The 57,671-nt window shown below is 72.6% G+C and carries 48 protein-coding genes, 1 tRNA gene and 1 riboswitch (2 of these 50 running past the window's edge); of the genes, 32 read left to right on the forward strand and 17 right to left on the reverse strand.

The window, feature by feature from the left end:
• Positions 1-38, forward strand: the end of a protein-coding gene (locus IE244_RS12980) for a GNAT family N-acetyltransferase (RefSeq protein WP_191873601.1). It extends 706 nt beyond the left edge of the window; only the last 38 of its 744 coding nucleotides appear in the window; the start codon falls outside the window, past its left edge; the stop codon is at positions 36-38.
• Between the two features lie 18 nt (positions 39-56).
• On the opposite strand, the gene IE244_RS12985 is transcribed toward IE244_RS12980, so the two are convergent.
• From IE244_RS12985 to IE244_RS13000, 4 genes are all read right to left on the reverse strand, one after another.
• Positions 57-1,175: a hypothetical protein gene (locus tag IE244_RS12985; protein WP_191873603.1), complete on the reverse strand. Its 1,119-nt coding sequence runs from the start codon at positions 1,173-1,175 to the stop codon at positions 57-59.
• Positions 1,172-1,360 carry a hypothetical protein gene (locus IE244_RS12990; protein WP_191873605.1) on the reverse strand — a complete coding sequence of 63 codons (189 nt, stop codon included), beginning with the start codon at positions 1,358-1,360 and terminating at the stop codon, positions 1,172-1,174. Before IE244_RS12990 ends, IE244_RS12985 begins: the two co-directional genes overlap by 4 nt.
• A gap of 124 nt (positions 1,361-1,484) precedes the next feature.
• Positions 1,485-2,189: a hypothetical protein gene (locus IE244_RS12995; protein WP_191873607.1), complete on the reverse strand. Its 705-nt coding sequence runs from the start codon at positions 2,187-2,189 to the stop codon at positions 1,485-1,487.
• A gap of 145 nt (positions 2,190-2,334) precedes the next feature.
• The gene (locus IE244_RS13000) at positions 2,335-3,036 is read right to left on the reverse strand and encodes an Rv1352/Rv1906c domain-containing protein (protein WP_191873609.1); all 702 of its coding nucleotides are present in this window, start codon (positions 3,034-3,036) and stop codon (positions 2,335-2,337) included.
• A 187-nt stretch (positions 3,037-3,223) separates the two neighbouring features.
• Here IE244_RS13000 and IE244_RS13005 point away from each other — a divergent pair, with 187 nt between their 5' ends.
• The 14 genes from IE244_RS13005 (at position 3,224) to IE244_RS13070 (ending at position 21,408) form a co-directional block, all read left to right on the forward strand.
• Positions 3,224-5,698 (forward strand): N-6 DNA methylase, encoded by a 2,475-nt coding sequence (locus IE244_RS13005; protein ID WP_191873611.1) that lies wholly within the window; start codon positions 3,224-3,226, stop codon positions 5,696-5,698.
• A 193-nt stretch (positions 5,699-5,891) separates the two neighbouring features.
• On the forward strand, positions 5,892-6,536 hold the full coding sequence (locus IE244_RS13010) for a hypothetical protein (protein ID WP_191873613.1): 645 nt from the start codon (positions 5,892-5,894) through the stop codon (positions 6,534-6,536).
• Between the two features lie 38 nt (positions 6,537-6,574).
• Positions 6,575-8,065: a serine/threonine-protein kinase gene (locus tag IE244_RS13015; RefSeq protein ID WP_268252889.1), complete on the forward strand. Its 1,491-nt coding sequence runs from the start codon at positions 6,575-6,577 to the stop codon at positions 8,063-8,065.
• A 167-nt stretch (positions 8,066-8,232) separates the two neighbouring features.
• A complete protein-coding gene (locus IE244_RS13020; protein WP_191873713.1) occupies positions 8,233-8,883 on the forward strand; it encodes a SurA N-terminal domain-containing protein in 651 nt (216 codons plus the stop codon).
• A 115-nt stretch (positions 8,884-8,998) separates the two neighbouring features.
• Positions 8,999-10,060: a nucleoside triphosphate pyrophosphohydrolase gene (locus tag IE244_RS13025; protein ID WP_229854071.1), complete on the forward strand. Its 1,062-nt coding sequence runs from the start codon at positions 8,999-9,001 to the stop codon at positions 10,058-10,060.
• A gap of 140 nt (positions 10,061-10,200) precedes the next feature.
• On the forward strand, positions 10,201-11,451 hold the full coding sequence (locus IE244_RS13030; RefSeq protein ID WP_191873714.1) for a cytochrome P450 family protein: 1,251 nt from the start codon (positions 10,201-10,203) through the stop codon (positions 11,449-11,451).
• A 150-nt stretch (positions 11,452-11,601) separates the two neighbouring features.
• Positions 11,602-12,750, forward strand: coding sequence for a LysM peptidoglycan-binding domain-containing protein (locus IE244_RS13035; RefSeq protein WP_191873617.1), 1,149 nt, complete (start codon positions 11,602-11,604; stop codon positions 12,748-12,750).
• Positions 12,751-12,947: 197 nt separating this feature from the next.
• Positions 12,948-13,121, forward strand: a riboswitch (cyclic di-AMP (ydaO/yuaA leader).
• Positions 13,122-13,125: 4 nt separating this feature from the next.
• Positions 13,126-13,830, forward strand: coding sequence for a transglycosylase family protein (locus tag IE244_RS13040; protein WP_191873619.1), 705 nt, complete (start codon positions 13,126-13,128; stop codon positions 13,828-13,830).
• A gap of 290 nt (positions 13,831-14,120) precedes the next feature.
• Entirely contained in the window at positions 14,121-15,428 is a 1,308-nt protein-coding gene (gene eno, locus IE244_RS13045; RefSeq protein ID WP_031172957.1) for a phosphopyruvate hydratase, read from the forward strand.
• A gap of 115 nt (positions 15,429-15,543) precedes the next feature.
• Positions 15,544-16,020, forward strand: coding sequence for an FtsB family cell division protein (locus IE244_RS13050; RefSeq protein WP_031172960.1), 477 nt, complete (start codon positions 15,544-15,546; stop codon positions 16,018-16,020).
• Positions 16,021-16,114: 94 nt separating this feature from the next.
• Positions 16,115-16,651, forward strand: coding sequence for a DUF501 domain-containing protein (locus tag IE244_RS13055; protein ID WP_191873621.1), 537 nt, complete (start codon positions 16,115-16,117; stop codon positions 16,649-16,651).
• On the forward strand, positions 16,648-17,637 hold the full coding sequence (locus IE244_RS13060; RefSeq protein WP_191873622.1) for a Ppx/GppA phosphatase family protein: 990 nt from the start codon (positions 16,648-16,650) through the stop codon (positions 17,635-17,637). Before IE244_RS13055 ends, IE244_RS13060 begins: the two co-directional genes overlap by 4 nt.
• Positions 17,638-18,505: 868 nt before the next feature.
• Complete coding sequence (locus IE244_RS13065) at positions 18,506-19,885, forward strand: NAD(P)/FAD-dependent oxidoreductase (RefSeq protein ID WP_191873624.1); 1,380 nt, start codon at positions 18,506-18,508, stop codon at positions 19,883-19,885.
• Between the two features lie 221 nt (positions 19,886-20,106).
• Complete coding sequence (locus IE244_RS13070) at positions 20,107-21,408, forward strand: class I SAM-dependent methyltransferase (protein WP_191873626.1); 1,302 nt, start codon at positions 20,107-20,109, stop codon at positions 21,406-21,408.
• Between the two features lie 100 nt (positions 21,409-21,508).
• Here the strand turns inward: IE244_RS13070 and IE244_RS13075 are convergent, their stop codons facing one another.
• Positions 21,509-24,037, reverse strand: a complete 2,529-nt coding sequence (locus tag IE244_RS13075) for an ABC transporter permease (protein ID WP_191873628.1) — start codon at positions 24,035-24,037, stop codon at positions 21,509-21,511.
• A complete protein-coding gene (locus tag IE244_RS13080; RefSeq protein ID WP_191873630.1) occupies positions 24,037-24,807 on the reverse strand; it encodes an ABC transporter ATP-binding protein in 771 nt (256 codons plus the stop codon). Before IE244_RS13080 ends, IE244_RS13075 begins: the two co-directional genes overlap by 1 nt.
• A 411-nt stretch (positions 24,808-25,218) precedes the next feature.
• Here IE244_RS13080 and IE244_RS13085 point away from each other — a divergent pair.
• The 3 genes from IE244_RS13085 (at position 25,219) to IE244_RS13095 (ending at position 27,429) form a co-directional block, all read left to right on the forward strand.
• Positions 25,219-25,305, forward strand: a tRNA-Leu gene (locus IE244_RS13085).
• A gap of 688 nt (positions 25,306-25,993) precedes the next feature.
• Positions 25,994-26,698 carry a hypothetical protein gene (locus IE244_RS13090; RefSeq protein ID WP_191873632.1) on the forward strand — a complete coding sequence of 235 codons (705 nt, stop codon included), beginning with the start codon at positions 25,994-25,996 and terminating at the stop codon, positions 26,696-26,698.
• Between the two features lie 8 nt (positions 26,699-26,706).
• On the forward strand, positions 26,707-27,429 hold the full coding sequence (locus IE244_RS13095; protein ID WP_191873634.1) for a VOC family protein: 723 nt from the start codon (positions 26,707-26,709) through the stop codon (positions 27,427-27,429).
• A 291-nt stretch (positions 27,430-27,720) separates the two neighbouring features.
• Here the strand turns inward: IE244_RS13095 and IE244_RS13100 are convergent, their stop codons facing one another.
• Complete coding sequence (locus IE244_RS13100) at positions 27,721-30,258, reverse strand: ATP-binding protein (protein ID WP_191873635.1); 2,538 nt, start codon at positions 30,256-30,258, stop codon at positions 27,721-27,723.
• 265 nt (positions 30,259-30,523) lie between these two features.
• Between IE244_RS13100 and IE244_RS13105 the strand changes: the two genes are divergently transcribed.
• Genes IE244_RS13105 through IE244_RS13130 form a run of 6 tightly spaced genes read left to right on the forward strand, consistent with a single transcriptional unit; the run spans position 30,524 to position 40,863 of the window.
• Positions 30,524-32,803, forward strand: coding sequence for a TOMM precursor leader peptide-binding protein (locus tag IE244_RS13105; RefSeq protein WP_191873637.1), 2,280 nt, complete (start codon positions 30,524-30,526; stop codon positions 32,801-32,803).
• Between the two features lie 20 nt (positions 32,804-32,823).
• Positions 32,824-34,365: a SagB family peptide dehydrogenase gene (locus tag IE244_RS13110; protein ID WP_191873639.1), complete on the forward strand. Its 1,542-nt coding sequence runs from the start codon at positions 32,824-32,826 to the stop codon at positions 34,363-34,365.
• Positions 34,366-34,398: 33 nt separating this feature from the next.
• Entirely contained in the window at positions 34,399-35,235 is an 837-nt protein-coding gene (locus IE244_RS13115) for an HlyD family efflux transporter periplasmic adaptor subunit (protein ID WP_191873641.1), read from the forward strand.
• 13 nt (positions 35,236-35,248) lie between these two features.
• Positions 35,249-37,534, forward strand: coding sequence for an NHLP family bacteriocin export ABC transporter peptidase/permease/ATPase subunit (locus IE244_RS13120; RefSeq protein WP_191873644.1), 2,286 nt, complete (start codon positions 35,249-35,251; stop codon positions 37,532-37,534).
• On the forward strand, positions 37,531-40,512 hold the full coding sequence (locus tag IE244_RS13125; protein ID WP_191873646.1) for an NHLP bacteriocin export ABC transporter permease/ATPase subunit: 2,982 nt from the start codon (positions 37,531-37,533) through the stop codon (positions 40,510-40,512). The genes IE244_RS13120 and IE244_RS13125 overlap by 4 nt, the downstream gene beginning before the upstream one ends.
• A gap of 15 nt (positions 40,513-40,527) precedes the next feature.
• On the forward strand, positions 40,528-40,863 hold the full coding sequence (locus tag IE244_RS13130; RefSeq protein ID WP_191873648.1) for a YciI family protein: 336 nt from the start codon (positions 40,528-40,530) through the stop codon (positions 40,861-40,863).
• A gap of 15 nt (positions 40,864-40,878) precedes the next feature.
• Here the strand turns inward: IE244_RS13130 and IE244_RS13135 are convergent, their stop codons facing one another.
• From IE244_RS13135 to IE244_RS13165, 7 genes are all read right to left on the reverse strand, one after another.
• Entirely contained in the window at positions 40,879-41,655 is a 777-nt protein-coding gene (locus tag IE244_RS13135) for an alpha/beta fold hydrolase (protein WP_191873650.1), read from the reverse strand.
• On the reverse strand, positions 41,652-42,632 hold the full coding sequence (locus IE244_RS13140; protein ID WP_191873652.1) for a Rieske 2Fe-2S domain-containing protein: 981 nt from the start codon (positions 42,630-42,632) through the stop codon (positions 41,652-41,654). The genes IE244_RS13135 and IE244_RS13140 overlap by 4 nt, the downstream gene beginning before the upstream one ends.
• On the reverse strand, positions 42,629-43,858 hold the full coding sequence (locus tag IE244_RS13145; RefSeq protein WP_191873655.1) for a flavin monoamine oxidase family protein: 1,230 nt from the start codon (positions 43,856-43,858) through the stop codon (positions 42,629-42,631). The genes IE244_RS13140 and IE244_RS13145 overlap by 4 nt, the downstream gene beginning before the upstream one ends.
• Entirely contained in the window at positions 43,858-45,078 is a 1,221-nt protein-coding gene (locus IE244_RS13150) for a cytochrome P450 (protein ID WP_191873657.1), read from the reverse strand. Before IE244_RS13150 ends, IE244_RS13145 begins: the two co-directional genes overlap by 1 nt.
• Before the next feature lie 78 nt (positions 45,079-45,156).
• On the reverse strand, positions 45,157-46,053 hold the full coding sequence (locus tag IE244_RS13155) for an ABC transporter permease (RefSeq protein ID WP_229854072.1): 897 nt from the start codon (positions 46,051-46,053) through the stop codon (positions 45,157-45,159).
• Entirely contained in the window at positions 46,050-47,009 is a 960-nt protein-coding gene (locus IE244_RS13160; protein WP_191873659.1) for an ABC transporter ATP-binding protein, read from the reverse strand. The genes IE244_RS13155 and IE244_RS13160 overlap by 4 nt, the downstream gene beginning before the upstream one ends.
• A gap of 38 nt (positions 47,010-47,047) precedes the next feature.
• Complete coding sequence (locus tag IE244_RS13165; protein WP_229854073.1) at positions 47,048-47,416, reverse strand: hypothetical protein; 369 nt, start codon at positions 47,414-47,416, stop codon at positions 47,048-47,050.
• Between the two features lie 298 nt (positions 47,417-47,714).
• Between IE244_RS13165 and IE244_RS13170 the strand changes: the two genes are divergently transcribed.
• The 3 genes from IE244_RS13170 to IE244_RS13180 are packed head-to-tail and all read left to right on the forward strand — an operon-like array spanning position 47,715 to position 50,103.
• Positions 47,715-49,055, forward strand: a complete 1,341-nt coding sequence (locus IE244_RS13170) for a cytochrome P450 (protein ID WP_191873661.1) — start codon at positions 47,715-47,717, stop codon at positions 49,053-49,055.
• Positions 49,052-49,921, forward strand: coding sequence for a class I SAM-dependent methyltransferase (locus IE244_RS13175; protein ID WP_191873663.1), 870 nt, complete (start codon positions 49,052-49,054; stop codon positions 49,919-49,921). The genes IE244_RS13170 and IE244_RS13175 overlap by 4 nt, the downstream gene beginning before the upstream one ends.
• Positions 49,918-50,103, forward strand: coding sequence for a hypothetical protein (locus IE244_RS13180; protein ID WP_031173002.1), 186 nt, complete (start codon positions 49,918-49,920; stop codon positions 50,101-50,103). Before IE244_RS13175 ends, IE244_RS13180 begins: the two co-directional genes overlap by 4 nt.
• Before the next feature lie 184 nt (positions 50,104-50,287).
• Here the strand turns inward: IE244_RS13180 and IE244_RS13185 are convergent, their stop codons facing one another.
• The 3 genes from IE244_RS13185 to IE244_RS13195 form a co-directional block, all read right to left on the reverse strand.
• A complete protein-coding gene (locus IE244_RS13185; protein ID WP_191873665.1) occupies positions 50,288-52,324 on the reverse strand; it encodes a carbamoyltransferase C-terminal domain-containing protein in 2,037 nt (678 codons plus the stop codon).
• A gap of 213 nt (positions 52,325-52,537) precedes the next feature.
• The gene (locus IE244_RS13190) at positions 52,538-52,789 is read right to left on the reverse strand and encodes a hypothetical protein (RefSeq protein ID WP_229854074.1); all 252 of its coding nucleotides are present in this window, start codon (positions 52,787-52,789) and stop codon (positions 52,538-52,540) included.
• Between the two features lie 139 nt (positions 52,790-52,928).
• Complete coding sequence (locus tag IE244_RS13195; RefSeq protein WP_191873667.1) at positions 52,929-53,336, reverse strand: helix-turn-helix domain-containing protein; 408 nt, start codon at positions 53,334-53,336, stop codon at positions 52,929-52,931.
• Positions 53,337-53,569: 233 nt separating this feature from the next.
• Here IE244_RS13195 and IE244_RS13200 point away from each other — a divergent pair, with 233 nt between their 5' ends.
• The 5 genes from IE244_RS13200 to IE244_RS13220 all read left to right on the forward strand — a co-directional run.
• Positions 53,570-53,785 (forward strand): hypothetical protein, encoded by a 216-nt coding sequence (locus tag IE244_RS13200; protein ID WP_031173011.1) that lies wholly within the window; start codon positions 53,570-53,572, stop codon positions 53,783-53,785.
• Positions 53,786-53,830: 45 nt separating this feature from the next.
• The gene (locus IE244_RS13205) at positions 53,831-54,049 is read left to right on the forward strand and encodes a hypothetical protein (protein ID WP_191873669.1); all 219 of its coding nucleotides are present in this window, start codon (positions 53,831-53,833) and stop codon (positions 54,047-54,049) included.
• Positions 54,050-54,150: 101 nt separating this feature from the next.
• Complete coding sequence (locus IE244_RS13210) at positions 54,151-56,070, forward strand: zinc metalloprotease (RefSeq protein ID WP_191873671.1); 1,920 nt, start codon at positions 54,151-54,153, stop codon at positions 56,068-56,070.
• A 58-nt stretch (positions 56,071-56,128) separates the two neighbouring features.
• On the forward strand, positions 56,129-56,803 hold the full coding sequence (locus IE244_RS13215; protein ID WP_191873672.1) for a hypothetical protein: 675 nt from the start codon (positions 56,129-56,131) through the stop codon (positions 56,801-56,803).
• 182 nt (positions 56,804-56,985) lie between these two features.
• Positions 56,986-57,671, forward strand: partial view of a 4-hydroxybenzoate 3-monooxygenase gene (locus IE244_RS13220; protein ID WP_191873673.1) — the 5' portion only. 490 nt of this gene lie beyond the right edge of the window; only the first 686 of its 1,176 coding nucleotides appear in the window; its start codon is at positions 56,986-56,988; its stop codon lies off the right edge, out of view.

Raw genomic sequence — 57,671 nt, forward strand, 5'->3', positions numbered from 1 at the left:
ACGTCGAGCCCAACGTGTGGATGCGGCACCCGCTGTAGCCGCCTCGGCCGGGTGCGTCAGTGCCCGTCGGCCCGGCCGCGTGGCGCGGGGGCGGGACAGCCCGCCTTCTCCCAGAAGACGAAGGCGTTGGTACGGGCGTACACGAAGGCCTTGACCGGGTTGCCGGAGTACGTCCACGGCACGCTGCCGATGTGTCCGCCGACCGCCCGGAACTGCTCGACGGCCTCCGCGTACCGCTTCGTCAGGAACAGGGTGTCCGCCAACAGGTGCCGCACCGTCGGCAGCCGGTGGTGCCCGGCCGGCACCTGGTCCACGGCGTCCAGGGTGGCGTCCACGGCCGCCTGGACGAACGGCTGGTTGTACACCGGCTCGTGGGGCTCCCGGGTCCCGTGCTCCAGCAGCGCGTACAGACGCAGTGCGGGCAGCAGGCTTCCCCGCGGAGCCGAGGCGGCGGCCTGTTCGGCGAACGCGTACATCAGCTCGTGCGAGCCGCGCCACTTGGCGCACCAGTACTGCAAGGCGCTGACATGGGCACTGAAGTGATACGGGTCGCGTGCGGTGACCTCGGCCCACAGCGCCCGGAACGCGTCGTGCGACCAGCCGAGTCCCAGGGCGATGGTGATCTGAGCGATCCAGGGGCAGGGGTCGTCGGGTGCCATCCGCGCGGCCTCCTGACAGGCGGGCAGCGCCTGCGCCAGCAGCCGGTGGAAGCCCTCGAACTGCTCCGCCGTGGTGTGCTTCGCCCCCTTCGCGCCGCGGACCTTGCCCGCGAGCACGACGAGCGCGTCGGCGTTCACGAGCGCGGCGGACGGGTCGTCGGGGTACTCGGCTCTCCACGCCGTGAGCCAGGTGTCGTCCTCGGCGGCGGCGTTCGCGAGGATGCCGAGCCGGTACCAGCGCAGGTCCCCGTCGTGGCCCGCCCCGGCCAGGTAGGCGGCGGCCCGCCGCCAGTCACCGGCGAGCGCGGCTGCCTTGACCGCGTCGGCCTCCGGATCGGGGCCCGCGCTGCGGGTGTCGAGCTGCGCGGCGGGCACCAGCCCGTACTTGGCCGGGTCGATGTTGACCGGCGCCTTCGCCTCGGCCCGCAGCGTGCGCGCCTTGCGGGCGTTGCGCGGGATGGTGACGGCCGCGTAGGCGAGGGCGCCGGCACCGGCTATGTCGATCAGGACGTTCATACCGGGTCTTTCCGAGTCGGGCCGCGGACCGCCGGCGCGGCGAGGACGAGCAGGGCCAGCAGGTAGAACCCGATCAGCAGCCCGAGAGCGAGCGCGGCACGCACGGGTGTTCCGGGCAGGCCGCGGCCCCGTGCGGCGGCTCCGTCAGCGGCCGGCCGGTCGGCGAGGCGGGACGGCAGGGGCATCGGCGTCTTCCACGGGGGCGGTGACGGGGAGGGGGGACAGGGGACGGCGTGACGGCTGGGCGGCCGGTGTTCAGGCCCGGCCGCCCAGTGCCCGCGACGCCGGCGCCGCCTCCGGCAGCGCCTCCTACTTCAGCGCCGCCAGGGCCGTCGTCGTCACCTTCTTCGCGGCCGCGGCGCCGTTGTCGCCGCCCGCCGTGGACAGCACGGTGACCACGGAGCCGCCCGAGCGGGCCGCGATCAGCGTGGTGCCGTTCTCCCAGGCGCCGCTCGTCAGCGTCATCGTGTACGCCTCGTCACCGAGCCCGGTCGTGGACCTGCCCGTGAGCTTCACCTTGGCGTGCGCGTCGGTGTCCGTGAACGTGGCGCACTCCCCGGCGACGGTCCGCAGCTCCTTCATCACCGTGGCCGCGGTGGTGCCCTGGAACGCGTCGATCTCCTGGGCCACCTCCTGGGTCTTGTCGTGGTTCGCGTAGTCGTTCTGCGCGAACGACACACCCCCCTTGAAGCCGCTCACCTGGATCCAGGACGTGCCCTCCAGCCTGGTGCAGTCCGGCTTCGCGGTGCTCCTCGCGGACGGCGAGAGGAACTCGCCGCCGCTGTCCGAGCTGCCGTCCGCCTCGATGGTGAGCCCGGCCGGGAAGGCCGACGCGGGCGCCAGCGCCTTCTTCAGCTGCGTACCGGTGGACAGCCCGGCGTTCGGGTCCTTCGCCTTGGCCGGCTTGGCGTTCGCGCTCCCGCCGTCGACGGAGGAACCGGAGGAGCAGGCGGTGAGGGCCAGCGGAAGCGCCGCGACGGCGAGCAGCGTGGCGACACGGGGGGAGAAACGCATGACAGTCCTTATCGAGGGTGGGTGGAACAGGTGAGCGGTGGTGGGGGGCGGGGGAAGCTTACGGACGGCTCGGATCCGGCTGAGGTCCGGCCCGGTCCGGGTGAGGTCTGGCTCAGGTCCGGCTGAGGGGCGGCTCAGGGCCGGCTCAGGCGGCCTTCTTCCAGTTGCCGCAGCCGTTGGTCTTGAAGTAGGCGTCGGACGGGCTGATGGTCACGACGGCCGTGCCGGTCACGTTGTCGTTGGCGATGATCGAGTCCGACCCCTGTTCGGCATCCTTGGTGCGCTCCCAGTAGCAGGAGTCGTCCTTGTTGCCGGTCGACTTGTACGTGCCCGGCGCGATGTCCGTGCCGACCTTGAACATCCCGCCGTCGCCGTCCATCGAGGAAGCGGGCGTGCCCTTCGCCTTGGGGTCGACGGCCTCCCAGTCCTTGCAACCGGTGGACTTGAAGATCTTGTCGGTGGCCTTGACCGTCACGTAGCTCGTGCCGGTGACGTTGTCGTTGGCCAGCACCGAGTCCGTCTCGCCCTTGGCGTCCTTGGCGCGCTCCCAGTAGCACATGTCGTCGGTGTTGCCGGTCGTGCGGTACGTGCCCGGCTTCACGTCCGAGCCGACCTGGTAGTCGCCGTCGCCGGCGAGGGCGGCCTTCTTCTTCCCGGCCGCCCCGGCGTCCCCCGAGTCCTTCTTGCCCTTGGTGCCGCCGGGCGTGTGCTCGGCGGAGGCGGAAGAGCCCTTGCCGCTGCCGCCCGAGCCGCCGTCCTTGCCGCCGCTGCCGGCGTTCGCGGACACGACACCGATGACGACGACCCCCACGACGGCGCCGAGCGCGACCTTGGCCTTCTTGCCCATGCGAATCCCCTCCCCAAAGCGGCGGCCGCCCCCTGCGGTTGGCCGCTCGTTTGCTGGGTCAATAAGAACAGAGCCTGTGAACCGAGTCAACACGATTCACGGGGTTGATCGAGTACACGGGCGTGAATGCATGGATCTTGTGTGCGCCGGTATGCTCGGCGCACACGGGACGAGGGGAGTGGGGCCGGTGCAGGACAACGCGACAGAGGTGACCGCGGCCGGTATCGCCCGGCTCGCCGGAGTGGGCCGGGCCGCCGTGAGCAACTGGCGCCGACGGCACGCCGACTTCCCCAAGCCGGTCGGCGGCACCGAGACCAGCCCGTCCTTCGCGCTCGCCGAGGTCGAGGCCTGGCTGCGCAAGCAGGGCAAACTCGCCGAGGTCCCGCTGCGCGAACGCGTCTGGCAGCAACTCGTCGGACACCCCGAGGGGCCCCTGACCGCCCTGGTGCACGCGGGGTGCGCGCTGCTGCTGATCCACGAGCGCCCCACCGTGTGGCTCGACGCGAGCGCCGGCTCCGACGCGCGCCTGGCCGCGATGCTGCCCGGCGCGCTCGAACAGGTACTGACGCCGCGTTTCGGTGGAGTACCGGGCCGCGGGGTTCACACGAGCCGAGGCGCGGACGCGGCTCCGGCTGCGGCTGCGGCTGTGAACATGTCCGGCGACGTGGAGGGGGTGAACACCGCACCGATCACCCAGAGTGTGAACCCGGATCCCGGGACGCGGGGTGTGAACGCGGACTCCCCCGCGCGCGCTGCGAACGCGGCTCTCACGCCACCCGATGTGAACCCCGCAGCGCTGCAGCAGCCTGTGAACCTCCCGTCAGGTGTTCACGCCACCTCCGCCGTTCACGGCAGCCCCACCCCGGGCCCCGCCGCCCCGGACACCACGGACACCACGGACACCACGGACACCATGAACACCGCGGGCGCCTCGGGTATCCCAGCCGCCCCGGGCACTCCAGGCCCCGCCGCCCCGGGCCCCGCCGCTCCGGACACCCCAGGTGCCGACACCCCTGTCCCCGCCGCCCCCCGCACCCCCGCCCTGCGCGTCCCCACCGGCCCGCAACTCCTCGCCTCCGCCCCGCTCCTGCGCGGCGCGGCAGAGCTGGCCGCCGAGCTGGGGGCACGGCAGGCCTTCGAGTTCCTGCTGGGCCGGCACCTGGACGCCAACCCCCGCCAGTACACGCTCACCCCGGCCGACCTCGCCGGCCTCATGGCCGACCTCGCCGGTCCCGCCCGTACCGTGCTGGACCCGGCCTGCGGCACCGGCGCCCTGCTGCGCGCCGTCGACACCCGCCCCGGCCAGGAGCTGTACGCCCAGGACAGCGCTCCCGACCTGGCCGCGCTCACCGCGCTGCGGCTCGCGCTGCACTCCCGGGCCGCCGTGCGCGGCGCCGCCGGCGACACCCTGCGCGCCGACGCCCACCCGGAGCTGCGCGCCGACGCCGTGCTGTGCCATCCGCCGTTCAACGAGCGCAACTGGGGCCACGACGAACTCGCCTACGACGCCCGCTGGGAGTACGGCTTCCCGGCCCGCACCGAGTCCGAACTGGCCTGGGTGCAGCATGCGCTGGCCCGGCTGGCCGACGGCGGACTCGCCGTGCTGCTCATGCCGCCGGCCGTCGCCTCCCGCCGTTCCGGGCGCCGGATCCGCGCCGACCTGCTGCGCCGGGGTGCGCTCAGGGCGGTGATCGCGCTGCCGGTCGGGGCGGCACCGCCGTACAACATCCCGCTGCACGTATGGGTGCTGCGCCGGCCCGACCGGACACCCGCGGCGCCGGAGGTGCTGCTGGCGGACACGGGGAGGTTCGCCGGGGAGGGGCGCGGCGGACCGGACTGGGCCGAGGTGCGGGAAGCCGCCCTGGACGCCTGGCGTGCCTTCGAGCGCGCGGGGCGGCTGGAGGAGCGGCCGGGGCTCGCCCGGTCCGTGCCGGTCATCGAACTCCTCGACGACGACGTCGACCTCGCGCCCGCCCGGCATCTGCCGCCGGCCGCCGTGGCCGACGGCGCGGAGCAGCTCACGGCGGTGCGCGAGCGTCTCGGCGCGACCCTGCGCCTGACCGCCGACCTCACCCCGCCGCCCGCCGCGCCCGCGCCGGGCGCGCGCTGGCCGCTCACCACCGTCGGTGAACTCGCGCGCGGGGGTGCGCTGGTGATGCGCACCGGCGGAAACGGCGGCCACACGCGCGTGCCCGTGCTCACCGACCACGACGTCCTCGCCGGCGCCGCACCCTCCGGGGCGCTGCCCGAGAGCCAGGAGGAGGCCGTGCTCACCGAGCCGGGCGACGTCGTCGTACCGGTGCTGGGTGGCGGCTCGGTGGCCCGTGTGATCGACGACGGCACGGCGGGCGCCGCCCTGGGGCGCAACCTGGTGCTCCTGCGCCCCGATCACGCGGCGCTCGACCCGTGGTTCCTCGCCGGATTCCTGCGCGGTACCGCGAACAACCGGCAGGCCAGCAGCTACGCGTCCACCGCGACCCGGCTGGACGTGCGCCGCCTGCAGCTGCCCCGGCTCCCCCTGGACGAACAACGGCGCTACGGCGCGCGCTTCCGCGCGCTCGACGAGTTCGAGCGGGCGCTGCGCCGTGCGAGCCGGCTCGGGGAGCAGCTCGTGCGCGGGATGTACGACGGCCTCACCGACGGTACGGTGGCGCCCGGCTGACCGCCGGGCGGCGGCCGGCCACGCGTGGGGGAGGACAACGGTTCGCGTGAGGGAGGACAACGGTTCGGTACAACCGGGACGCTTGTCCGTGCCGGGTCATATGCTCGAAGCGACAATCGCACGACCGGCGTCCTCCGCCCGACGGGGTGCGCCGGGCGGACACGTGCGCCCACATCAGGCATCAGGAGCAGTCATGCAAGGCCTCGGCTACGGACAGCCGGTGAAGCCGCCGCACACCGCGTGGCTGGTCCTGTTGCGTGTGCTGTTCGTGGCGATCGGGTTTCTCAGCATCGGCCTGCTGGCCTGGGTGATGCTGCTGCGGCTGGCGATCGTCACGCGGCGGTCACCGGACTGGGTCCTGTTCGCCGCCGCGCTGGTCGCCGACATCCTCAGCCTGGTGCTCGTGGGCACCGAACCCGGCGACGAGATCCACACCCCGGCCGGCTACTTCGGCCTGTTCCTGCTGCTCTTCACGCTCGTGGCAGGCACCGCGTACTACCTCGCCGCGGACATCCGCCACTTCGTGCGGCGCGGGCAGGCCTACGCGGCGCAGCGGCCGGCGCAGGCGGGGTACGGCTACCCGGGTCCCGCGAACCCGTACCGGCCGGCGACCGCCCCGGCCATGCCGATCGGCCGGGCGGGCCACGACACGCCCTTTCCCGCGGCCCCGCCCGCCCCGCGGCACACGCCGCCCCCGGTGCCGCACACGCCCGTGCCCCAGCCGCCGCAGCGCCCGGCGCCCAGCCACATCGAGCAGGTGCGTGCCGAACTGGACGAGCTGAGCGACTACCTGCGCCGGCATGACGGCCGGAGCGACAGCCACGAGGGCGGAAGGTGAGCGTGGCGACAGGACGAGTCGTCGCCGGCCGGTACGAACTGTCCACGCTCATCGGACAGGGCGGCATGGGCCAGGTGTGGACGGCGTACGACCGGCGGCTCGACCGGCGCGTGGCGGTGAAGCTGCTGCGCCCCGACAAGGTTGCGGGCCAGGAGGCGGACGAGCTGCGCCGCCGGTTCCTGCGGGAGTGCCGGGTGACGGCGCAGGTGGACCACCCGGGTCTGGTGACCGTGCACGACGCGGGCAGCGAGGGCGAGGAGCTGTTCCTCGTCATGCAGTACGTCGACGGCGCCGACCTGTCCGACCATCTCGCCGAGCACGACCCCTACCCGTGGCCGTGGGCGGTCGCGGTGGCCGCGCAACTGTGCGCCGTACTGAGTGCCGTGCACGCCGTGCCGATCGTGCACCGCGACCTCAAGCCGCGCAATGTGATGGTGAAGCAGGACGGCACGGTCACCGTGCTCGACCTGGGCGTGGCCTCCGTGATGGACACCGACACCACCCGTCTCACCCACACCGGCTCCCCGATCGGCTCGCCCGCCTACATGGCGCCGGAGCAGGCGATGGGCGGCGCGGTCGGCCCGTACACCGACCTGTACGCGCTCGGTGTGCTGATGCACGAACTGCTCAGCGGGGACGTGCCGTTCTCGGGTTCCACGGCGCTCGGTGTGCTGCACCGGCACCTGTACGAGCCGCCGCTGCCGGTACGCCGGATCCGCCCCGAGGTCCCCGAGGCGCTGGAGGCGCTCGTCCTGCGGCTGCTCGCCAAGGACCCGCAGCACCGGCCGGGCTCCGCCCAGGAGGTGTACGAGGACCTGGCGCTGCTCCTGCCCGCCCGCGGGACGCCCACCGGTGCGCCTTTGGACCCGACGCGCCCCTTCCTGCGTCCGCACGCCCCCTGGCCGGACCGTGCGCGGACGCCCGCGCCCCGGCCCGCCCCGGTCGCGGCGCCGCCGGCGGCCGAGAAGCCCGATGTCGCCGCCGCCGTCGACGAGGTCAAGCGCCTGCTGGGGGAGGGGCGCATCACCCAGGCCGTGGACATCCTGGGCGCGATCCTGCCCGCCGCCGCGGAGCAGCACGGGGAGCACTCCCCGGTGGTGCGCACGCTGCGCAAGCAGTACGCGGCGACCCTCATGGACGACGGCCAGTACCGGCGCGCGCTGCCCGAACTGCGCCGGCTCGCCGACGAACGGGCCACCGAGGCCGGCCAGGCCGACCCGCAGTCGCTGCGCTACCGCTACGAGGCCGCGCAGTGCCTGGAGCAGCTGGGCGAACCGGCGGCGGCGCTCACGGAGTACCGCGCGCTGCTGCCGTACTACGAGAACCAGTACGTCTCCGGCGACCCGCACCTCGCCCACGAGGTGCGCCGGCGCATCGGCCATCTGCTGCTCGCCCTCGGCGACCGGCCGTCCGCCCACGACACCCTCGCCCGGCTGCTGATGGACGTGGAGCGGCTGCACGGCCCCGGTCACCCGATGGCCATGGAGATCCGGCGCACCCTGCAGTGGCTGGGACAGGTGCGCGGTTAGCGCACCGCGGTCGCGGTGTGGCCGGCTGAGCCGACACGGTGGCGCGACGGTGCCCGAAGCGCGTGCGAATCGTTGGTCGAATGGGTTGGCCCGGGCCCGCCCACTGCCTACCATCGATCACCGCAAGACTTTGTGCACCGTCGCACAATCTCCCCTTGGAGGTTCCCTTGCACCGCCGCCGCACCGCGCTCGTCCTCACCGCCGCGATCGCCGCCGCGGCACCCTTGTTGACCGCCTGCGGAAACGACGCGCATCCGGGCGCCGCGGCCGTCGTCGGCGGCCGGCGGATCACCGTCGCCCAGCTGGAGGACCGGGTCGACGAGGTCCGCAGGGCCCAGCGGGCCGCGGTGCCGGACGAGACCCAGTACCAGCAGGTCCTCGCCTCCACCAGCAGCCTCACCCGGGACACCCTGCACAACATGGTGCTCGACCGGGTGCTGCACCGCGCCGCGCAGGACGAGGGCATCACGGTGACCCGCAAGGAGGTCCAGCGGATGCGCGGCGGTCTGGAGCAGCAGGCCGGCGGTGCCAAGGGGCTGCAGGCCGCCTGGCTGCAGAAGTACGGCATCGCGCCCGCTCACCTCGACGAGAACCTGCGCCTGCAGCTGGAGGCGCAGAAGCTGGCCAAGAAGCTCGGCACCGACACCAGCCGGCCCGACTTCTGGAAGGCCCTGGCCAAGGCCTCCCAGGAGCTCCGTATCGACCTCAATCCGCGCTACGGCTCCTGGGACGTGCAGAAGAGCAGCCGCGTGGACGCCAGGACCCCGTGGGTGCGGGAGGTCACCACGGCGGACGGCGGACAGCCGGTGACGGCCTAGCGCGGCCGGGCCGGGCGCCTCGGATCGAGCACGCGTCGGTCATACGATCACACGATCGTCCCGGCCCTGTGGGTAACCGAATCCGCTCCCTCCCGCCGTGGGTTACGTTCGGACCGTGAACGCATCCAGCTCCGACCCCGCCGCCACGACCGACCCCGGTCGCATCGTCCTGCTCACCACCAGCCACCGCGTCGCCCCCGGCCTGCTGTCCTGGCCCGCCTGGCAGGTCCTGCGCTCCGCCGACGCCGTGCTGTGCGCGGACGGAGCGCATCCGCAGCTGCCGTATCTGCGCGAGGCCGGGACCGCGGTGGAGGAGACCTCCCCCACCGCGCAGGAGCTGGTCGACGCCTGCGCCGGCGGACGGACGGTGGTGGTCGTGGCCACCGGTGAGGGAGAGCCCGCGCTCACCGACGGCCTGGCCCGGCTGGCCGGCTCCGGCCGCGTGTCCATGCCGGATCTGGAGCTGCTGCCGGCCTCCTACGACCTGCCCGGCGCCCGCCTGCTGGACCTGGTGCAGGTGATGGACCGCATCCGCGCCGAATGCCCCTGGTCCTCCCGGCAGACCCACCAGGGCCTCGCCAAGTACGGCATCGAGGAGGCGTACGAGCTGGTCGAGGCGATCGAGGCCGGCGACCGGGAGGAGCTGCGCGAGGAACTGGGCGACGTCCTGCTGCAGGTCGTCTTCCACGCCCGGATCGCCGAGGAGCACCCGGACGCGCCGTTCTCCGTCGACGACGTGGCCGGCGGTATCGTCGCCAAGCTCGTCCACCGCCACCCGCATGTATTCGGCGACGAGAAGGCCGAGACGCCGGAGGACGTCAAGCAGCACTGGCTGCGCACCAAGGCCGAGGAGAAGCGGCGCACCTCCGTCACCGAGGGCGTCCCGCTCGGCCAGCCCGGACTGGCCCTCGCCGCCAAGCTCGCCTCCCGCGCCCGCACGGCGGACCTGGACGTCCCCCTGCCCCAGGGGGAGGGGATCGGCTACGAGCTGCTCGCCCTGGCGGCCCGTGCCGAGGCGGACGGTGTGGACCCGGAGGCGGCCCTGCGGGCGGCGGCCCGGGCCTACCGGGACGCGATCCGGGCGGCGGAGGGCGTCGGTCCCGAGGCGATACGCGCGGGCCGCGGCGACCACCGGGACGCGGAGGCCCACCCGAGTCCGGATACGGTCGGGGAGTGACCGACCAGCACCACCCCCAGGCGGCCCCCGACCCCACCCCGGACTCCGTCCCCGGCCCGACCCCGGACCCCGCCCCGGACTCCGCCCCCGGCCCGACCCCGGACCCCGTCCCGGACCCCGCCCCCGGCCCCGCACCCGCCCTGTTCACCTGGGAGTTCGCCACCGACCCCTACCCGGCCTACGCCTGGCTGCGCGAGCACGCGCCGGTGCACCAGACGCGGTTGCCCAGCGGGGTGGAGGCCTGGCTGGTCACCCGGTACGCCGATGCCCGGCAGGCCCTGGCCGACCAGCGGCTGAGCAAGAACCCGGCGCATCACGACGAGCCCGCGCACGCCAAGGGCAAGACCGGCATCCCCGGCGAGCGCAAGGCCGAGCTGATGACCCATCTGCTGAACATCGACCCGCCGGACCACACCCGGCTGCGCCGGCTGGTCAGCAAGGCGTTCACGCCCCGGCGGGTCGCCGAGTTCGCGCCCCGGGTGCAGGAGCTGACCGACCACCTCATCGACCGGTTCGCCACGAAGGGCTCCGCCGACCTCATCCACGAGTTCGCGTTCCCGCTGCCCATCTACGCCATCTGCGACCTGCTCGGCGTCCCGCGCGAGGACCAGGACGACTTCCGGGACTGGGCGGGCATGATGATCCGGCACGGCGGCGGGCCGCGCGGCGGGGTCGCCCGGTCCGTCAAGAAGATGCGCGGCTACCTCGCCGAGCTGATCCACAAGAAGCGCGAGGCACTGCCCGCCGAGCCCGCGCCCGGCGAGGACCTCATCTCCGGCCTCATCCGCGCCTCCGACCACGGCGAGCACCTCACCGAGAACGAGGCCGCGGCGATGGCGTTCATCCTGCTGTTCGCCGGCTTCGAGACGACCGTCAACCTCATCGGCAACGGCACCTACGCGCTGCTCACCCACCCCGAGCAGCGGGCGCGGCTCCAGGACGCCCTGGCCGAGGGGGAGAGGGAACTGCTGGAGACCGGGGTGGAGGAACTGCTGCGCTACGACGGCCCGGTGGAGCTGGCCACCTGGCGGTTCGCCACCGAGCCGCTCACCCTCGGCGGACAGGACATCGCGCCCGGAGACCCGGTGCTCGTGGTGCTCGCGGCGGCCGACCGGGACCCGGAACGGTTCGCCGACCCGGACGTGCTGGACCTCGCCCGCCGCGACAACCAGCACCTCGGCTACGGCCACGGCATCCACTACTGCCTCGGCGCCCCGCTCGCCCGGCTGGAGGGTCAGGCCGCGCTCGCCACGCTCCTCACCCGGCTGCCCGACCTGCGGCTCGCGGCCGATCCGGCCGACCTGCGCTGGCGCGGCGGGCTCATCATGCGGGGCCTGCGCACACTGCCCGTGGAGTTCACCCCGGAGGCCGGCGAAGCCGTGGAACGGTGAACATGAAGGGCGTTCAACTTTGTGATCTTCACGTGATCTGCGCGGCATTAACTTGTGACAAGTGATCGTCTGCCGATACGTTCACCCATCAGTGTGGCGCCGGGCTTCAGCGCGCCGCGCCGGCCCTGCTGTCGCACGAAAGGCTTCCGCATGCTCTCCGGGAACGGTCGTCACCGTCGCCCCCGTCAGGCTCCGGCTCTCCTCGTCGCGGCCGGGGTGACCGGCTCCGCCATCGCCATCCCGCTGCTGGGCGCCGCGAGCGCCAACGCCGCCGACGGCACCACGTGGGACAAGGTCGCCGAGTGCGAGAGCGGCGGCTCCTGGAGCGCGGACACCGGGAACGGCTACTTCGGAGGCCTGCAGATCTCGCAGGACGACTGGGGCAGGTACGGCGGCACGCAGTACGCCGACAGTGCCGACCAGGCCAGCCGCTCGCAGCAGATCGCCGTCGCCGAGAAGATCCTGGCCGACCAGGGCACCAAGCCGTGGGCCATGTGCGCGCTGACCGCCGGGCTGACCTCCAACTCCGCTTCGGTGGACGTGGACACCGGCGTCGGCGGCTCCGCGGACGGCGGCGGATCGGGTGACGCGTCCGGCTCGGCCGACAGCTCCGACTCGTCCGGCCTGCCGGATTCGTCCGCGTCCGCCTCCGGTTCGGGCTCCGGCTCCGGATCGCACGCGGGCTCCGACTCCGGTTCCGGTTCCTCGGGTTCGGACTCCTCCGGCTCGGACTCCGCGGGTTCCGGTTCCGCGACCTCGGACGCCCCGGGTGTGGATGCCTCCGGTTCCCCCTCCGGCAAGGCCGCCACGCCCACTCCGGGCCACGGCCGCCATGCCACCAAGACCCCGGACCAGACCGGGGGCCCTACCAGAAGTAGCACGCCCAAGTCCGACAAGGGTGACAAGTCCGGATCGCCGGGTTCGTCTGGCGGGGGCGACTCGCAGGAAAGCGGCGGCTCTCCCGCGCCGACCCCGGGAACCGACGAATCGGACAATTACCAGCAGTCCGCCGGTTCTTGGAGCCTGGTCGACACCGGCACGCTCAGCAGCGGTGGACGCCACCGCGGTGGGAGTGCGGACGAAAGCGTGACAAACGGTCAGAACACCCCGTCTTCCGGCCGTCACGCCGGACCCGCGGCGGGCACCTACACCGTGCGCGAAGGGGACACCCTCGCCTCCATCGCCGACTCTCTGCGCGTCGACGGCGGGTGGCATGCGCTCTACGACGGCAACAAGAGCGTCATCGGTACCGACCCGAACCACATCACCGCCGGTCAGACCCTGGAAGTCGGTGCCTAAACGGGCGGAAAACAGCGGCAGTTGACGCCCTGTTTCGCCGCTGATGTCCGTTTCGGTGAAAGTGTGGGATGAGTCTCAGAAGCCCTGATCGTCTTTGAAATTCCCTCGATCACCTGTCTACGGTCAAGGCCGCTCGTCACCACGAGCCCCGGCACTCGCAACGCCGAATCCTGCCAGCGGTTGCCCGGGAACAGTCGTCGCGTCAAGCGCCGTAGGCAGGAGCGGGGGACCCAAGGTAAGTGCCGGGCCCGGTGGTTCACGCCGGAACCGGCTAGGGGTGGAGCCGCGCCTCGCGAGAGCGAGCGTGCGGCCGGGCAACTCAACCGGCCCGAACCCGACAGCTCACCTCGCAGGCGTCGGTGAGGGGATCGATCCATGCTGTTTACCGGCAAGGGCAAGCACCGTCGTCCGTCCAAGGCCACCCGCGCCCTCGCGCTCGCCGGTGTCACCGGCGCCGCCGTCGCCGCCCCGCTGATGGCGGCCGGCAACGCCTCCGCCGCCACCGCCTCCCAGTGGGACGCCGTCGCCCAGTGCGAGTCCGGCGGCAACTGGTCCATCAACACCGGCAACGGCTTCTACGGCGGTCTGCAGTTCTCCGCCTCCACCTGGGCCGCGTACGGCGGCACCGCCTACGCCGCGCAGGCCAACCAGGCCACCAAGGCCCAGCAGATAGCCGTCGCGGAGAAGGTCCTCGCCGCGCAGGGCAAGGGCGCCTGGCCGGTCTGCGGCACGGGCCTGTCGAGCACCCCGTACAACGGCTCCGCGCCCAGCACCCCCTCGAAGACCACCTCGTCGAAGACCACCGCGCCGAGCAGCACCACCCGCTCCACGGACCAGCAGGCCGCCTCCCGCTCCGCCGAGCGCACGGCCCCCTCCGCGAGCAAGACCGTCACCACCCCGACCGGCAAGAAGGTCAAGAAGGGTGACGGCGAGTACAAGGTGGTCACGGGCGACACCCTCAGCTCCATCGCCGAGAAGCACCACGTCCAGGGCGGCTGGCAGAAGCTCTTCCAGCTGAACAAGGACATCGTCGAGGACGCCAACCTCATCTACCCGGGCCAGCAGCTGCACCTGAAGTAGGAGCGGCGGCCCGCGGGCCCCACCCCCTTCCTCTGGGCCCGCCCCCGTCCCCCCGGGCTCCCCGCCCCGGCGCGTGTTCCCCCGTACGCGCCGGGGCGGGGTCTTTTGTGTGTGCCCCGTGCATCCACCCTTTGTTCCGCTCATGAACAATGGGTACCGTCTGCGTGTCCCTCCCCGTCCACGGGGCGGTCGGTCGGTGGCCGATCCCCCGGAGACGGTTAGGCTCTAGTCGCAAGGCGCGGCCGTAAGGCAGCAAGCCCCGCACTTCCAGCGTCACATCCAAGAAGGAGATGCTCGTGCCGTCCATCGACGTCGTCGTAGCCCGGGAAATCCTGGACTCCCGAGGCAACCCCACGGTCGAGGTCGAGGTCGGCCTCGACGACGGCAGCACGGGTCGTGCCGCCGTCCCGTCCGGCGCCTCGACCGGCGCCTTCGAGGCCATCGAGCTGCGCGACGGTGACCCCAACCGCTACCAGGGCAAGGGCGTCGAGAAGGCCGTCCTCGCCGTCATCGAGCAGATCGGCCCGGAGCTGGTCGGCTACGACGCCACCGAGCAGCGCCTGATCGACCAGGCCATGTTCGACCTGGACGCCACCGACAACAAGGGCTCCCTCGGCGCCAACGCCATCCTCGGCGTCTCCCTCGCCGTCGCCCACGCCGCCTCCGAGGCGTCCGACCTCCCCCTCTTCCGCTACCTGGGCGGCCCGAACGCGCACCTGCTGCCGGTGCCGATGATGAACATCCTCAACGGCGGCTCGCACGCGGACTCCAACGTGGACATCCAGGAGTTCATGATCGCCCCGATCGGCGCGGAGTCCTTCTCCGAGGCCCTGCGCTGGGGCACCGAGGTCTACCACACCCTGAAGAAGGTCCTGAAGAGCAAGGGCCTGTCCACCGGCCTCGGCGACGAGGGCGGCTTCGCCCCGAACCTCGGCTCCAACCGTGAGGCCCTCGACCTCATCCTGGAGGCCGTCAAGGAGGCCGGCTATGTCCCCGGCCAGCAGATCGCCCTCGCGCTCGACGTCGCCGCCTCCGAGTTCTACAAGGACGGCAAGTACCTCTTCGAGGGCAAGGAGCGCTCCGCCGCCGAGATGACGGAGTACTACGAGGAGCTCGTGGCGGCCTACCCGCTCGTCTCCATCGAGGACCCGCTGTTCGAGGACGACTGGGCCGGCTGGAAGGTCATCACCGACCGCCTCGGCGACAAGGTCCAGCTGGTCGGCGACGACCTGTTCGTCACCAACCCCGAGCGCCTCGCCCGCGGCATCGAGGAGGGCACCGCCAACGCCCTGCTGGTCAAGGTCAACCAGATCGGCTCGCTGACCGAGACCCTGGACGCCGTCGAGCTGGCCCAGCGCAACGGCTTCAAGTGCATGATGTCCCACCGCTCCGGCGAGACCGAGGACGTCACCATCGCCGACCTGGCCGTCGCCACCAACTGCGGCCAGATCAAGACCGGCGCCCCGGCCCGCTCCGAGCGTGTCGCCAAGTACAACCAGCTGCTGCGCATCGAGGAGATCCTCGACGACGCCGCGGTGTACGCCGGCCGCAGCGCCTTCCCGCGCTTCCGCGGCCACATCGAGGTCTCCAAGGGCTGACCTCCACCGGGCTAAGTCTTAGCCAGTCATACGTACGTCCCCGGACCCGGTCCCGTACCGTGTCCGGGGACGTACGCACGTGTGAACCGCGAGGCAAGGAGAGGCGGAGAGCCAGATGGCCGTCAAGGACCGGGACCGTTTCTCCACCGCGACCCGGCTGCGGCTGCTCGGTGAGCAGACGGCGGCCCGGGTCTACCGCTCCCAGAGCAAGCGGCAGGCCCGCCGCTCCCGGCTCACCGGCCGCGCCGCGCTGCTCGCGCTGGTGCTGTGCTCGATGATCGTCGCGCTCGCCTACCCGATGCGGCAGTACGTCTCCCAGCGCGCGGAGATCGCCGACCTCCAGCGGCAGCAGGAGCAGGACCGCAAACGGGTCGAGCAGCTGCGCGACCTCAAGGCGCGCTGGCAGGACGACTCCTACGCCGAACAGCAGATCCGGCACCGGCTGCACTACGTGAAGCCCGGCGAGACCGGGTACGTGGTCGTCGACCCGGGCGCGGCCAAGCAGTCCCGTGCCGACCTGGGGGCCGCCCACCGGCCCTGGTACGCGAACGTCTGGGACGGGGTCGACAAGTCCGACGCCTCCGACCAGTGACCGGCCGGCCAGCGACCGGCCCCGACCAGGACCGGCCGGCCGCCCGAGGCGGACGCCGGTCAGCAACCCACAGAAAGCCATCCTGAAAGCAGTCATGGAAACGCCCCCGCCGCCCACTCCGCGCACCGAGCCCACCGACGCGGACGTCGAGGCCTTCAAGCAGCAGCTCGGCCGCCCGCCGCGGGGCCTGCGGGCCATCGCGCACCGCTGCCCGTGCGGCCATCCGGATGTCGTGGAGACCGCCCCGCGACTGCCCGACGGCACGCCCTTCCCGACGCTGTACTACCTCACGTGCCCGAAGGCGTCCTCCGCCATCGGCACGCTGGAGGCGAACGGCGTGATGAAGGAGATGACCGAGCGGCTGCAGACCGACCCCGAGCTGGCCGCCGCCTACCGGGCCGCGCACGAGGACTACATCCGGCGCCGCGACGAGATCGAGGAGCTGACGGGCTTCCCGAGCGCCGGAGGCATGCCGGACCGGGTCAAGTGCCTGCACGTCCTGGTGGCCCACTCGCTGGCCGCCGGCCCCGGCGTGAACCCGCTGGGCGACGAGGCGATCGCCATGCTGCCGCAGTGGTGGAGCAAGGGCGCCTGTGTGACGCTCCAGAACACCGAGGGGGACGAGAAGTGACCCGGGTCGCCGCCGTCGACTGCGGTACGAACTCCATCCGGCTGCTGGTCGCCGATGTGCATCCCGAAACCGGTGAACTCGTCGAGCTGGACCGCCGGATGACGATCGTGCGGCTCGGCCAGGGCGTCGACCGCACCGGCCGGCTCGCCCCGGAGGCGCTGGAGCGCACGTTCGCGGCCTGCCGTGAGTACGCGGCCGTGATCAAGGAGCACGGTGCCGAGCGCCTGCGCTTCGTGGCCACCTCCGCCTCCCGCGACGCCGAGAACCGGGACGACTTCGTACGCGGCGTGCTGGACATCCTCGGGGTCGAGCCGGAGGTCATCACCGGCGACCAGGAGGCCGAGTTCTCCTTCACCGGCGCGACCAGGGAGCTGACCGGGCGGGACGACCTCGCCAGGCCCTACCTCGTCGTGGACATCGGCGGCGGCTCCACCGAGTTCGTCGTGGGCGAGGAGCACGTGCAGGCGGCGCGGTCGGTGGACGTCGGCTGTGTGCGGATGACGGAACGTCACCTGGTGCACGGCGGCAAGGTCTCCGACCCGCCCACCGAGGAGCAGATCACCGCCATGAGGGCCGACATCGAGGCCGCCCTCGACCTCGCGGAGCAGACGGTCCCGTTGCGCGACGCGCACACCCTGGTCGGCCTGGCCGGCTCGGTCACCACCGTCTCCGCGATCGCCCAGGAACTGCCCGAGTACGACTCCGCGCGCATCCACCACTCCCGGATCTCCCGCGACCGCGTCCGCGAGATCACCGAGTGGCTGCTGCGCTCCACGCACGCCGAGCGCGCCGCGATCCCGTCCATGCACCCCGGCCGGGTCGACGTCATCGGCGCGGGCGCCCTGGTCCTGCTGGCGATCATGGAGCGGATCGGCGCCGAGGAGGTCGTCGTCAGCGAGCACGACATCCTCGACGGCATCGCCTTCAAGGTGGCGGAAGAGGCGGAAGCGGCGGGATCGGGCCGGGCGGCGGTCGACCCCCGATGACACGGGGCGGCCCTGGTCCCTTCCGGAGGAACCAGGGCCGTCGCTTCGGCGACGCGGACCGACCGTCATCGGACGGGCCGTCAGTTGCACAGGAGGACGATGAGGCCGCTGCACCCCCCGTCGCCGTGGCCACCGGCCGGAACCGACGGGGCGGCCGCCCTGGTGGCGAGGTGGGAGGCCGGCATCGCGGGCGCGGCGGACGCGGTCGTCGCCCCCCACGCGAGAGCGACACCAAGGACCGCGCCGGCTGCGGCTATTCGGGAAGTGGCCCTCGTGAAGGCCGTCTGTGAAGTGGTCATGTACGCACGCTATGGGCCCTGGTGTCCGATATCGCGCGGTGTGTGGCTGACCGGGTGACCGGCGCGCCCTGGGGCGGGCCGACCGGGTGACGGTCCGCGCCGCCCGGCCTCTCCTGTTGCCCGGCTCTCTTTTGTTACTTGCGGGTAGCCGTCGGCTGAGCAGGTCGGATAACGTTTGAGCGTCGCCAGGGGTCCCTGCATGGGCCCCGTGGGGGTGTGGCGCCGGAAAAGTTCGTGAAGTTCTTCACAAGGAATTCGGCCCGGTCGGGGTGCGTAAGGGCGTCCGTTGGTCCTTCGGGGTACCCAATGCGCCCTTGAACATGTTCAGATGGGGGTCGTACGACACCTTCGGATCGCGTGCCCGCGAGGGTGTTCCGGTCGGCTCACACGCTCGCTCGCGGTCGAGAGAGGCAGCTCACGCGGCATTGACAACGGCTCGGAGGGTGCTGCGGTTCCCCTCGGCTGTCATGATCTGCGTCACGCGAGTCGCGGAGTGTAGCACAGGGCCTGTCGGACCTTGTGAAGGGGCGCACGAGCGACCCCTCCGAGGCGGGTGGATACTCGATGGCATGAGCACCACGGAGCGTCCCAGGATCCTCGTAGTAGGCGGTGGGTACGTAGGCCTGTACGCAGCTCGGCGCATCCTCAAGAAGATGCGCTACGGAGAGGCGACCGTCACGGTCGTCGACCCCCGGTCGTACATGACCTACCAGCCCTTCCTGCCCGAAGCCGCCGCCGGCAACATCTCCCCTCGCCATGTCGTCGTCCCGCTGCGACGCGTGCTGCCGAAGGCGGAGGTCCTCACCGGCCGGGTCACCACCATCGACCAGGACCGCAAGGTCGCCACGATCGCCCCGCTGGTGGGCGAGGCGTACGAGCTGCCCTTCGACTACCTGGTCATCGCGATGGGCGCGGTCTCCCGCACCTTCCCGATCCCCGGCCTCGCCGAGCAGGGCATCGGCATGAAGGGCATCGAGGAGTCCATCGGCCTGCGCAACCACGTCCTCGAACAGCTGGACAAGGCCGACTCGACCAACGACGAGGAGATCCGCCGCAAGGCGCTCACCTTCGTTTTCATCGGCGGTGGCTTCGCGGGTGCGGAGACCATCGGCGAGGTCGAGGACATGGCCCGCGACGCGGCCAAGTACTACAAGAACGTGTCCCGCGAGGACATGCGCTTCGTCCTCGTGGACGCCGCCGACAAGATCCTGCCGGAGGTCGGCCCGAAGCTCGGCCAGTACGGCAAGGAGCACCTTGAGGGCCGCGGTGTGGAGATCTACCTCTCCACCTCCATGGACTCCTGCGTCGACGGCCACGTCGTGCTGAAGAACGGCCTTGAGGTCGACTCCAACACGATCGTGTGGACCGCCGGCGTCAAGCCGAACCCGGCCCTGTCCCGCTTCGGTCTGCCGCTCGGCCCCCGCGGCCACGTCGACTGCGAGCCCACGCTCCAGGTCAAGGGCACGGACTACATCTGGGCCGCCGGCGACAACGCCCAGGTCCCGGACCTCGTCGGCCGCAAGGCGGGCAACGAGAACGCCTGGTGCCCGCCGAACGCCCAGCACGCGCTGCGCCAGGCCAAGGTCCTCGGCGACAACGTGGTCTCCGGTATGCGGGGCTTCCCGCAGAAGGAGTACGAGCACGCCAACAAGGGTGCGGTCGCCGGTCTCGGCCTGCACAAGGGCGTGGCGATGATCGTCATGGGCAAGATGAAGATCAAGCTCAAGGGCCGCCTCGCCTGGTACATGCACCGTGGCTACCACGGCATGGCGATGCCGACCTTCAACCGCAAGATCCGCGTCTTCGCCGACTGGACGCTCGGCATGTTCCTCAAGCGCGAGGTCGTCTCCCTGGGCGCCATGGAGAACCCCCGCGAGGAGTTCTACGAGGCCGCGAAGCCGGCCCCGGTGGCCGCCGCCAAGACCGAGGAGAAGGCCAAGGCCTCCTGACCCTCACCGGTCAGCACCTTCCGGCCCGCAGCCGGTGAACCGACCGAAGGACCTCCCGCCATCCGTGGTGCGGGAGGTCCTTCGGCGTTCCCGCATCTCCATCCGTGTGGCTCCTGTGCCGTTTTGCTCAGTTGTAACTCCTTTGCGGGACTGTGCGGAATTGCCGACGGTGTTTACGTGGTTACCGGCATCCGGGATCGTCGTCTTGGAGGTGTTGCGCCATGGCCGACGCCGCGTCGCGGCTGAGGAGTCTTGCCGAGCAGGTACTGGGAGTCCCGCTCCCGGTCCGACTGCGTGCCTGGGACGGATCGCAGGCCGGGCCGCCGGACGCACCGGTGCTCGTGGTGCGTAACCGCCGCGCCCTGCGCCGCATGCTGTTCAAGCCGGGCGAGCTGGGCCTCGCCCGCGCCTGGGTCTCCGGCGACCTGGAGATCGAGGGGGACCTGTACACCGCGCTGGACGCCATGGCGGGTCTGGTGTGGGAGCGCGGGGAGGACGCCCGCGGCCCCGTCGAGGCCCTGCGCGACCCCGCCGTACGGGCCGCCGTCCGTGAGCTGCTCAGGCTGGCGGGGCCGCCGATCCCGCCGTCCCCGCCGCGCGAGGAGGTCCGCAGACCCCGCCGGAAACTGCACACCCGGCGCACCGACCGGCGGGCCATCAGCCACCACTACGACGTCGGCAACGACTTCTACGAGATCGTCCTCGGGCCGTCGATGGTCTACTCGTGCGCCTACTGGGGGGCCGTGGAAAGCGACGCCGCCCTGGAGACCGCCCAGCGCGACAAGCTCGAACTCGTCAGCGCCAAACTCGGTCTGTCACCCGGCCGGCGGCTGCTGGACGTCGGCTGCGGCTGGGGCTCGATGGCCATCCACGCGGCCCGCGAGCACGGTGCCGGCGTCCTCGGGGTCACCCTGTCCCAGGAGCAGGCGGCGTACGCCCGCAAGCGCGTCGCCGACGAGGGGCTGACCGACCGGGTCGAGATCCGGGTCCAGGACTACCGGGACGTCACGGACGGCCCCTTCGACGCGATCTCCTCCATCGGGATGGCCGAGCACGTCGGCGCCGAACGCTATCTGGAGTACACGCAGCAGCTGTACGGCCTGCTGAAGCCCGGCGGGCGGCTGCTCAACCACCAGATCGCCCGCCGCCCGCAGTACGACGAATCGGCGTACGAGGTGGACGAGTTCATCGACGCGTACGTCTTCCCCGACGGGGAACTCGCCCCCGTCGGCACCACCGTCACCCAGCTGGAGCGTGCCGGGTTCGAGGTGCGGGACGTGGAGTCCCTGCGCGAGCACTACGCCCGCACCCTGCGCCACTGGGTCGCCAACCTGGAGGCGGACTGGGACCGCGCCGTCCGTCTCACCAGCCCCGGCCGCGCCCGCGTCTGGCTGCTGTACATGGCCGCCTGCGCACTCGCCTTCGAACGCAACCGGATCGGCGTCAACCAGGTGCTGGCGATCCGCACTCCGCAGTCCGGTGCCTCCGGCCTGCCGCTGCGCCCGCGCACCTGGCACGGCTGACCCGGCCGCACGGCTCGGCTCGGGCTGCTGGAACCGCACGACGGAAACAGGCGAGGGCCCCCGCTCCGCGACCGGAGCGGGGGCCCTCACCGTCGTACGGCTACTCGGACTTGATCGCCGCCAGCATGTTCAGCCGGGCCGCGCGCCGGGCCGGCCACAGTGCGGCCAGGACGCCGACCAGGCCCGCCAGCAGCAGGAAGACCGCCATCCGGCCCCAGGGCAGGACCAGTTCGTACGTCGGCATCTTCGTGCCGAGCAGCTGACCGGCCGCCCAGCCGAAGAACACGCCGAGGCCGATGCCGAGCACCCCGCCGAACAGGGAGATCACCAGGGACTCCAGACGGACCATCCGCTTGACCGCCTTGCGGTCCAGGCCGATCGCACGGAGCATGCCGATCTCCTGGGAGCGCTCGAAGACCGACATGGCCAGCGTGTTGATGACCCCGAGGACCGCGACGATCACCGCCATGCCGAGCAGGCCGTAGAGCATGTTCAGCATCGTCGTGAACATCTTCGCGATGCCGTCGGAGATGTCCTGCTTGTCCTGGATCTTGATCGCGGGGTTCAGACCGAGGGCCTTGGTCAGCTTGTCCTTGGCCGCGTCGGAGGCGCCGTCCGCCGTCTTGACCATGACCTGCATGTCGGCGGGAGCCTTCAGGTGCGGGGTGAGGACCTTGTTGTCGATCATGATCCCGTTGATCATGTCGTTGCCCTCGTAGATCCCGGCGACGGTCAGCCGCCGCGCCTTGCCGTCCTCGAAGTGCGCGGTGAAGTGCGAACCGGACGTCCAGCCGTACTCCTTGGCCCGGTCCTTGTCGACGACGACCTGCGAACCGCCGACCGTGAACGAGCCCTCGTCCACCTTCAGGTCCGTCAGCTTCCCGATGGACGCGCCGTCGACGCCGGTCAGGAACTCGGTCTCGCCGTCGATGCGGGACTCGCCGTTGCGCAGCGGGCTGCTCGCGGTGACACCGTCGGCGGCGGCGGCCTTCTTCGCCACCTCCGGGGAGAGCGGGCCGTGGTCGGCCATCGAGACGACGTAGTCCGCGCGGATCGCCGAGGACGCCATCTTGTCGATGGCCGTCTGCAGGCTGCCCGCCATCACCGTCATGCCGGTGATCAGGGTCAGGCCGATCATCAGCGCGGAGGCGGTGGCGGCCGTACGGCGCGGGTTGCGCACGGAGTTCTGGCGGGCCAGCTTGCCCGAGACGCCGAAGGCGCGCATGACCGGGGCGGCGGCCGCGATCAGCGGCCGGGACAGCAGCGGGGTCAGGATGAACACGCCGGTGATCAGTAGGACGGCACCGATGCCCATCGGGCCCTGCGCGGCAGTGGCGTCCATCGACGTGGCCACGAGGACCACCGCGACACCGGCTGCCGCGCACAGCGCGCCGAGCGTGTTGCGCAGCACCAGCGACTTGGCGGTGGCCTTGGCGTGCACGCTGCTCATCGCCGCCACCGGCGGGATCTTCGCGGCCCGGCGGCCGGGCAGCCAGGCGGCCAGCATGGTGATGAGGATGCCGACCGCGAGGGCGGCCACCACGGTGCCGGGGCTGATCACCAGCGGCCCGTCGGGCACGCTCGCGCCGAAGGAGCCCAGCAGGGTACGCAGGCCCGCGCCGATGCCGATACCGGCGGCCAGACCGGTGACACCGGCGACCGCGCCGACCGCGAAGGCCTCGGCGAGCACCGAGCGGGTCACCTGGCGGCGGGAGGCGCCGACCGCGCGCAGCAGGGCCAGTTCCCGGGTGCGCTGGGCGACCAGCATGGTGAAGGTGTTGGCGATGATGAACGTGCCGACGAACAGCGCGATACCGGCGAACACCAGCAGGGCCTGCTTCAGCCCGCTCATCGAGTCGGCGATCTGCTTCGCCTGGTCGTCGGCGAGCTGCTTGCCGGTGGTGGTCTCCACCAGGTGGGACGGCAGGGCCTTGTCCAGTGCGGCCTTCAGCGCGGACTGGCTGGTGCCGGGCGCGGCCTTGACGTCGATCTCGTCGTACGCGCCCTTCTTGCCGAACAGCGCCTGAGCGGTCGGCGTGTCGAACAGGGCGAGGCTGCCGCCCGCGGCGACGTTGCCGTCGTCGGTGGTGAAGATGCCGCTGACGGTCGGGGTCAGGACCGGGCCGTCCACGGAGAGGCGCACGGTGTCGCCGACCTTGTAGCCGGCGCGCTCGGCGGTCCTGGAGTCGAGCAGCACCTCGCCCCTTCCGTGCGGGGCGTGGCCGCTGACCAGCGGGTAGCGGGCGTCCTTCGTCCCCCAGTAGTTGCCGCCCGTGGACTGCCAGTCGCCGCCGACCAGCTTGCCGTCCTGGTCGGCGACGGCGGTGAAGCCGCCGACGACACCGGTCGCGGAGGCGGCGCCCGGAACCTTGCCGGCCTTGTCCAGCATGGCCCGGGTCAGTTCGGCCGTCCGGCCGACCGTGTCGCCCTTGGAGTCCTGGTACGTGGGCCGTACGGCGACGTCGACCTGGTCGAAGCCCTTGGCGGAGCTCTTCTGGTAGGCGTCGGAGATGGTGTTGGTGAAGACGAGTGTCCCGGAGACGAAGGCCACGCCGAGCATGACGGCGAGCACCGTCATCAGCAGCCGGGCCTTGTGCGCGAGGACGTTGCGCAGGGCGGTGCGGAACATCAGCTGGTACGGCCCTTCGCGTCGAACTGCTTCATGAGGTCGAGGACGGAGTCGGCCGTGGGCGCGTACATCTCGTCGACGACGCGGCCGTCCGCGAGGAAGACGACGCGGTCGGCGTAGGCGGCGGCGACCGGGTCGTGGGTCACCATCACGACGGTCTGGCCCAGTTCGCGCACGGAGTTGCGCAGGAAGCCGAGCACCTCGGCGCCGGAGCGCGAGTCGAGGTTTCCGGTGGGTTCGTCACCGAAGATGATCTCGGGCTTGGAGGCGAGGGCGCGGGCGACGGCCACGCGCTGCTGCTGGCCGCCGGAGAGCTGCGAGGGCCGGTGGCTGAGCCGTCCGGACAGGCCGACCATCTGGATGACCTGGTCGAGCCACGCCTTGTCGGCCTTCCGGCCCGCGATGTCCATCGGCAGGGTGATGTTCTCCAGGGCGGTCAGCGTCGGCAGCAGGTTGAAGGCCTGGAAGATGAAGCCGATCTTGTCCCGGCGGAGCTTGGTGAGCTGCTTGTCCTTCAGGGAGCCCAGTTCGGTGTCACCGATGCGCACGGAGCCGGAGGAGAAGGTGTCGAGGCCGGCCACGCAGTGCATCAGCGTCGACTTGCCCGAGCCGGACGGGCCCATGATCGCGGTGAACTCGGCCTGCCGGAAGTCGACGGAGACCCGGTCCAGGGCGACCACCCGGGTCTCACCCTGCCCGTAGATCTTCGACAGCTCCGTGGCGCGTGCGGCCACGGCGGTGGTCCGGCCGGCGGTGGGTGTGGTGGTCACGGGAAGGTGCTCCTGTCAGGACGGGTGTTCCATGGGGACCACTCCATCGTCTCGGTGCCAGGGGCGCGTGTAGTCAGTCGCTGTTCCGGTTCCGGGGGGCGACTCGGGTCGGACGGGACGGCCCGGTGTCATACCTGGGGAGGACGGCCGACCCTGAGAGGGGGGCGCGGTCGAACCGGTGTCGAACGGTGTCGAGAACGGGTGGGACACCCTCGTTCGGACGGTGAAATTCCGTCATTTCGCGCACGCGCGTGCCGGCGTCACGGCACGCTGTTGGCAAGTGCGGATGGCTCGTACCGTGGGCTGATGCACCCTCAGACGTCAATAAAATAAGACAACATCGGTCCGCCCTTCCGCTGTTCGGGGGATGGGTCCCGATAGGCTCGAAGCTCGTAGCGGAGCCCACGGCCTGCCCGGATGGTGGAATGCAGACACGGCGAGCTTAAACCTCGCTGCCCCTTCGCGGGCGTGCCGGTTCAAGTCCGGCTCCGGGCACCACTTCGCCTGCGACGCGGGCGGCGGGTCACCCTCGGGGAGTGCCTCGCCCGGCCCGCCGGTCGCGGCTCCGAGGGTGACGGCGGTGTGCCGGCCCCGCGGGAGCGGGCGCCGGGTCCGTCCCGGCTGTGTCGCAGTTCAAAGATCTAGTCAAGCGAATTGACATCCCGGGTGAAGGTCAATGAAGATGATCTTCACTCTTGTGGGTGTATTCGGTCGAACCGGATCCCTGCCTGAAACAAAACGGGGCTACTCAATGTCTGCACACGCGCTTTCGGGTATCGGGCAGGACCGCTCGGCCTGCGCGACCGGCTTATCCGCCGCGGTGCCGCCCGAGCGGTGAGGCGGAGAATCCTCTTCCAGCGCAGCGTGATCCTGTTCTGCAGCACCCTTCCTTCTTTCTGACCTCGCCTGTGGCATCGCGTCCCGGCGCGGGTTCCTCTTGCCATGCCCTGGCCTTCCGGACAGCCGATCACGCCCGGCGCGCCACTGTCAGGTTTTTTCACTAGGTCATCAGGACCCTTTGCTTCGCGCGGTCCGGAACTGGGATTTGTGTATGAACGGCAGGGGGGACATCATCCTGCGCTTTTCCGGGATCGAGGTCGAGGTGGCCTCTTCCGATCCTTCGGAGCTCGCCTTTCTTTTCGGACCGCACGTGATACGTGACCCCGGTTCCGCATCCATGGCGTCCGTGCGTGTGGAATTCACCGCTCCGACGCGAAGACAGCCGGACGGGGACACCGCGGGCGAGAAGGAGTTCCTGGTCCGCCACGGCGACGGCACACCTTTGCTGCGCCGCACCTTCCGGGGCTGGGGCACCATGCCGCCGCCGCTGCCGCCGTTCGCCGTGCTGGGGGAGCGGTACGCGCTGATGCGGGCGGTCGTCCTCGCGAAGCGCTCGGCCGCTGTCGCCCTGGTGGGCGGCCCCTATGCGGAGACGCTGAGCGTGGCCGCCGCCCTGGCGCAGCGCTCCTGGCGGTTCGTCTCGGGACAGCTCCTCGTCTTCGACCTGGTCGAGGAGCAGGTGGTGCCCTGCCTGCTGCCGTTGGAGGCCCGGGGCCGCGCGGCCGCCCGGATGCGCACCGCCGGGCTGCCCGCGGAGAGCCTGCGGTCGGTCCCCTCGGCCCTGGGCGGGGAGATGCTGCTCGTGCGGCCCGAGTGCCTGGGCGATGTGGTGCCGGTCGACGCGCGGATCGCCCTGCCGTCCCTGGTGCGGCTGTGCGGCACCGCGGACGACGGGGTGCGGATGGCCCCCGGGGAGTTCGTCCCCCAGGTGTGGCCGGTGGAGGCGGGCGCCGCGTTCTCGGCCGCACCCCACTACCGGCTGGAGCTCTCCTCGGGGAACGGGGCCGAGGAAGCGGCGGGGCTCATCGACGCAGAACTCACGCGAAAGTAGGACGACGGATGCCCCGACGCACCGGCTACCGGCCCGGCAGCCCCTGCTGGGTCGACTGCATCACCCCTGACCTGGACGGGACCCAGCGGTTCTACACGGAGCTCTTCGGCTGGCAGTACACGGCGGAGGGGCCCGGCTACCACCTGGCCCGGCTCGGTGGGGAGATCATCGGCGGGACGGGCGCGGCGCCGCCCGGCCTGCCGCCCGTCGCCAGCTGGACCGTCTACCTGGCCACCAAGGACATCGACGCGACCTCGGGCGAGGTCCGCCGGCTCGGCGGACGGGTCGTCATGGGCCCGGTCGCGGCCGGGGCCGACGGGCGGCTGTGCCTCGCCGTGGATCCGGACGGGGCACCGGTCGGCTTCTGGGAGGGGCACCACGACGTGGGTGTGGTGCTCGCCGACGAAGCGGGCACGGTCTGCGACTTCGAGCTGCGCACGCCTTGGCCGGAGCGGGCCGAGCGGTTCTACGGCGGGCTGTTCGGCTGCTCCGTCCGCGGCGAGGGCACCCGTCTCAGCCTGGAGCTGGGCGGGACGCGTCTGGCCGGGATCACCCGCACTCAGCCCGGCGAACAGCCGTACTGGCTGCCCCATTTCGGAGCCACGCCGGACGCGGTCGCCCGGGCCCACGCCCTGGGAGCCACCGCCCAGGTCCCGGACGGCGACCTCCCCGCCCCGGCCCAACTCCGCGACCCCTGGGGCGCCCACTTCGCCCTCACCCCGACCTTCTGACCGGGGCCCCGCCCCTCTGACCGCGGCCCCGGCCCGCCGGCCGGGGTCATGGCGCACCGGCTGGGGGCATGTGCGTCGGCTGGGGTGGCGGCGTTCGGGCCGTCGTCGTGGTGCGTGGGCTGCCGGCAGCGTGCCCCGGTTGTCGTCACGACACCCTTGGCTGCCGGCAGTGTGGCGGTTGCCGTCAGGGCGGGCTTGGCTGCCGGCAGCGTCCCCGGGCGCCCGTCACGATGGGCTGGCTGCCGGCGGTGTGTTCCGGGTGCCGTGACTACGGGACGTCGGCGGGCGGCCTCACAACGCCTTGACCGCTGCTGCCAGTTCCGGGCGGCCCTTGATGGCCAGTTTGCGGTAGATGCGGCCCAGATGGGTGTCGACCGTGCGCTTGCTCAGGCACAGGCGCTCGGCCGCCTCCAGGTTGCTGAGGCCCTGCAACACCAGCTCCGTGACCCGGCGTTCGCTCGGTGTCAGGCGGACCGGTGCCGCCGCGGTGCGGCCGATCGGCGGGACGTGGTCGCTCGCGGCGGGGTGCGACGCGGTGCCCGCGGCCGGCTCCGCGACGATGGTCCGGGCCGCGCCGGGCTCGCCCATGGCCTGGTAGACCTGTGCGGCATGGCTCCGCCACGGGATGCAGGCCGGATTGGCGATGCCGCGCGCCGCCAGCTGGTGGCCGCACTCCAGGAAGAGCCGCAGCGCCTCGCTGTGGTCGCCCCGTGCCATGGCCGCCAGACCGGACGCCTCCAGTACCAGGCCGCGCAGCAGCGGGTGGGTGTCGGCGGGCGGCTCCGGCAGGTCGGGCCGTGCGCAGGTGTCCCCCCGGCGCACCGCGAGCCGCAGCAGCATCGCCGTGGCGGCGGCGTGCAGCGCGGGCGCGTGCACACGCTGCTCGGTCAGTTCCCGTGCGGCGCGCGCGTCCTCCTCGGCGGCGGTCAGATGCCCCCGCCGTACGGCGATGTCGGCGCGGGCCAGCAGGGCCAGCGTCAGCTCGGCGGGACGGTTCCAGCGCTGTGCCGAGCGGACCGCGCGGGCGGCCCAGACCGCGGCCTCGTCGAGCCGGCCGCACCAGGCCAGCGCCATCGCCGCGCCCAGGACGCCGGGACCCGCCTCCGCGGCGGGCGCCGAGCGGACACAGCGCACCGCCAGCCGTACGGCCCGCCGGTGCGACCGGCCGCCGGCGGCCGTCATGACCGCGAGGGTGCCGAGGAACGCCTGGGCCGCCGGATCGGCCGGGCCGCAGGCGAGCGCCTGGACCGCGCGGCGCAGCCCCGCGCGATGGCCGGCCAGGGCCGCCTGCGCGCTGACGGCGAGCAGCAGTTCCCTGGGCGGCTCAGGGAGCGCGGCGAGCGCCCCCGCCGTCTCGGCGAACGGTTCCGACGCCGCCGTGGAGGCGAGCGCCAGCACCGGTCCGCCGAAGGGCAGGAGGTTGCGCGCCCGTTCCAGCGGGTCGGGCGCGGCCGCCGCCGTGGCCACCAGGCAGCGGGCCGCGGCCGGCAGGTCGCGATGCAGCTCCACCGCGCCCAGTTGGACGGTCATCTGCCGCAGTACGTCCTGCGGGGCCGGTTCGGCCAGACCACGCCGCAGGTAGCGCGCGGCCATGTCCCAGCCACCGCTCTGCGCGGCGTTCCTGGCCGCGGCCCGCAGCACCGGCAGGGCCCAGTCCAGCCCGGTGGAGCCGGAGCTCAGCAGGTGTTCCGCCGCCCGGTCGGCCGGCGCACCGAGCCTGACCATCAGCTCGCCGGCCCGCTCGTGCAGGGTGACCAGGGTGCCGGCCTCGGTGCCGGCCAGCACCGCGGTGCGCACCAGGTCATGGCGCAGCGCGCAGGGTGGTTCCGGCTCGATCAGACCGCTGCGGGCCAGGGCGGCCCGTGCCTCGTCCGCGACCAGATCGCCCTGGCCGGCCAGCATGGCGGCATGGGCGGGCGGGACCTCGGGACCCAGCACCGCCAGGGCGGTGAGCAGGTCGAAGGCGCTGGGGTGGCGTTCGCGCAGCCAGCTCAGCGCGGTGTCGGCGAGGGTGCCCGCCGCGATCTGCCGGACCGTCTCCGGATCAGGTGCACCCGGGGAGATCCGGCCCGCGGCGAGCCGTGTGGTCAGTTCGGCCAGGATCAGCGGATTGCCCTGGGAGACGGCGTGGCACAGTGCGGCCAGCTCCGTGTCGACCGGCGCGCCGAGCCCTTCGGCGAGCCGCTCGGTGGTACAGCTGTCGCACAGCGGCTCCGGGACGAGGACGGTGGTGTGCGCCAGGGCGCCGAGTTCGGCGGCGGCCCGGTGCCCCGCGTCCGGGTCGACGGTGGCGATCAGCAGCACCGGCAGCCCGTCCAGCCGCCGGGCCAGATACGTGCACCAGTGCAGCGACTGCGGGTCGGCGAGATGAAGGTCGTCGATGGCGAGCAGCACCGGGCGGCGGCTGCTGAGATCACGGGCCGCGTGGAACAGCTCGTCCAGCACCGCGTGCCTGCCGCCGGACGCCCCGGGCGCGCCCTCAGCGCTCCCGGGAATCGCCTCTGCTAATTGCTCGGAGAATTCCACGAGCGGCGTTCCCTGCTGCGCCGATCGGTGGGTGAAGGGGTCGAAGAGCTGCCGTACCACGCCATAGGGGAAATCCTGCTCGTGCGCGTGGCACCGGGCGCGCAGCGGCACGGCGACTTCGGCGGCGCGGAGCGTCATGGCGCGCAGCAGCGCGGTCTTGCCGGTACCTCGTGGCCCGCTGACGAGCAGAACCGAAGGGCGTCCCGCGGCCAGATCCGCCAGGGCCGTTTCCAGTGCGTCCAATTCCCGTTCGCGGTGCGGCAGGCGGTTGGTCCCCGCGCCCGCCGTCGCGGCTGTCGCCATCTGATCCCCCAATATTCAGCCTTGGCGTCCACAGTGTTGGCCGGATCACGACTATGTGTCAACGCGGAGTGGTTGATTCCGCGAATACGTATCGGCGTACGTATATCCCTGCCCGGCAATACTTCGGTGCGTCGCATACGTACACCGGGATACGCGGATACCGATACCGAATGTGCGGTATGTACAGCTGTTTTGACCTCGTGTTCGAATGGGCCGCCGATCGTCGAATCGGCGACGCGCCCATGAACTTCCGGGGGGATCCCATATGGAGCGACCGCGCCTGAAAGCGCATTTCCGGACCGAGGTGGTGGACGGATCCAAGGTCTTCCTGCTCGGCGAGGGCCAGGAATTCCTGGTCCAAGGGGCCGCCGCGGTCCATGTGCTGCCGTATCTGGACGGCCGGCACACCGTGGCGGAGATCCTGCAGAAGCTGAGCGGGACGCTGTCGCTCGGTCCCGCGCTGACCGCGCTGCGCCGCTACGAGGTGGCCGGCCACCTCGCCGAGGGCCGCCCCGACCTGCCGGACGCGGTGCTCGCCTACTGGGACGCCCAGGGCGTCGACCCGGCCCGGGTCGCCGACGCGGCGACCCGTACCGAACTGCTGGTCACCGTCGCGGGCGCGGCCGAGGCCGGGCCGGTGGTGCAGGCCCTGGGGGGAATGGGGCTGCGGGCCCGGGAGGCGTCCCACGCCGAGGCCCTCGCCGCGGGGCCGGACACGCTGACCGTGGCCCTGGTGGACGACTACCTCGACCCGCTGCTGGAGCGGCTCAACCGGGCCCGCCTCGCCGACGGACGCCCGTGGCTGCTCGCCCGCCCGACCGGCACCGCCCCCTGGCTCGGCCCGCTGCTGCGGCCGGGCAGCACCGGCTGCTGGGACTGCATCCGCCAGCGGATCAGCGGCAACCGCCAGGTGGAGCGCTATCTCAGCGGCAAGCGCGGGGAGAGCGTCCCGTACCAGCCGGCCACCGCCGCCGTCCCGGCCGGCCCCGCGGCACTGGCCCAGCTGCTGGCCGTGGAGCTGGCGAAGCTGCTGGCCACCGGCGCCTCCGAGCGGCTCGACGGGCGCATGATCAGCCTCGACCTGCCGGCGCTCGGCACCGACGAGCACCTCCTGATCCGCCAGCCGCAGTGCCCGAGCTGCGGCGACCCGACGCTGATCAGCGAGCGCAGCCCCAAGGTGACGCTCACCGCGAGCCCCGCCCGGCACACCACCGACGGCGGCTACCGGGTGCAGGCCCCGCAGGCCACCTACGACCGGCTGAAGAAGCACATCAGCCCCCACCTCGGCGCCATCACCAAGCTCGGCGCGCACGAGGAGACCGGCAACGGCATCACCTTCAGCTTCACCGCCGGGCACAACTTCGCGATGGTCAACGACAACATGGACCTGCTGCGCCGCAACATGCGCGGCCAGAGCGGCGGCAAGGGCCGCTCCGAGATCCAGGCCAAGGTCAGCGCCGTCTGCGAGGCCATCGAACGCTACTCGGCGGTCTGGCGGGGCGAGGAGCGCGTGGTCCACGCCGCCTACCAGGACCTGGACCCGGCCGTCGCGCTGCACATGGACGAGCTGCTGCTCTTCTCCGCCGAGCAGTTCGAGCACCGGCAGGAGTGGAACGCCAACCCCCTGCACCGGCTGCACCTGGTGCCCGACCCGTTCCGCACCGAGCTCGACCTGGACTGGTCCACCGCCTGGTCGCTCACCCACGAGACGGAGCGCCTGGTCCCGGCCGGCTACGCCTGGTACGGGCACCCGGACATGGCCCGGCACTTCTACTGCGTCAGCGACTCCAACGGCTGCGCCAGCGGCAACACCGTCGAGGAGGCGGTGCTGCAGGGCTTCTGCGAGGTCGTGGAACGCGACGCGGTGGCCCTGTGGTGGTACAACCGGCTGCCCCGGCCGGCCTTCGACCTGGACTCGCTGAACGACCCGTACGTCGCCCAGATGCGCGCCTTCTACGCCTCCATGGACCGCGAGCTGTGGGTCCTGGACATCACGTCCGACCTGGGCGTGCCCACCTTCGCGGCGATCTCGCGGCGGGACCACGAGGTCGAGGACGTGATGGTCGGCTTCGGGGCCCACCCCGACCCGAGGATCGCCGCGATCCGGGCCTTGACCGAGGTCAACCAGTTCCTGCCGTTCGTCGACCGCAGGGACGAGCACGGAGCGACGGTCTACCGGACCGACGACCTGGAGACGCTGGCCTGGTGCCGCGAGACGAAGGTGGCCGAGGAGCCCTGGCTGCTGCCCGACCCCTCGGTCCGGGCGTCCACCGTCACCGACTTCGCCCCGATGGTCGGCCACGACCTCGCGGGGCACGTCGCGGACTGCGTGGCCCGCGCCCGTGCCTGCGGGATCGAGGTCATCGTGCTGGACCAGAGCCGCCCCGACCTCGACCTCAGCGTGGTCAAGGTGATCGCCCCCGGCATGCGGCACTTCTGGCGCCGTACCGGACCCGGCCGGCTCTACGACGTCCCGGTCCGCCAGCGCTGGCTGGACGCGCCGCGGACCGAGGCGGAGCTCAACCCCAAGAACGTCTTCTTCTAGAGCCCGCTGGAGGGGAACCGATGACGACGACCTCACAGCGACCCGCGCCGGACCGGACGGACACCACGCCCGGCGCGGCACGGTGGTGGCTGAGGCTGCGCAGGGACGCGGCTCCCGCACCGGCCCGTCCCGGCGGCGCGCTGCGGATCGCGGCGCCGTTCGGCACGCTCGACCTGGGGGAGCCGCCCTCGGGGATCCGCGCGGCGCTGACCGCGCTGGCCGGCGGCGAGCGGCCCGAGGAGGAACTGGCCGCGGCCGTCGCCGAGCGCGACGGCGAGGCCGGACTGCTGCGCTGGCATCTGACGGTCCGCAAGCTGGACGGTCACGGCCTGCTGGAGCACGCGCTGCACGAGGAGCACCGGGAACACCAGGACGGCGCCGGGCACCAGCCCGGCCGGCCGCTGGCGCGGCTGCGCGTGGTCGGCCGCGGCGCGGGCGCGCCGGGACCGGCGCCCGACCCCGCGGCGCGGCTGCGGCTGTCCCGCTTCGTCACCGCCACGCCGCAGGACGGCGTGCTGGTGCTGCGGGCGCCCGGCAGCCCGCTCGCGGTCGAGCTCGGGCCGGCCGGAGCGGTACTGCTCGCGGCACTGACGGACTGGACCACCCCGGCCCAGCTCGCCCACCGGGACGGGGGACTGCCGCTCGACACGATGCGGCAGGCGCTGCGCCTGTTCACCGCGGCCCGGCTGCTGGACCAGGACGGTCCGGACCGCGAGCACCCGGAGGAGCGCCGTACGGCCCAGTGGTCCGCCGCCGACCTGGCCTTCCACGCCTACACCCGGCTGCCGGGCACGCAGGCGGCGTCCGGCGGCACCTATCCGGGCGCGGCCAGGTTCGCTCCCGAGCCCGCCTCGCCGCCGCCGTTCACCGGCGAGCGGATCGCCCTGCCGGTACCGGACCTGGAGCAGGTGGCGCGACGCGAGCGGCCCTTCGCCGAGATCCTGGAGGACCGCTGCTCGATCCGCGACCACGACGAGCGGCCGCTGACCCTGGAGCAGCTCGCCGAGCTGCTCTACCGCACGATGCGGCAGCGCGGCACCTTCGTCGGAAGCGACGGCCAGGAACTGGCCGACCGGCCGCTGCCCAGCGGTGGCGCGGTGCACGAACTGGAGGTCTACCCGCTGGTCAGCTCCTGCGCCGGGCTGGCGCCGGGCCTGTGGCACTACGCGTCCGACCGGCACGAGCTGGAGCTGGTCGCCGAGCCCGGGCCGGCCACGGCGGCGCTGCTGACAGCGGCCAGGGAGACCTCGCTGATGACCGAGGACCCGCAGGTGCTGCTGCTGATCACGGCCCGCTTCGGCCGGGTGATGTGGAAGTACGAGGCGGTCGCCTACCCGCTGATCCTCAAGCACGTCGGCGTGCTCTACCAGAGCCTCTACCTGGTCGGCACCGCGATGGGGCTCGCCACCTGCGGGCTGGGCGGCGGGGACGCCCAGGACTTCGCCGCCGCCAGCGGACTGGACTGGCTGACCGAGGGGACGGTCGGCGAGTTCGTGGTGGGCAGCCGCCCCCTGACACCACGTCAGGACATCGGCGTGCCCCGAGGAGAGAACCGGAGATGAGACGCCGATGAGGCGCGAGGGGGGAGAACAGCGGTGAAGTTCCGCTTCAAGGCGCTGCAGCGCATGCGGGAGCCGGACGAGCTGGACACGCCGACGCTGCTGGCCGCGCCGCGCGGCTGGATCGCGCTCTTCGTGGTCATGATCACCATGACCGGGGCCCTGCTCTGGGTCTTCGCCGGGCGGCTCCCGATCAGCGTCGACGCCCCCGGGCTGCTCACCAGACCCGGCGGGACCGGGCTGGTCCAGAGCCCCTACGCGGGCGTGGTCCAGGAGGTGCTGGCCAGGCCCGCGGACACGGTCGCCCAGGGCCAGCCGCTGGCCCGGGTCAAGGACGCCGCGGGCCGGGCCAGGGTGGTCAGCAGCCCGTTCGCCGGGCAGGTCGTCGGCCTCCCGGTGGACAAGGGGCAGGTGGTCCGGCCCGGCACGACGGTGGCGTCCGTCGAACGCACCGACGGCGACACGGCCACCGGCGGCGGATCCGGCCCCGACGCCATGGTGGCGATGGTCTTCGTGCCCTCCTCCCGCGCGGCGGGGCTGGCGCCCGGCGAGTCGGTCGACCTGTCCGTGTCCACCGCCCCGGCCGGGACGTTCGGTCTGCTGCGCGGCCGGATCGAGTCGGTCAGCCCCTACGCGCTGACCCGTGAGGCGGTCGCCGGACTGGTCGGCGGCGACCTCGCGGCCCACGCCTACGCGGGCAGTTCCCCACCGCACCTGGTGGTGGTGCGCCTGCTGCGCGCCGAGGGCACACCGACGGGCTTCGCCTGGACCTCGGCGAGCGGACCGCCCGGCCGGCTGAGCACCCAGGTGTCGGTCACCGCGACCATCAACCTGGGCCACCAGACACCCTTCGACCTCTTCCTCGGCCGCTGAAGGGGGCACCAGCATGACGGACACCCTTGCCCGGAACGGTACGGCGCAGCCGACCCCGGAGAAGAACGGGCCGGCCGCCGCGCCGTCCGGTCGCCGCCGGCGCCGGCGGCGCGGACCGGCACAGCGCGGCTGGCGCCACTCCGTGCCGACGGTGCTGCAGATGGAGTCGGTGGAGTGCGGCGCCGCGAGCCTCGCCATGATCCTCGGCCACTACGGCCGCCATGTGCCGCTGGAGGACCTGCGCAGCGCCTGCGGGGTCTCCCGTGACGGAGCCCGCGCCTCCAGCGTGCTGCAGGCCGCCCGCAGCTACGGCCTGGTGGCCCGCGGCTACCAGACCGAGGCGGACCAGCTCAAGGACCTGACCGGACCGGTCATCATCTTCTGGGCCTTCCAGCACTTCATGGTCGTCGAGGGCGTACGCAGCCGGTACGGCCGTACCGTCGTCGCCGTCAACGACCCCGCCAGCGGCCCCCGGCTGATGGACTGGGAGGAGTTCGACTCCGGGTTCACCGGCATCGTCCTGTCCTTCGAACCCGGCCCCGACTTCCGCCCCGGCGGCAGCAGGCCGGGCATCGGCCGGGCCCTGCTGGAGCGGCGGCTGCCCAGCGGCCGTGCCATGCCCCTGGTGCTGATGGCCAGTGTGCTGCTGGTGCTTCCCGGCATCGCCGCGCCCGCGTTCACCCGCGTCTACATCGACCAGGTGCTCTCCGGGAACAGCCCCGGCTACCTGGTGCCCCTGCTGGTGGCGATGGCCTTCACCGCGCTGGCGGTCTTCGTCCTCACCTCGGTCCAGCGGCACTACCTGCTGCGGCTGGAGATCCGGATGGGGCTGGTCAGCTCCGCCCGCTTCTTCCGCCATCTGCTGCGCCTGCCGGTCGACTTCTATCTGCAGCGCCGCCCGGCGGAGGTCGCCAAACGCGTCTCCGGCAACGACACGGTCGCCGAGATCCTCTCCCGGGACTTCGTGCTGACCGTGGTGAACCTGGTCCTGGTGCTGTTCTACGCGGTGCTGCTGATCCGCGACGACGTGCTGCTCGGGGTCATCGGGGTCGGCATGGCGTTCCTCAACGTCGTCGTGCTGCACGCGGTCTCCCGCTCCCGCACCGACGCGGTCGCGGCGCTGCGCACCGACCGCGGCAACCTCACCGCCACCACCTTCACCACGCTGAGCCTGATCGAGACGGTCAAGGCGACCGGTGCCGAACCGGATGCCTTCAGCCGCTGGGCCGGATTCATGGCCAAGGTCGTCACCGTCAAGCAGAAGCTGGGCGTGCCGACGGCGGTGCTCACCGTCATCCCGCCGATGCTGGCCGGCCTCAACAGCGGGCTGATCCTGCTCGTCGGCGGCGGACGCGTGGTGGACGGCGCGATGAGCGTGGGCCTGCTGGTCTCCTTCCAGACCCTGCTGGTGGCGCTCAGCCGCCCGGTCACCCAGCTCACCAACCTGGGCGGCCGGCTCCAGGACATCACCGCGGACGTCAAGCGCCTCTACGACGTGGAGCGCTATCCGGTCGCCGACTGCTTCTCCCGCCCCGACCCGCCGGCCCAGCCCCGGCTCGACGGGCGGCTCGACTTCGAGCAGGTCCGCTTCGGCTACAGCCCGCTGGGCGAACCCGTCATCAAGGACCTGACCCTCACCGTGGCACCCGGCAGCCGGGTGGCCGTGGTCGGCGGCTCCGGCAGCGGCAAGTCCACCCTGGGGCGGCTGCTGACCGGCCTGTACACCCCCTGGTCGGGCCGGATCCTGCTGGACGGCAAGCCGCGCGAGGAGATCTCCCGGACCGTACTGGCCTCCTCACTCGCCTACGTCGACCAGGAGATCTCCCTGTTCGAGGGCACCGTCAGGGACAACCTGACGCTCTGGAACGACGACGTGACGGACGAGGAGGTCTCCGCGGCGCTGAACGACGCCGCGGTCTTCGAGACCGTGATGACCCGGCCGGGCGGTATCCACAGCCTGGTGCAGGAGGGCGGGCGCAACTTCAGCGGCGGCCAGCGGCAACGGCTGGAGCTGGCCCGCGCGCTGGCCGCCCAGCCCACCCTGCTGGTGCTGGACGAGGCGACCAGCGCACTGGACCCGGAGACCGAGCGCGTGATCATGGACAATCTGCGCCGCCGCGGCTGCGCCTGCCTGATCATCGCGCACCGGCTCTCCACCGTCCGTGACGCCGACGAGATCATCGTGCTGCACCAGGGCGAGATCGCCGAACGCGGCACCCACGACGAACTGCTGGCCATGGGCGGCCGCTACGCCGCGCTGATCGAATCGGCCCGGCGCGAGGAGGAGGACGAACTGTGAGCACTCCCGTGACCGAGACCGCCTCGGCGCTGCACCCCTTCTTCACCGACGCCGCCACGCCCCGCACCGACCGGCACCTGGTCCTGGACGACCCCCGTCGGGTGCTGCTCGTCGAGCAGGGCGCCGTGGACCTCTTCGCGGTCCGGCTGGAGGCGGGCACGCCGGTCGGCAGATGGACCTTCCTCTACCGGATCGACGCGGGCACCCTGCTGCCGGGCTCCCCCACCGGCCCCCGGCACGGCATCGTGGCGCGTCCGGTCCAGGGTGCCCGGGTCGCCCTGCTGCCCACCGGGCACCTGGAGAGCCTCTCCGGCGACTGCGACTGCGACTGCGACTGCGACGGCGACGGCGACGGCGGCAGCGGCAGCGAGGCGGACCGCGGCCTGGGCCCCCAGACCCGGCAGGAAGTGGTCGAGCAGTGCGTCGTGGGGCTGGAGCGTGGCATCCGCGCCCTGGCCGGATCACTGCGCGACGGTCTGCCGCCGCGCGAGTTCCTCCCGCTGAACCCCGACGGCACCACCGAACTGGCGAAGAACCAGGCGCTGCGCTCGGTCGACGGGGTGCGCTGGGTGCGGATCGAGTCGGGTGCCGTAGAGATGCCGGACGGGATCGCCGGCGAGCTGACCGCGGGCGAGCAGCTGTTCCTGACCGACCACGACTGGCTGGTGGCCCGTGGCCCGGCCCGGGTCAGCGCCTGTTCGCCGCGCGAGCTGCTGGCGCAGGGCCGGCTCTGGGAGCAGCTCACCCGGCACAGCGGGCGGCTGCTGTTCACCGTGGACCGCCGCGTGGAACGCCAGCGCGCCCAGGAGCAGCGGCTGTTCACGGCGCGCAGCGAACGCGACGCGGGCACCCTGGAGGAGTCCGCGCGCGGCTTCGACACCGTACTGCGCGACACCGCCTCCCGGGTCCGGATCGCCGACGCCGCGGCCGACCCGCCGGCCCTGGCCGCCGCCCGGCTGGTCGCCTCCCAGCTCGGCTTCACCGTCAAGGCTCCGGTCGCCGGGTCCGGCCACGACCGGCACCTCGACCAGCTCCAGGCGATCGCGCTGGTCTCCGGGGTGCGCACCAGGACGATCCGGCTGGAGGGCCGCTGGTGGCGGGGCGACCTCGGCCCGATGGTCGGCTACCGCCAGGGCGGCGACGCGGTGGCGCTGCTGCCGGTCGGCGGCCGCTATGTGCTGGCCGAGGCCGGGACGGTGACCCCGCTCGACGCGAAGGTGGCGGCCGGGCTGGAGAACCGGGCCACGGTCCTGTACCGGCCGCTGCCGAGCACCGTCCGCAGCGTCGCCGGGCTGCTCCGCTTCGGAGTGCGCAACAACCGGCGCGATCTGTGCATGTTCGCCGGCATGGGCGCCCTGGTCGCGCTGATCGGCCTGCTGGTCCCGGTGATGACCGGAAAGATCCTCGGCACCTTCGTGGAGCACGCCCAGCGGAACCTGATCGTCGAGGGCTCGCTGGTGGTGATCGGTTCCGCCCTCGCGGTGGCCGCGCTCTCGGTGGTGCAGAACATCGCCGTGCTCAGGATCGAGAGCCGCTCGTCGGCGGCCATGCAGGTCGGTGTCTGGACCAGGCTGCTGTCGCTGCCCGCCTCCTTCTTCTCCGGCTGGTCCACCGGTGAGCTCGGCACCACGGTGCTCGGCGTCAGCGCCGCCCAGGAGACGCTCTCCGGCATGATGACCACGGCTACCCTGGGCCTGCTCACGGGGCTGGCCAACCTGGTCCTGGTCTACTTCTACGACCTGCGGCTCGCCCTCCTGGCCACCGCGCTGGTGCTGTTCGGCGGGATCTTCGCGGCCGTCGCCGGACGGTTCGAGGTCCGCTGGCAGCGCCGTCTGTACGCACACGAACAGGCCATGTCCTCCCGGGTCTTCCAGCTGCTCACGGCGGTACCCAAGCTGCGGGTGACCGCGGTCGAGGACCGGGTCTTCGGGTCCTGGGCCGGACACGTCGCCCGGGGCCGCAGCCTGGCCGCGTCCTCGCGGCGCGTGCAGAACCTGGTCACCACCTTCAACGCCGGCTTCCCGCTGGTCTGTTCGACCATCGTCTTCGCCGTGGTCGGCGGACCGCTGCGCGGGCAGGTGTCGATCCCGGTCTTCCTGTCCTTCTTCACCGCCTTCAACCTGCTGATCGCCTCCAGCCTGCAGTTCACCTCGGCCGCCGTCACCGCGATGGGGGTGGTGCCGATGCTGGAGCGGCTGCGGCCGATCCTCCAGGAGGCACCGGAGACCGACGAGACCAAGGCCGAACCGGGGGACCTCTCGGGCCGGGTGGCGCTCAGCCACGTCTCGTTCCGCTACGGCCACGACGGGCCGCTGGTGCTGCAGGACGTCACCCTCCAGGTGGAGCCGGGCGAGTTCGTGGCGCTGGTCGGGCCGTCGGGCAGTGGCAAGTCGACGGTACTGCGGCTGCTGCTCGGATTCGAGCGCCCCGAGTCGGGAACCGTGCTGTACGACGGCCAGGACCTGGCCGAACTGGAGCTGTCCGCGGTGCGCCGGCAGTGCGGGGTGGTGCTGCAGCACGGTGCGCTGCTGGCCGGCGACATCAAGGCCAACATCGTCGGAAGCACCCAGCACACCGTGGACGACGCGTGGGCGGCGGCCGAGATGGCCGGGATCTCCGAGGACATCGCGGCCATGCCGATGGGCATGAACACCGTGCTCTCCGAGGGCACGAGCACCCTCTCCGGCGGTCAGCGGCAGCGCCTGATGATCGCCCGGGCGCTGGTCTCCCGCCCCCGCATCGTCTTCTTCGACGAGGCCACCAGCGCCCTGGACAACCCGACCCAGCGACTGGTGACGGAGAGCACCCGCCGGCTCAAGGCGACCCGGATCGTCATCGCCCACCGGCTGTCCACCGTCGCGGAGGCGGACCGGATCGTCGTACTGGACCAGGGGCGGGTCGTGCAGCAGGGCACGTACGAGGAGCTGCTGACCGACACCGAGGGGCTCTTCGCCCGACTGGCCAGCCGTCAGATGTGAGGTAAGGGAGGGCCCATGGAATACGCGCTGCTCATCTACGGTCCCGAAGTGGCCTGGGACCGGATGGCCGAGGAGGAACGCGAGGAGCGGTTCGCCGCCAACCGCGCCTTCGGCCGGTCCCTGTACGAGGCCGGGGTGCGGGTCGTCTTCGGCGCCCGCCTGGCCCGGCCGGCCTTCGCGGAAGCGGGCGAGCGGGCCGGCGAGGGCCTGCCGGAGGTCGGCGGGATGTGGCTGATCGACGTCGACTCCGACGAGGAGGCCCGTGCCTGGGCCGACCGGGTGCCGCTGTTCGGCGGGAACCGTGTCGAGATACGCCGCTGCGACCGCCCGCGCGCGGACGGCAGGGGCTGAGCCTCGTGCCGCCCTTCAGCGAAGGTGCGCGGCAAGAGCCTCCGCCACCGCCTCCGGCCTCTCCAGCAACGGGAGATGACCGGTGTCCGGAACCGTCAGCACCCGGCAGCCGGGCACCTCGCCGCGCAGCAGCTCCGCGTTGGCGGTGAACGCGGGCATGTCCTCGGTGCCCACCACGGCCAACGTCGCGGCGGTGATCGTACGCAGGTCGGCGCGGGTGTGCCGGTGTGCGGTGAGCGTGTCCATGGAGCCGTCCGCGAGCTCGGCCCAGCGGTGCCGGAGCACCGTACGCCGCACCGACGCGCGCAGCTCGGGGTGGGACTCGGTGCCGCGGAAGATGTCCGGGGGCGAGGCCATCCACAGATCGGTCAGCTGCTCGCCCGGGCCGGTCATCCGGTACAGCATCATCAGCTGCTTGTAGCGCTGCTCGGCGGCGGGCTCGTTGGCGGTCCCGGCGAGCGTGGGCGCGGCGACGACCAGGCGGTGCACCAACTCGGGGTGCTGCATGGCCAGTTGCAGGGCGCTGGTGGAGCCGAAGGACAGGCCGGCCACCCGGCGGGCGCCGGTCGTCTCGGCGACCTGGGCCAGCCGGTCCGCCAGCCGGGGCAGCGTCAGACCGGGCGGGCAGGGGCCGGACCCCCCGTGGCCGGGCAGGTCCACCCCGATGTGCCGCCAGCCGGGCAGCAGCTCCCACAGCGGCCGCCACAGCGTGGAGTCCATGGTGTAGCCGTGCAGCCACAGCACCGCGGGGCCGCTGCCCGACTCGGTCAGGTGCAGTCCGTGCCCGGTCATCGTGTCCCTCCGAAAGCGGGCGGTGCGGCGGGGAAGTCCGCGCAGAAGTCGCGGAAGGCGATCACCGGTGCGTCCCGGCCGTCCAGGCGCTCAGGCGCGCCGGGGACCAGATGCTCCCAGATCACCTGGTCCTCGGCCAGCGCCTTGCGGCTGCCCGCGATCAGTGCGGGCAGGGTGCCGCGCTGGTCGTCCCGGACGCCGATGGCGACGCGGGCGGTGCAGCCCTGGGGCGTGGGCACGGCGCCGGTGACGATGATGTGCACCTCACCCTCGGGGCCGAACTCGGTGACCACCACGCCGGGACTGTAGGCGCGGGCCAGGAAGCGCGGACGGTACTCCCAGCGGACCGTGTTGGTGCGGATGGCCTGCCAGCGCACCTCCTCCTTGTGCCGCTCGTCCCGCCAGGGCGAGGTCTGCATGAGGAACTCGCCCTCGACGACCAGCTCCCCGCTCGGTCCCGGAGCGGCCGTCCAGCCGCGGACGCCGGGCACCATGTGCACCGCCTTGAAGTGGTCCGCGTCGAAGGCGTTCTCCACCACGTAGGCGCTGTCCACCGCGACGGGCAGGGTGACCGCGGGCACCAGCGGGTAGTCGGCCGCGTACCTCTTGACCGCCTGTTCGAATCCCCGGTCGCCCGCCGGATCGCCGGTGAGCCGCGCGAAGACGGCGTCTCCCCACAGCAGCACCGGATACTCGGCCACCGACCAGGGCCGCGCCGGATCGCCGAGTGCGATGCGGCGGCCGTGGAACGGGCACACGAGGCAGTCCTTCTCCCGCCGGCCGCCGTAGCCGAGATGGGCACCGCGGTGCGGGCAGGCCGCGTCGAAGACACGGACCCGGTCGTCCTCGCGCAGCGCGACCAGCGCGCGGTCGCCGACCGCCAGCGGGGTCGGTTCGGCCGGCAGTTCGGAGCGGAAGGCCAGCAGGTACCAGCCGCTGTGCACGGCCGGCCGCGGGGTGGCGGTGTACGACGTCATCGGCGCACCGCCTCAAGGACCTGGGCGGCGGCGAGTTCACCGCTCAGCAGGGCGCTGCCCAGCCAGGGCAGTCCGCTGCCGCAGCGGGTGGCCTCGCCGGCGAAGAAGACGGTGCCGGCGACGGGTTCGGCCCAGGCCGAGGCGGCCGCTTCGGCGCCGACCAGCGGCGCGCAGAAGCCGCCGCCGCTGAGCGGATCGGCGCCCCAGTCGGCCGGGACCACCCGGGTGATCCGGGCGTCCGCGGCCCACGGCAGCGCGGTGCGCAGCATCCGCAGCAGCGTCTCCTGGTCGGCGAGCGCGGCGCGGACCGTGCCCGCCGCCGCGGCCTTGGCGACGACCACGACCTCGGGCCGCCCCTCGGTGACCCGGAGGAAGCCCATGCGGCCGTCCACGTCGAGCGTGACGGTGCTCGCGGGCGCGGGACGGTCCAGGGTGACGATCGCGCAGCAGGCGTCGCCGAGCGGCAGCCGGGCGGCGGCGGCGTGCTTGGCCGCGGGCAGGCCGGGCAACCCCAGTCCGCCCGCGGTGACCACCGCCGGCGGTACGGTCACCACGGCGGCGGCCGCCGTCAGCGTCCCCTCACCGGTGTGCGCGCTGATGCGGCCGGGCCGGTGGCGCACCTCGCGCACCGGGCTGCCGAGCCGCACGTCGAGCCCGTCGGCGAGCAGCGCGGGCACCGTGCCGAGCCCACCGTCGACGGTGTACTCACCGGAGCCGCACAGGTCTCCCCGCTGGGCGGCGGCCAAGGCGGGGGCGCTGAGCCGGTCCGGCTCGGCGGCCCAGTTCTGCCGGAACCACTCGGTGGCCGCGGCGTGTTCGGGCCCGGTCAGGCCCCGGCCGCGCAGCCAGCCGCCGACGGACAGCCCTGCGGGTCCCGGGGCGGCGTGCAGCTGCGCCTCGACCAGCCACGGCGCCCGGCGGCCACGGCTCAGCACGGCCATGTCCCGGCACTCGCCGTCGAGGACGACCTGGGCGGCGGTGTCACGGGGCAGCGGCCTGATCCGGCCGGCGCCGGCCAGGGCGTGCACCGGGTTGCGGTCCCCGTGCACCACCTGGGCGCCGAGTTCCAGCGGCGGTCCGCCGTCGTCGGGGTGATGGGTGCGGACACGGCCGCCGAGCCGCCGCCGCGCCTCGTGGACGACCACGGCCAGCCCCGCGTCGTGCAGTCGCCGGGCGCAGGCGAGGCCGGCCGCGCCGGCGCCGATCACCAGGATGTCGGTTTCCATCAGGGGCCTTCGGTCGGTTCGGGTGCGTCGCTCGGCCCGAGGCGCAGCGGAAAGGCCGTCAGGCGCCGCGGTACCAGGGTGGGTTCGAAGGAGGGGGGCAGATCCGGGCCGCGCAGGTCGGGGAAGCGCGTCAGCAGCCGGGCCAGCAGCGCCGGCAGGACCTGCCGTACCAGTGCGGCGGCCAGGCAGAAGTGCGGGCCGGCGCCGAACGCCAGGTGCGGGTTGGGGGTGCGGTCGGGGACCAGCCGGTCGGGGTCCTCGAAGACCGCGGGGTCGCGGTTGGCCGCGGCGATCACCGCCAGTACCCGGGCCCCGGCGGGGACCCGGCCCCCCGGGAGTTCCACGGACTCGGTGGCGACGCGGGCGGCGAACGGGATCGGTGCTTCCAGCCGCAGCAGTTCGTCGGCACAGGTCCGGGCGAACTCCGGGTCCCCGGCGATCCGCCGGCGCACCGCCCGCCCCTCGGGCAGGAGCCACAGCAGCCCGTTGCCGACGGTCTCGGCGAGCGGCTGCCAGCCCCCGATCACGGCCAGCGAGAGGATGCCCAGCATCTCGTGCCGCTCCAGCCGTCCGTCGGCGGCGAGCGCGGCGAGCGGTGAGGTGCGGTCACCGCGCTCGGCCAGCGCGCGGGCGTGGGCGTCGAGATAGTGGGTGAGGGCGCTCGCGGCCAGCCGGCCACGCGCGGCCTGCGCCGGAGGCGCCATCGGGTCCAGGTTGACCGAGGCGGCGCGGGCCAGGTCGGTGAACACGGCGTGTTCCCCCGGCGGCAGCCCGAAGAGCCGGCCGAAGACGGCCGTGGCCAGGGGCGTACCGAGGTCTTCGATCGCGTCGGGCTCCCCGCCCCGCGCGGCGAGGCCGGACAGCACGGTGTCCACGTCCTGCCGCAGCCCGCCCGCGACGGAACGCAGGGCGGCCGGACCGAGCAGCAGCCCGCCCGGGGCGCGCAGCCGGTGGTGGTCCGGTGGGTCGGTGGTGAGCATGGACACCGGAAGCCGGTCGTCCCTGGCCCGTTCCCGCTGGCCGAGCGCGGCGGAGAAACGCGCGTCGCGCAGCAGCGCGGCGCAGGCGGCGTGTCCGGTGACCAGCCACATCCCGGAGAACCGGTCGTGGTGGACCGGGGCGTGGGTCTGCAGCCAGCGGTAGGCCGGGTAGGGGTCGCGCCGCCCCGCTGGGGCGAACGGATGGACCAGCGGTTCGGGCAGGTCCACGGCGGTGGTCATCAGCGGGCTCCCCTCGGAGAACGCCGGGTCCGGCCGCCTCGGGGGGATGCGGCCGGACCCGGCGGGTGTTGCGATCGGTCAGCGGACCCTGGGGCCGCGCCAGCGGAAGGTCATGGCGGTCAGCACCAGGCCTGCCAGGGCCCAGAGCCCGAGCACCAGGGCGATCCGGGACAGCTCCCAGGAGTGGGCGGGTTCCACGGCGGTGAAGGAGTCCGGCAGGAACACCGAGCGGAATCCCTGCGCCATCCACTTCACCGGGAAGAACGCGGCCACCGTCTGGATCCAGTGCGGCAGCTGGTTGAAGGGGAAGAACACCCCGGAGATGAACTGCAGCACCATGAAGACGGGGGTGACGATCGCCGACGCGGAGCGGCTGTTCGGGATGGCCGCGGCGTACGCGCAGCCGATCAGCGCGCAGGCGACGGTGCCCAGCGCCAGGTCCCAGCCCAGGGTGGCCCAGCGCTCGGGGCTGCTCGGCATCGGCAGCCCGAACAGGCCCCAGGCGATGCCCAGCAGCAGTGCCGTCTCCAGCACGGTGGTCACCACGACGCGCGACAGCTTGCCGATGAAGTAGGCGGACTTGGGCATCGGCGTCATGGCCAGCCGCCGGACCGTGCCGGTGTCGCGTTCGATGGCGACGTTGATGGCCAGCCCGGAGAACGCGGTGCTCATGACGCCGGCCGCGATGATCCCGGCCATGAAGACCTGCTTGAGGTCGGTGTCGGTGCCGGCCACCTTGCCGCTGAAGATCGAGCCGAACACCAGCAGCAGCAGCACCGGGAACATCAGCGTGAAGACCAGCGACTGCTTGTTGCGGAAGAAGGCCTTGAGCTCGACGGACGAGCGTGCGGCACCGGCCCTGAGCATGCCCGGCATCCGCACCGAGCGCCGGGCGTGCCCGGCCTCGTGGCCGGGGGGCCTGGTGCCGGCGGCCTCGCCGGAGGACGCGGTGCCGGAGGAAGCGGTCAAAGTCATCGGGTGGCCTCCGCTTCGGTCGCCGCGGACGAGCCGATCAGGTTGAGGTAGATCTCTTCGAGGGTGGGCCGGTGCACCCGCAGTTCGGGCAGTTCGCCGACGCGCGCCTCGCGGGCCCACGGCAGCAGCACCGAGAGCAGGGCGGTCGGGGTGTGGGTGTGGATGCGCTGCAGCCCGTCGGCGGTGGGCGCCTCGGCCTCGGCGCCGTCCGGCAGCGGGGGCAGCCCCCGTCCGGCCAGTTCCGGCGGGATGCGGAAGGAGACGGTGGCGGGCGGTCGGGCGCTCCCGCCCAGCTCGGCGATCGGCCCGCACTGCACCACCTGTCCGGCCACGATCACCGCCGCCCGGCGGGCCAGGGCCTCCGCCTCGTCCAGGTAGTGCGTGGTGAGCACCGTGGTGCGGCCGCGGTCGGCGAAGTAGCGGACCAGGTCCCACGCCTCGCGCCGGGCCACCGGGTCGAGACCGGTGGTGGGCTCGTCGAGGAAGATCAGGTCCGGGTCGCCGACGATACCGACGGCCACATCGAGCCGGCGGGCCTGGCCGCCGGAGAGGTCGGTGCTCTGCTTCTTCGCGTGCTTGCCGAGGCCCACCATGTCCAGGACCTGGCCGACCGGCAGCGGGTGGGGGTAGAACGCCGCGAAGTGGGCCACCACCTCACGTACGGTCAGATCGGTGTAGGCGCCGGTGGTCTGCGGGACCACCCCGATCCTGGCGCGCCACTCGCGCCGGTCCTCGGCCGGGTCGCAGCCGAGGACCCGCACGTCGCCGTCGGTGCGCCGGCGGATGCCCTCCAGGATCTCGACGGTCGTCGTCTTGCCGGCGCCGTTCGGCCCCAGCAGTGCGAAGACCTCTCCCGGCTCGACATCCAGATCCAGCCCGCGCACGGCATGCCAGTCGCCATAACTCTTGCGAAGGCCGCGCACGGTGATGGGGTTGTCCCCGACGGCGGTTGTCACCACGACTCCTCAGTAACTGGTGTGGCGGAACAGGTCGATCAGGTGCAGCAGGAGCACGGGCAGCAGCAGGACGTGCCACCGGCCGCGATGTCCGACAGGTCGCCCTCGCTGAGCTCAGCGGTGTCGATCTGCGGGGTCTCCGGGATGTGGAACTCGAAGCGGCCGGTCTCCAGGCCCGCCTCGTAGAGGTCCACCTGCTTCTCGAGGTTGCCCTCGTGCTCGCCCTCGGGGACCGTCGTGACGATGACGATCTCCGCCTCGGCGGGCAGCTCCAGGCCGGCCTCGGCCAGCGCCGCACGAGCGTCGGTACGCAGCCGGGCCGCGTACTCCTCGCTCGACCAGGCGCTGATGAGCGCGCGGGTGTAGCCGTTGACGAACTCGGCCCGCTTCCTCTGGTCCATAGCCATACGAACTCCTTGATGGATTCCGGATTCTTAGGCCGGCAGTTGTTTCCGCCTGCCGACGAATTAGAGATTCGCATGCCACGGAAAGGCATGCCAAGACCTCAGTTCCGGCCTCCGGGAGTAAGTATTGAGCAGGTCAGCGTGGTGCGATAGATTTTCATCGGAAAGCAGCCGTGAATACGCATTCAATTACGTAGGGAATGCGTATCGCGCGGCCCGGAGTACGTATTCTCCGTTTCGATTGCGTATCCGGCGTACGTATTCGGCCGGAGCCAGACCGCAGAGGGGGACGGTCCTCGACATGAGTCCGTATGCACAGCCCGGCGTACTGCCGCCGGGGCCGGGGGAGGTGGACCTGGAACTGATGCGGCGTTCGCCGCTGGCCTTCATCGAGGGGCTGGCCCGCGAGTACGGGGACGTCACCCGGCACCACGCCGACGGCGACACCGTCTACCTGCTCAACCAGCCCGAGCTGGCCCGGCACGTCCTGAAGGACAACGGCGCCAACTACACCAAGGAGGAGACGCCGGACGACCGGATGCTCCGTCCGCTGCTCGGCAACGGTCTGCTCACCAGCAACGGTGAGGACTGGGCCCGGCAGCGCCGGCTCACCGCGCCGGCCTTCCGCCCGAGCTCCGTGAAGACCTTCGACGGCATCGTCACCGAAGCCACCGAACGGATGCTGGCGCGCTGGCAGGGCGCCATGGCCTCGGGCACGCCGCTCGCGGTCGACCACCACCTGACCGCGCTGACCCTGACCATCCTCACCCGGGCCATCCTGGGCTCCGACATCGACGGCATCGGCGAGGGTTTCGGCAGCGCGGTCGACGCCGTCAACCGCTGTATCGGGCACTACGTACCCGATCCCGACCCCGACCCGGCGGACACCGCGCAGCGGCAACGCGGCTTCCAGCAGGCCAGGTTCTTCCTCGACTCGGTGACCCGCACCCTGATCGCGGCGCGCCGCGCGGGCGGTCCCGCGGGGCCGGAGAACGAGGCGACGCTGCTGGACCGGATGATGTCCAGCAGCCACCTGGTCTCCGACACCGACCTGCGGGACCAGGTGCTGACCATCGTCATGGCCGGGCACGAGACCACGGCGAAGGCCCTGACCTGGACCCTCTACCTGCTGGACCGTCATCCCGAGGAAGCCGCCCGGGTCCGTGAGGAGGCCGACCGGGTGCTCGGCGGCCGTCCGCCCACCGCCGCCGACCTGAACCGGCTGCCGGTCTGCCGGCGCGCGGTGATGGAGGCGATGCGGCTCTACCCGCCGGTGTGGCTGATCTCCCGGCGCGCGGTCGGCGCCGACGAGATAGGCGGCTACCGGGTCGACCCCGGCACGCTGGTCTGCGTCAGCCAGTGGGTGCTGCACCGTCACCCCGACCACTGGGAGGCCCCGGAGGCGTTCCGGCCCGACCGCTTCGACGGCGCCGACCTGCCCAGCCACCTCTATCTGCCCTTCGGCGGCGGCGACCGGATCTGCGTCGGGCAGCACCTGGCGATGCTGGAGGCGGTGCTGGTGCTGGCGATGCTGACGCAGTCGGTGCGGCTGAGCCTGGTCCCCGGCTTCCCGGTCGAGCCGGAGGCGCTGGTGACCCTGCGTCCCCGGCACGGCATGCAGATGATCGCGAGTCCCCGGTGACGGCCGCGAGCCGGGGCGCCGCGATCGGCGGCTCCTACGACCCGGCGCACACGACCGGCGGCGGACTGTCCGGCGAACTGGCCCGGCTGGAGGCACAGGCCGAGCTCTCCTTCGCCGAGGAACTGCACGTCCTGCGCGGCCTCGGCATCGACACCGCGGCGACGGTGCTGGAGCTGGGCGCGGGCCCGGGAGCGGTCACCCGCAGGCTCCGGGCCGCCCTGCCGGGGGCCGAGCTGATCGCCGTGGACATCGACCCGGAGCTGCTCGCCCACGCCGAGGGTGCCGCCGACCGGCTGATCGTCGCCGACGCGGCCGCCCTGCCGCTGCCCGACCACAGCGTGGACTTCGTCCTGCTGCGTTACGTCCTGCAGCACGTGGCACGGCCCGAGCAGGTGCTCACGGAGGTCCTGCGCGTGCTGCGCCCCGGCGGAGTCGTCGCGGTCACCGACGTCGACGACGGGTGCTGGGGGACCGCCCACCCCTCGTATCCCGAACTGGCCGGTGTGCACGCCCGGATGGCCGCGGCCCAGGCGGCGGCCGGCGGGGACCGCTCGATCGTGCGACGCCTGCCCGCGCTGCTCGCCTCGGCCGGCTTCGACCGGCCGGTGCTGCGGCCCTTCGCCACCACCAACGCCGACCACCCCACCGAGGCGTTCGCCCCCCATCTCGGACCCCAGCGGCTGGAACCGCTGGTCGCCTCCGGGGACCTGGGACTGCGCGAACTGGCTCTGGCCGCGGACCGCTGGAAGCGGTTCCGGACGGACCCGCTGGCCTGGGTGATGCTGCTCGGCTTCACAGTCGCCGCGACCGCTCCGGCCGGCCGCGGTCCCCGGAAGAACCACCGCACAGAAGGAGCCCCGAGTTGAACCCCAACCTCAAGATCTTCATCACCATCTTCTGCTACATCAGCGGGGTGGCCGGACTGGTCACCGCGGTGACGGACGCCGCCCACAAGCCCGCGCAGACCACGGCCGCGATCATCGCCGGAGTGATAGGCGTGGCCTTCCTGCTCGGCGGACTGGCGCTGACCCGCAAGCCGCGCTACTGATCCCCACCCCGTGCGCGGGCGGCCGGCCAGGAGCGCCGGCCGTCCGCGCACGCGCGTGTACGGCACCTGTCCGTACGGCACCCGCGCACACGGCGGCGGCCCGGCGGTCGTCCATGACGCCGCCGGGCCGCCGCCCGGACCGATGTGTTCCCCTGTTCCCCCCCGTTCCGCTGTGCCCGCCGCCTCAGCGCCCGGCCCGCAGCGGATTGATCACGCCGAAGGCCCCGGTCAGGGTGGACGGCGAGTCGAACGAGGCGCCGGGTCCGTGGGTGCGGCGGAAGCTGTCGACCAGCCCCGCGAAGGACGGGTCGGCCTTCGCGCGGTAGGCCGCCAGCAGATTGACCCGCTCCACGGTCGACAGCTCCTGCTCGGCACGCAACCCGTGGCTGCGGGCCAGCAGGAACATGCCCTCGACCGTGTAGCCGTCGTCCAGCCAGCTCTGCCACAGCGCGTCCCGGTCCGCCTCCTGACCGGTGAACCAGGCCAGCTCCCGGGGCCGCGGCCGGGTGGGGGCGGCCGCCGGCGGCACCGGTTCGGGCCGCAGCTCGATCCGCCGGCCGCTGATGTAGGCCACCGCCACGCCCTTGCGGACACAGAAGGTGAGTGCTTCGGCGGCGGTGTCCACGACGGCCTCGCCCCTGTCGTTGAGCGAGGTGTTGCAGAGAACGGGCACACCGCTCGCCGCGTGGAAGGCGGTCAGCGCCCGGTGCAACAGCGGGTTGGCGTCCCGGGTGAGGGTCTGGTGCCGCGCCGACCCGTCCAGGTGGACCACGGCGGGCACCCGGTCGCGGACCTCGGGCCGCACCTGGACCGCTTCCAGCATGTACGGCGACTCCCGGTCGCAGGCGAACCAGGCGCCGGCCTCCTCGGCCAGCACCACGGGGGCGACGGGACGCCACCACTGACGCTGCTTGTACGTGTTCAGCAGGTCCTTGACGGCCAGGGAGCGCGGGTCACCGAGCAGGCTGCGGTGCCCGAGGGCACGCGGCCCGAGCTCGGCCGGCCCGTCCGCCCAGGCGACCACGGAGCCGCTGACGTCCACGGCGAACTGCTCGGGGGAGAAGTCCGACACCGACGCGATCCACGGCTCGAACTCCTCCAGCGCCGCGTCGAGGTCGGTGATGTCGCGGCCGTGGTACGCGGTGTCGATCCGCAGTTCGGCGCGGTCCAGCACCCCTGTTCCGTACAGGCCGAGCAGGCCGAGGCCGATGCCCTGCCCCGAGTCGTTGGCGCAGGGCGGGGTGAGCAGGCCGCGGAAGCCGAAGTGGTCCATCAGCAGGGTGTTGGTGGGGCAGTTGAGCGCGTAGCCGCCGCTGGTGGCCAGATAGCTCTCCTGCGCACGCACCCCGCCGAGCTCCAGCAGCCGCTCGACGTTGCGCACCGCGACCAGCTCGGAGCAGCGCTGCACCACCTTCATCGCGGCGCTGCGCAGGTTGTCCTCACGGCTGAGCGCGCTGTCCAGCGCGCTGTCCGGCACGGCCGCCAGCTGACGCTCCGCCTCGGCGACGATCTCGCGGACCAGCGCGAAGGCGCCCTTCCACGGCTGGGTCGCGGAACCGCCGTGGAGGCTGAGCTCCTTGACGGCGCGTTCGGCGTCGAAGTCGATGGTGGTACGAGAGGCGGAGGCCAGCGCCATCAGCGAGCCCGGCTCCAGCCCGAAGAGCGTCTCCGCGGCCGTGTAGAGCGGTCCGGGAGACTCCACCGGCGCGAACCGGAGGTCTCCGGCACGGGAGACGCAGCCCGCGTACCAGTACGGGTTGGGCCGCTGCTCCTGGACGTAGTCCGGCAGCGCGTCCATGGCGAGCCCGACGATCTGCTCCTCGCGGAAGACCCGGGTGTCCCGCAGGATCCCGCTGAACAGGTGGGCGAGGCTGTGCAGCGGGAAGTCCTCGGCGCCCTCGGGCACCGGCACCTGCCGGGCGCCCGGCAGACCGGGCGTCCCCCAGGTGGCGCTGAGGTCCGACAGGCCGATGCCCTCGTCGGCGAGCAGCCCGCCGAGGAACGCCTCGGCGCGCTCCGGCGTGTAGAGCGGCCAGAAATGGTGCTTCTGGCCGCTGACGCGCTCCAGTTCCCACACCCGCCGCAGCGAGACCGCGTCGCCGCGCCGCTCCCACAGCGCGACATTCTGGTCGTGCCGCACGGAGAACACCGCGCCGGGTCCGGGTGGCGTCAGATAGCAGGAGAGGAAGTATTCCGTTGCGTCCGCTGCGCCGGTGTCCACCGCGAATTCCTCTTTCTGTCCGCCGAATGCCGAAGGATTGGGAAAATACGACAATGCGGCCATTGAATCATGCGCGGGAATGGGCGGTACATACTGAAATCCGGTGCGTGGATACGGCTTTCCGGTACGTACCGGGGGCGATCGAGGGCTACGCATACGGCGCCGTGCGGCGCGTGGTCCGGGGGTGTTCGCGGCGTGTACGTACGGTGCTGATCACCCCTCGTACAGGGTCAGTACCGCGCCGTCCACCTCGATGCGCCGGCCCGCTCGGAGGCCGTCGGTGCGCAGGGTGCGCAGACAGGTGTGGAACAGCTTCAGCTCGTCCGCGTCCAGGATCGCGGCGGCGAGGTCCAGCAGCGCGCTCACCGCGTCCTCGGTGAGCACCTGCGGCAGCTCGCCGGAGAGCAGGACGACCGATTCACCGGCGGGGCCCCGTACCACCGCGGTGGCCGGCCCGCCATGCACGAACAACACGTTCCCCCCAAGGAGCCCGGGGTCGTGCGGCTGTCGCTCCTCGGGCAGGACGAGAGACTAGCGGGGGATCTCGGTCCATTCGGGCGCAGTTGCAATTTTTCCGGCGCGGGCTCTGTCGCGGCCGGCCGGGTTACTTCTCCGGTGCCGGCCCCGCGGAGCGGCCCAGCAGGGACTCGACCAGGGCGGCGACGTGCCGGCGGTCCTCCGCCGACAGCTGCTGCACGCTGGCGATGAGCAGGTCCACCTCCGGGTCGGCGGCCCGGGTGGCGGTGCGGTCGCCCTCCTGGCCGGCCGGGGCGCCGTAGACATGGATGCCGCAGGCCTCGGCCGCGGCGCGGCGCACGGTGTCGAGCGGCAGCTGGAGTCCCTTCGCCAGGCCTTCCAGCGTGGTCGCCTGGGGCATGCGGACGACCCGGTCGGTGGTGGCCAGGTGGTGGACGGTGGAGCGGGGTACGCCGCCGCGCCGCGCCACGTCGCCGTAGGACCAGCCCTGGCGGTCGAGACGCTCACGGATCAACTGCTGCAGTGCGTTGGCCACCGAAGTCCACTTCCTGCTCGCCGCTCGACCGGACCGTCCCTGTCGGCGCCGATTCTACGGGCGGGTAGCCGGGCCGCCGAAAGGGTGATTCACCGAACGGGTTGCGGAGCGGCACCGCGAGGGCCTAGTGTCCAATCTCGTTGGACAGTCCGTCCGACCAAGTTGGACAGAGTCCGGGGGGAACCTGACTCTCTCCGACCGGAACCGCCTGTTTCCCGAGGGGGAATCGACCCATGTTGAACGCTCATGAGCTCGAAGCCGAGTCCGCGGAGCTGCTGCCCGGCCGTGAGGCACTCGGACGGCTGAAGTTCAGCTTCGGCAAGACGGTCAACGTCACCAAGCACGTCGCGAACATCAGCGCCCACAACGAGTCGGCCGCCCTGAACGACCACTCCTCGTGGTCCGTGGCCGACTCCGGCGCCTCCCAGAGCATCAGCGTCACCCAGTAACGCCCGCGCACCACCCGACCGACACACCACGAAAGGAACACCACCATGAGCATGGACATGCGCGAGCTGGACGCTGAGGCCGCGGATCTGCTGCCGGGCCGTGAGGCGCTCGGACGGCTGAAGTTCAGCTTCGGCAAGACGGTCAACGTCACCAAGCACGTCGCGAACATCAGCGCCCACAACGAGTCGGCCGCCCTGAACGACCACTCCTCGTGGTCGGACGCCGAGTCGGCCGCCCAGCAGACGATCACCGTCACGCAGTAGCGACGACGACCGCGGGGGCGGACCGCTTACGGGCGTGCGGGGCGGTCCGCCCCCGCGGGATTGCCGGGGGGGAAACGGCAGCACGTGGGGGGAGACCACATATGACGGTGCTCGGGGACGGGCCCGCGCTCTACGACACCGGCCCGGTACCCGGGCCCGGGGGCTGGCCGGTGACGTACGAGCAGGTGACGACGGGCAGCCTGCCGACCGTCGCCACACCGGCACGACCGGCACCGCGGCTCAGCGCGGGGCTGCAGCTGCACGGCGAGTACCAGGGCTCGGGCTTCACCGAACCCAAGTACATCGCCCGTCGGGGGGACGGGCAGGTCGTCCAGCTGTCACGGCTGCTGTACCTGGTGGCGTCGTCCGTCGACGGCATGCGCGACGCCGACACGATCGCCCACCGGGTCAGCGCCCGCTACGGCCGCGAGGTCAGCGGTGAGAACGTCCGCTACCTGCTGGAGAACAAGCTCCAGCCGCTCGGCGTGACGGTGCCCGAGGGCCAGGAGGACGACGAGGTCGACGCCCCGCGCTCCGACCTGCTGCTCGCCCTCAAGGGCCACCGGGTGATCTTCGACGAGCGCCGTACGGCACGGATCGCCGGCGCCCTGGCGTGGCTGCACCGGCCGGCCGTGGTCGCCGCCGTGCTGTTCTCGGCGGTCGCCCTGGACGTCTGGCTGTTCGGCTTCTTCGGGGCGATCGAGCCGGTGCTGGAGGTGCTGGACCAGCCGGTGCTGATCCTCGTCGTCTTCGTCCTCACCGTGGCCTCGCTCGTCTTCCACGAGTTCGGCCACGCCTCCGCCTGCCGCTACGGCGGCGCCCGGCCCGGCTGCATCGGCTGCGGGCTGTTCCTCATCTGGCCGTCGATGTACACCGACGTCACCGACGTCTACCGGATCTCCCGCGCCGGCCGGCTCCGCACCGACCTCGGCGGCGTCTACTTCAACGTCGTCTTCATGCTCGCCATGGCCGGGGCGTACTTCGCCACCGGGGCGCAGTTCTTCCTGGCCGCCGTCTACCTCGGGCACTTCGAGATCCTGGAGCAGCTGATGCCGGCCGTCCGCCTGGACGGCTACTACATCCTCGGCGACCTCGCCGGAGTGCCGGACCTCTACGGCAAGATCAAGCCGATCCTGCTGTCCCTGCTGCCGGGCGCGAAGGGCCGGGTGGCGCGGACCGAGGTCGCCGGGCTGAAGAGGTCCGCGCGCACCATCGTGGCCGCCTGGGTGCTCACCATGGTGCCGCTGATCGTCGGCGAGATGAGCTACGCGCTGTGGAACCTGCCGCGGATCCTCACCACGATGGTCCGCTCGCTGACCGAGCAACTCCTCGGCACCGCCGGCGCGTTCGCGCACGGTCAGCTCGTCGCCGGGCTCGTCGGGGTGATCGGCAGCGTGATGCTGCTGTGCCCGATGGCCGGTGTCGTCTACCTCTCCGTGAAGATCGGCGGCCGGCTGTTCCGGGCCGCGAAACGCGCCACCGCCGAACGCCCCGGGCTGCGCCTCGCGCTGTGCGTGCTCGTCCTCGCCGCACTGACCGGGCTCTCCTACGCCTGGGTGTCCGGCGCGACGCCGAAGCCGCTGCCGAAGAAGCCCCCGATCGCACCGATCCTGCAGCCCGGCGTGCCGACCGAGGAGCCCGCGCCCAGGCAGGCCTCGACGCCGTCCCCCGGCAGCCACGGCACGTACGGCACCGGCGGCGGCACCTCCGCCTCGCCGTCGGCGGTGCCGGGGGCCTCCGCGTCGGTGCCGGGGCACGGCGCCTCGCCGGCGGCCCCGGCAAGCGCGTCCGCCGCCGCGCCGGTGTCCACGGCGTCGGGCCCGGCGCCGGCCGAGCCGACCGGCACCCGGTCCCCGGAATCCTCGTCCGGTGGCTCCACCGGGAACCCGGCCCCGCCGCCCACCAGTGCGGACCCGACCCCGCCCGCCTCGCCGACCCCGTCGGAGAGCGTGCCCGCCACGGCGACCACCAGTCCGTCGCCCCCGCCGTCCGGCGACTCGCCCGCGCCGGCGTCGTCCTGACGGCCCGTCCGCTCCCCGGAGGGAGCCCCATGACACTCGTGACCTCACAGGAGATTCCATGAGCAGCCACCGCAAGGCACGCTCCAGCAACCACCCCCTGACCCGGCAGGCCCTGCGGGTCGGCCTTCTCGCCGCCGGCTTCGCCGGTGTGGCCACCGCCGTGCCGGCCCAGGCGGCGACCGGCGCGGCGCACGCGGCCTACGCGTCCGACCACGTCTTCACCCACGCCGACCGGGCCCACCACACCCGCACCCAGGACTCCTTCACCGTCCGCCAGTTCGGCACCGCCGACGCGGCGGGCGTGCGCAACCAGGCCAACGCCGTCTCCGCCGGCTGCTCGGCCGACGACCACTGCCGGTCGGTCGCACTGTCCTTCCAGATCGTCACGGTCGCGGGCGAGCACACGCATCTGAACGCCTCCAACTACAGCGACGCCGCGAACAAGGAGTGCACCGGCTGCCAGACCCTGGCCGGCGCCTACCAGTTCGTCGTCTCCACGCCCACCGCCTTCGGCCTCGACGCCGCCACCCGGCAGCACCTCGACGACATCCACCAGCGGCTGGACGCGCTCACCCGCTCCACGCTGCCCGCGGCCGAGCTGAAGGCGCGGGTGGACGGCCTGGCGGGGGAGGTGAGCACGGTCCTGCGGGACGCCGTCGCCCACGCGCCGAAGGCGGACGCGGAGCCCACCGTCACCCTGCACCGGCACCTGGACGGCTGGCCGGGCCACTGACCGCCGCGCACCCGCAGGGGCGCAGCGCACCCCTGCGGGGGCGCGCTGCGCCCCGTTGACATCGGAATGCCCCCGGCGGAGACTCGGTGCCCGCGTGATGGTGAAAGAAATTTCACCAGACGAACCCCGGCGCGGTGGGACGTGCTCGGACACCGTGGAGTCGACCCGAAGGGGCGGACCGGATGCGTACCACCGTCGGGATCATCGGCGCGGGACCGGCCGGACTGCTGCTCGCCCGGCTGCTGCACCGCGCCGGCATCGACTCCGTGGTCCTGGAGAGCCGCGACCGCGGCCACGTCGAGCACCGGCAGCGCGCCGGGATCCTGGAGCAGGGCACGGCCGACGTGCTGCGGGCCGCCGGGGCCGGGGAGCGGATGGACCGGGAGGGCCTGCGGCACGACGGCATCGAACTGCGCTTCGACCGGCGCCGCCACCGCGTCGACCTTCCCGCCCTGACCGGCGGCCGCTCGGTGATGGTGTACGCCCAGACGGAGGTCTGCAAGGACCTGATCGCCCTGCAGCTGAAGGAGGGCGGGCCGCTGCTGTTCGAGGCGGAGGCGCTGGCGGTGGAGGGCGCGGCCGGCGACCGGCCGCGCATCCCGTTCCGGCACCAGGGCCGCGAGGACGTGCTGGAGTGCGACTACGCCGTCGGCTGCGACGGCTTCTGGGGCGTGGCCCGGCGGGCCTTCCCGGCCGCGCTGTCCCGCGTGTTCGAGCGGACGTACCCCTACGCCTGGCTCGGCGTCCTCGCCGACGTCCCGCCCTCGCACGGCGAACTCGTCTACGCCCGCCACGAGCGCGGCTTCGCCCTGCTCTCCATGCGCTCCCCGTCGGTCTCCCGCCTCTACCTCCAGGTGCCCCCCGGCAC

The sequence above is a fragment of the Streptomyces filipinensis genome (genome assembly GCF_014649495.1).
GTDB lineage: Bacteria > Actinomycetota > Actinomycetes > Streptomycetales > Streptomycetaceae > Streptomyces > Streptomyces filipinensis.

Bases quoted from the DNA above. Each gene is read 5' to 3' on its own strand.
- IE244_RS13075 (WP_191873628.1), bottom strand. From the start codon at position 24,037: ATGTTCCGCACCGCCCTGCGCAACGTCCTCGCGCACAAGGCCCGGCTG.
- IE244_RS13035 (WP_191873617.1), top strand. From the start codon at position 11,602: ATGCTCTCCGGGAACGGTCGTCACCGTCGCCCCCGTCAGGCTCCGGCT.
- eno (WP_031172957.1), top strand. From the start codon at position 14,121: ATGCTCGTGCCGTCCATCGACGTCGTCGTAGCCCGGGAAATCCTGGAC.
- IE244_RS13210 (WP_191873671.1), top strand. From the start codon at position 54,151: ATGACGGTGCTCGGGGACGGGCCCGCGCTCTACGACACCGGCCCGGTA.
- IE244_RS13100 (WP_191873635.1), bottom strand. From the start codon at position 30,258: ATGGCGACAGCCGCGACGGCGGGCGCGGGGACCAACCGCCTGCCGCAC.
- IE244_RS13070 (WP_191873626.1), top strand. From the start codon at position 20,107: ATGGCCGACGCCGCGTCGCGGCTGAGGAGTCTTGCCGAGCAGGTACTG.
- IE244_RS13165 (WP_229854073.1), bottom strand. From the start codon at position 47,416: ATGGCTATGGACCAGAGGAAGCGGGCCGAGTTCGTCAACGGCTACACC.
- IE244_RS13205 (WP_191873669.1), top strand. From the start codon at position 53,831: ATGAGCATGGACATGCGCGAGCTGGACGCTGAGGCCGCGGATCTGCTG.
- IE244_RS13145 (WP_191873655.1), bottom strand. From the start codon at position 43,858: ATGGAAACCGACATCCTGGTGATCGGCGCCGGCGCGGCCGGCCTCGCC.
- IE244_RS12990 (WP_191873605.1), bottom strand. From the start codon at position 1,360: ATGCCCCTGCCGTCCCGCCTCGCCGACCGGCCGGCCGCTGACGGAGCC.
- IE244_RS13110 (WP_191873639.1), top strand. From the start codon at position 32,824: ATGACGACGACCTCACAGCGACCCGCGCCGGACCGGACGGACACCACG.
- IE244_RS13155 (WP_229854072.1), bottom strand. From the start codon at position 46,053: ATGACTTTGACCGCTTCCTCCGGCACCGCGTCCTCCGGCGAGGCCGCC.
- IE244_RS13095 (WP_191873634.1), top strand. From the start codon at position 26,707: ATGCCCCGACGCACCGGCTACCGGCCCGGCAGCCCCTGCTGGGTCGAC.
- IE244_RS13215 (WP_191873672.1), top strand. From the start codon at position 56,129: ATGAGCAGCCACCGCAAGGCACGCTCCAGCAACCACCCCCTGACCCGG.
- IE244_RS13120 (WP_191873644.1), top strand. From the start codon at position 35,249: ATGACGGACACCCTTGCCCGGAACGGTACGGCGCAGCCGACCCCGGAG.
- IE244_RS13065 (WP_191873624.1), top strand. From the start codon at position 18,506: ATGAGCACCACGGAGCGTCCCAGGATCCTCGTAGTAGGCGGTGGGTAC.
- IE244_RS13000 (WP_191873609.1), bottom strand. From the start codon at position 3,036: ATGGGCAAGAAGGCCAAGGTCGCGCTCGGCGCCGTCGTGGGGGTCGTC.
- IE244_RS13055 (WP_191873621.1), top strand. From the start codon at position 16,115: ATGGAAACGCCCCCGCCGCCCACTCCGCGCACCGAGCCCACCGACGCG.
- IE244_RS13105 (WP_191873637.1), top strand. From the start codon at position 30,524: ATGGAGCGACCGCGCCTGAAAGCGCATTTCCGGACCGAGGTGGTGGAC.
- IE244_RS13050 (WP_031172960.1), top strand. From the start codon at position 15,544: ATGGCCGTCAAGGACCGGGACCGTTTCTCCACCGCGACCCGGCTGCGG.
- IE244_RS12985 (WP_191873603.1), bottom strand. From the start codon at position 1,175: ATGAACGTCCTGATCGACATAGCCGGTGCCGGCGCCCTCGCCTACGCG.
- IE244_RS13135 (WP_191873650.1), bottom strand. From the start codon at position 41,655: ATGACCGGGCACGGACTGCACCTGACCGAGTCGGGCAGCGGCCCCGCG.
- IE244_RS13010 (WP_191873613.1), top strand. From the start codon at position 5,892: ATGCAAGGCCTCGGCTACGGACAGCCGGTGAAGCCGCCGCACACCGCG.
- IE244_RS13130 (WP_191873648.1), top strand. From the start codon at position 40,528: ATGGAATACGCGCTGCTCATCTACGGTCCCGAAGTGGCCTGGGACCGG.
- IE244_RS12995 (WP_191873607.1), bottom strand. From the start codon at position 2,189: ATGCGTTTCTCCCCCCGTGTCGCCACGCTGCTCGCCGTCGCGGCGCTT.
- IE244_RS13150 (WP_191873657.1), bottom strand. From the start codon at position 45,078: ATGACCACCGCCGTGGACCTGCCCGAACCGCTGGTCCATCCGTTCGCC.
- IE244_RS13200 (WP_031173011.1), top strand. From the start codon at position 53,570: ATGTTGAACGCTCATGAGCTCGAAGCCGAGTCCGCGGAGCTGCTGCCC.
- IE244_RS13170 (WP_191873661.1), top strand. From the start codon at position 47,715: ATGAGTCCGTATGCACAGCCCGGCGTACTGCCGCCGGGGCCGGGGGAG.
- IE244_RS13040 (WP_191873619.1), top strand. From the start codon at position 13,126: ATGCTGTTTACCGGCAAGGGCAAGCACCGTCGTCCGTCCAAGGCCACC.
- IE244_RS13140 (WP_191873652.1), bottom strand. From the start codon at position 42,632: ATGACGTCGTACACCGCCACCCCGCGGCCGGCCGTGCACAGCGGCTGG.